The organism is Rhizobium laguerreae, from assembly GCF_002008165.1.
In the GTDB taxonomy this organism is placed as follows: Bacteria; Pseudomonadota; Alphaproteobacteria; order Rhizobiales; family Rhizobiaceae; genus Rhizobium; species Rhizobium laguerreae.
Genome location: NZ_MRDM01000015.1, coordinates 1 through 55,378 on the forward strand (window position 1 = coordinate 1; position 55,378 = coordinate 55,378).

Genomic DNA, 55,378 nt, shown 5'->3' on the forward strand with positions numbered 1-55,378 from the left:
ATTGTGGTCTCCGTTCGTCCTAAGCAAACAAACAGAATCACAACTGGCTGATTTCACTCAACTCTTTTTCGGTCAGGCTCTTACTGCGTGCAACGTCCATGTCCTGATCTCTTCAAAATCCGCGTGTGCCGGATGTGACTGCGCATGCTAGGCATACCCCAGACGATTACGCCGCGATTGCGGGTTCGGCTATCCCGATTTTTTCCGGCGCGGCTTGATGATTACCAATCTCGCCGGGACCGCGAGTTGATCCAGATCAAAGTTTCGGTGCCATGGCTGTTTTTGGAAGCGCCTGCCTTGGCACGAGGCCGTTCCGCAGAATCCTTTAAACTTGAACGACTGAGCAAAGATCTTCCAATCCTGGGCGACGAAGTCGACGACGTCTTTGCGCACGAGCATTTCCCAAATTGCATGACGGTTACTCGCGACGGGGAAAGGATCAGGTCGAAAGGCATTACGGGTTCCTTCAACTGGGTCGCCATGCCGCCAAGCGCTTCTTCCGCAAGATGCTGAAGGACGAGCCTTTGTTGTCACCGGCAAAGCTAGGCACGGACGGCGCCAACACCTTTCCGCCGGCGATCAAGACATCAGTCGACGATGGGCACCAGCATCCGGATCCGTTTCATTATGTCACCAAAGATGTCCAACAAGGCATTGGCAGCGCGAGCGCATATTTGATGCCAATAGCTGGTTCCATAAATCTGCTATGCGATATGTTATAACAAAATAATATATATTCATGCCTCTCCCACGATCCGACTGTCGGGACGACACTTCAGCGCCCTCCACCATCATCTTTTATTAATCGGCAGGAGCGCCGAACCTGCATCGTTGATGCCCTACGGAACTGAGCGCGGTCGGTTCCGTAGGGAAATCAACATGGCGACGCATCGCCACCCGTCACCCGCTACCATCCTTGCGCGCACATCTCTCCTCGGCCATCTGCATCGCAGCAACCGTCACCTTGTGAGATCAAGAGCCCTCAGTCTAGCGGAACGACAGAAACCGTTTCAGGCTCAAACCGGCCAGCAAAATGTAAGGCGGCATGCCGAGCGAATAGTGACCACAGTTTAATTCCAAAATGTTTGGCCTAGCTCCGGCGGCCTTCAGCCTCTGCATGAACCCCCGTGATATCTCTGGCAGAACAACCTTGTCCCTCTTAGCCAACACAACATGAAGTTCGAGATCGGTCCGTGCCAAATTGTGCGCGTAGTTCTCTAGGTTAAGCGGACCCCACGCCCTTCTGAGCTCGGTCAGCTCAATAACGGGTTCAAGGCTTTCACGTATCGATCGTGTGGCGCGCCCTGTCCAAACCATATCCGCGAGACTTCCTGCTGTAAGAAACAACGAGGCTTTTGACACAGCCGAGTCGTGCGCAGCGATCAAACCCGCGACCCAGGAACCTAAGCTCATACCGAGAACGGAAATCTCTCGATAGCCTTCGCTTTTCAACCAACGAATGAGTGTTCGCCCGTCCCATACCGCCTGCCGTACAGACTGGATGGTTCGACCGAGATTAGGGCTAAGCATAAAATCGGCGTACACGGACCCGGAACGGCTGCGCTCGAAATGATAGGGCATAGCGATCTCGACAACCGTGATTCCGCGCCGTGAGAAAAAGTTGGCAATCTGACGATTGCGTGCACTTGCATTCCAGTGATGAAAAATCACCAACGCCTGATCGAGGGATCCGCTTTCTGTGATTTTTGCCCAGACTACATCGTTCTCTTCGACGTCAGTGGACATGTCCGACGGAAATTTGATCCACCCGTCTTGCCGTTGAAAATGCTGATCGTGCCCGCTCAGCTCATCGAAAAAGGCTGGATCAGCCACGGCCTGGTCCGCAAGGATACAAAACTCGCCGATACTTCCTATGTTCTTGGCGCCTGGGAAGGCGAGGTTGGCATCAAGGACGAAATCGTCGATTTCCTTGGATTCCTCACCGCGTCGTGCCCGCCGCTCATCCCAACGATCAAGCCAACTATGATACATTCTGATTGCTTCCCCAGTCGCTCGCTCTCCATCGCCCAAGCTCTGGATCAATGAGGCCGTACATCGCGAGCAGCACTGCAAGGCACAGAAGGATCGAAAAGCCTGTAAATGCGTCGATCAGCAGGTAGCTGGTAAAAAGTAACCCTACGGCCGCTGACATCTTCCACATGGGCAAATGAAATCGGCTTCCGGCACCTAAACGGATGGAGCCGTAAAGAAAAACGATGATCGTCGAAATAGCGATAAGAAGGCTGCTGTAGTGGGTCGGCATCCTGTAGCTGAATCCGTTGCCCATGTCTTTGCCCTCGTGCAAAACAGACGACATATCTGCGAGCAGCCAAGCCACAATGTCTTTTCCATTCGACGCCAAATAGGAGCTTTGGGCCTTCATGCATATGGCGATCAGAAGACCTAAAACAGTGCACCGAAAAATTCCGCGCATCACCCGTAAGCCGATTTCATGGACATGGTATTGATAATCAATTCGCGGCCGGTTCCTCGATGCTTCTCCGCTTTTCCAAAGGTCATGAATGATCGTATGAAGCAAAATGAGACCTACGAAGAAGAGGTAGAAGCACAAGCACATGTAGAGATAAGCGAGCGCCGTGAACACAATCTCCATCGGCACCGAGATGACTTCGGGCCGGACGAGCGCTAATTTGCCCCAATCTATCGCGTAGTTGCCACCGCCTTTTACCAAAGGGATCAAGCACACGCCGATCCATTGAAACAGACCGGCGAACAACACGCAGACCATAAAGACCGCCCAATATGTATACGAAGAAGCATCTACGTTGCTGGCCCAGGCGTCGTCGCTTTCCACACGATTGCCCGCCGCTACAATCCGTAAGCGCCCTTCATTTTTCCAAAACAACAGCAACTCTATGACGAACACAAAAAACAGTGGCAAGAAAACCATAAAGAGAAACGTCCAATTGGGCGCCCAGAGGAAACCTACCTGTTTGACGAGACCATCCGCCCGATTGTAAGTCGTGCTGTGGATCCCCACAATATACGAGAGAAACCCAAGGGCCGTGGCACCCGCAAATACCGACGCAGGTAGATCCAAGGGAGATCCGCGGCTAAATAGCGCCTCCGACCTCCTCGCCAAATTAAAACGTCGGCTCGGCTGATTAGCCTCGCTATCCCGTTCCAGCTTTACCGGCGACTCCATCTCCTCATCTACGACATTCAGTGCCAGATTTGGAACCTCTGCCGCAGGTCTGCTTCCCGATTTCTTCAAACCTCGCCTCTTCGCCGTCAAGCGAGATTGCGCCGCACTTAGCTCCATCTGCCATTCGCTTGTTGCTACGGGATCATCACACCCGAAGACCCTTGCCAGCCAACGAATATTGGTCGTGCTGATACCCTTCTCATTTTCTTGAAACCAAAGCTGGACCGTTCGCAGATCGACCCCAGTCCGGTTGGAATCGATCTGTGAAATCGCCTCAGCGAGAAGTTCGGGCGTCCACGGGCCTGCGGGAAAGCCATCACTTCCCAACGGCCGGCCCGCTCCTGCCGCGGCCAATTGTTTGAAGAGTTCTTTGAAATCACTTCCGTCTTTCGGCGGAGGGAGAAATAACTTTCCATTCTTTGGCAATGGCTTACCGGCTCTGCTTTCGTTTCGTTTCGGTAGATTTCGTGCGCTTGTGCCCGATCAACGGGTATCGCAACTACACGCAACTGCATAGCGATTCTACTATCAGGAGCAAAATTTTGAAGTTTGGGATGTTGATTTCAGAACAGATGAGCAGCGAGTGAGAGGAGGAAGCCATTTTGCCGCTCGCTTGTACGAACGCCGGAGACCTCACCGAACCGCGCTGATTTCCCATCCCATAACCGGTAACGACGACAATCGCGACCGACTGGTCCCAAGAGGAAGCTGCGCATCATTTCGAAGTCGTGTGATGGCGAAGCTGGCTTCAAGGTTTGGAATTTAGCCAATGAACAATCATGCAAAATATGCAGACAGGATCTTTAGGAGGATCGGTTCGACGGGCCTCGTCATTTTCGAGAGAGATGGCACCCTCCTCAGAAAGACTAGTCCCTCCGGGGATTACATGCTCGGAGATATCGACGAAGAATTCGTTGAAATGTTAAGGCATCTGCGACACCTCAATGCTCGTTTCGGCTTTATTTCGGACGAGCGTGGGATGGACGCGGGTGCCTATGGAAGATCAGAATTCGCAACCCTGACCGAATTGCTTGACGCATTACTGAGCATCAGATGTGCCATGCCGGATTTCTGGGTGACATGGAGTGACGTCCCACGTGCAAGCGGAACCGGCCTTCAGCGCCAGGCGGATCGGCAACAGGAGGCTGGCGCCGGAGCGATCTTCCAAGTTATGGAGCGGTATGGGATCGGCAGGAAGGAAACCGTTTTCATCGGCAGCTCGACCGCTGGTAGCCTCGCTGCCGACGATGCGGGTGTCTCGGTAATCGACTACTTCAACAACCGAAGCGAGGGAACCGCTCAGAGTGCGGCCCGAAAGCATGCCCCCAATTTGTCTTCGCCTGAAGCCACGGAGGTTAAGCGACTCCGCGCCAAGATCCAGGCGACGTTGGGCTGGTCCATCGCTGGAGAGCTTAACTGTGGCCAACAGTGCGGTTCGCAGGGTTAGCGGGTGCGGTCCTTGTCCTTCTCCTGAGGCGGGCGAAGCTTGATCGATTTTGGTATGTCGCGATCCCGCTGCTGGGGTTTCGGACGCTCCCGATTCGAACGATCGGCTTCCGGCGCGTCATACTCGGCATTAGACCGGGCAATGCGCGATGCGTCGAGAGAACGGTTGTTCGAACTCCTATTAACCACACTCTGCTCCGCAATGTGATCGCGACCGGCAGCCGACTTTGTTTCGAGGCTGTCCGAACTCCGCTTATCGCTGCCAGACTCCGTTCGGTCTCGATTCTTGCCAACGCGTGAGTCGAGCTGCAGCCCGACGACCTTGCCGATGATCTTCGTCGCCTGTTCAAAGATCAGCCGATCAGATGGGTTGGCAATCTTCGCGGCAACCGTCAGCGCGGTGTTCGCCAGCGTTTCCTTCGCTGCTTTTGCTTGCGCGGCACTGATGGGTGTGGATCGCAGCATGTGGTCTTCGCCTTTCTCTCGTGTGGGATCACGGCCTTCGCGGACCGCTGTTTCAAGTCGCCCGTATTCGCGCCGAAGCCCGATGGACAGATCATGGCTGAGCTCGCGCGCGGTGCTCGGTGCACTGCGGTCCTTCGCAATACCTTCCAGCATCAGAATGACACGCCCGACGGAACGCCGGCTCTGTTCGAGCCGCTTCTTGGCCTCTTCACGCTTCGGCGCGGTCGGCGTGTCGCGCAACTTAGCCCTGACCTTGTCGACTACGTTTGCTGGCGCCGTTGCGCCCATCCGGCGAAACATTTCCCACTCCCATCGTTTGACCGGCGGTGGGCCAGCACGTTCGATACGCTTCTGGCGATCGATCGGAATGCCGCGCTCACGTGCATTGTCAGCGAAACGGACCCGCCATTCGGTGAAGTCGCGGATATTCGGATTGAGCATCTTTCCGCTCGCATTGCGCAGGGCGACGATGACATGCAGGTGCGGATGCTTTTCAAGATCATTGCGGTTATGGACGGCGTAGGCATAGCGGTGGCCCGCAAACTGTTCCTTAAGGAAATCGCGACCCGCCAGGATGAAGCGGTCGCGATCGACATTGGCTGGCCCCGACAGCAACAGGTGCATGAAATCCCGCGGCTGGCGGGTCTGCATCAGAGCACCGATGACCTTACCCTCGGCCGTCAGTTCCTTATGGTCTTTGGTCGTGACGTCGCGCCGTTCCCCGCCGCGCTCGTAACGGCCGCTCTTGCCGGGTCGGTCTCTAAGGTGTGTTTTCGTCGACAGGGTTACCTCCGCCCCTGCCCTTTGCATCGCATGTAAGGTGGCTGTCAGGCCTTTGGGCCCGGAGGAGAATTCGGCCGGATAGCGCGAAACCGGAGTGATACCGGCCCCCCGTAAAGCCCTGTCCAATCGCTCGTCGATCGCACGGACATCATCGATTTCTGCAGGGATGCGGTTGGCGCTGCTTCGATCCGATCTGTCGTTCTTCTCGTGGGCAATCACCAGCGCAAAATGGAGACGGGTCCCACCCTTCAAACCCTCGCTGACGCTGAAGGCATAGGTTCGATCGGTATCGCTAGCCTGACGGAACCCGTCTTCCGCCAGCGAACCGAGAGCGCGCTTTATGTCTTCGCCGTCGGCTTTTTCAAGCTCGTAGGTCAGACGGAGAATGTCCTGGCTGCCTTTCCGGTTGCTAAACTCCCGCTCCCAGGACCGCATGGCTGCATTGAGATCGGTGACCTCACGGCCATCCTGGTCAAGGGCCTTCTCCTCCTTGCTTTGATAGGCGAGAACGTTGCGGGCCGAACTAGCCCCAGCGCCGTAGGACAGGACCTTGACGACGACCGCGTTGTTGCCGGCCGCGCGGCTGAATGCCGTGCCGGCGCCGGGACGCTTGGCAGATGGCACTGCACGTTTCGTTGGCAAAGGCTTTTTGGGGGCACCACCTCCACCGCCACTGCGCCGACGCAACTCGTCTTCAATGAGGTCGAAATAGCTCGGCAGCCGACGACCTTCCGGCCTAGATGCGGAGCGACTTCTGGACAGATCGTTCATCGTGGTTCCTGATCAGGTCGGCGATAAAGGTGGACGGACGGATAAAGGCAGCGTCTCGGATGGCATCAAGAGCGCTCATGGCATCTTCGAGGTGATGCGCGATCGCTTTAGTACTTTCGGCATGCAAACTCTCCTGCGAGAGAAATTCCTCGTTCCGAAGTGCAAGTTCGCGCAGAAACTGGTGCATGTTCGCCAGTTGCCGATCGTGCTCCTCAAGCATCGCCGGAATACGCATGATTTCTCTCGTCACGATGAGCTTGGCGATGATGTTCACAGAGACGTCGAGCCGCCGCGCAAGGGCGTCCACGTTGCTCAAAACTTGAGCAGGCAGGCGGAACATGATGGCCGGTTCGCGCATCCGACTACAGCCCCCTCGCCTTCAGAGCCTCGACAATCAACCGGTGCGTCGCCGAGGACAGCTGCTCGTGGCGCTCCAACGAAACCCGGAAGATCTTCGTCAGTACATCATCATCGAGATACAGCGAGATGCGCTTCCGTTTCGTGGCTTCGCCTGCCGGTGTGGCACCTTGGGACGCTAATCGCTCACGGCGTTTTTTCTCCGGAGTGCGTATTTCCGGTGAACTGACGCTCGGCGTGACGCGCTCACCCTGCCCTTCAAAAGCCTCATCGGGCATCAGCGTTTCAAGGTCGATATTGGTCGGCATATAGGAGGTGGCAGTGTCCTCCACCTCCTTCGCCTGATCCTCTCTCGATCGGGCAAGGGCTAGAATGTTGCCGGCCGGTGTTCTTTCCCCCGCCATCTCTCTAAGCCGCCTCCGCCTGCAGGAGGCCGATGAATTCGTTGTTGATCTTCTTGACGAGATCGATCGCATCGAGCACGCTCTCGCTAGCCCGGCGCTTGGCCGATGGGGTCAACGATGGGTTGTTCTCAATGCTGGCCAGCTTGGAATAGAGCGAGCCGAAGCCTGCTCCAACATCGCTGAAATGATTGCTCTTGCGGATGACCGTCTCCACCATCGGAATCCTGCCGCTGGTCAGGATCGCGTGAACTTCCGGAAGCGACCGATTGTGCTTGAGAGCGATCATGTCGACGTAATTCCAGATCGCCGCATAAGGGATGGGGCCCTTGGCGCGCTTCTTGGATATCTCATTCAAAATGGTCGCGACCTTGATCGCTGACGTCGCGGCGGTCGGTTCCGGAATAATCGGGATGAGGACGGCATCGCACTCGTGGTAGACCTCGATTGCGCGTTGATGGACGTAGCCGCCAACGTCATAGATGCGAATATCCGCCTCGGGCGCATCGGCCAACCGGTCCCGAAATCGATCTCCGGGAGCCACTCGCAGATGCAGCAACGTACCATCGGTCGGAAGCAAGCCGCGCTTCATCGAGACATTGTACCAGCGTGTCGACGACTCCTGCTCATCGCAGTCGATGAGCAGCGTTCTGTGTCCTTGCTGTGCGAACTCCGCTGCAAGGTTGACATTCAGGGTCGATTTTCCCGCACCACCTTTGAACGTTGAGATCGCAAGCGAAAGTGGTTTGACTGCCATGAAATTCCTCATCCTTTGCATCACAAATCGCCGGCGCTGCGGACTGTGTTCAATCGCAGTGGCGGCCGACAAGGACGTTGTGGGCTACAGCACCTCGCAAACATTCGAGCGCAGCCTCCCCTTTCACGCCCGAAGTTTGGCTCGCAACTGTTCCTGCCGCCGCGCGGCAATCAGATCATCATTCAGCCTGGTGATCTCGCGCTCACGCGCCGCATCCCCCACCGGATCCCTCGCCGGCCAAAATCGCAGGATGGGCAAGAAAAGTAGCGTGAAGAAAGCGAGTGCGGCAGCTTTGAACCAGGAAGACTGGGCATACAGATCCGCTGCCCATCGCCATAGTGCCTGCGTCCATTCTGCGGGCAGAAAGGCATACGAAAACGCCAGGGCGATGCCATATGCAACGAAGGCCGCGACGAGAAGGCAGACGGCCAGAAAGTTCGCGATCAATATCAGGAACCATGCCGCCCGGAATGGAAAAACAACGACCCTAAGCGCCTTTCTTGCCGCCGACATTCCCCTTCTCCATCTGCACGTTTCCAGTGTCCGACAACACATACTGCAATCCTCGGACATTTTCCAGACTTGCACTGCAGTATAATTTCGTGCATGTTGAAGATAGTCAACTGATGACGGATGCGAGCATGAACAATGGCGCACGGCGGTTCGACCGCCTCCTCTTTTGCACCCTTCTAAATGCCCTGATCGCCCTGCCCTTTGCCGCGCGGGCCGGCACGACCTCTGAGTTTGTCAGCTATTATCAGAATGCCTATGCAGAGGGCCGCGACCTGATCCCCGGACCGCAAATACCGCTCGACACCTTGTCGATCACCACCCGGCTTGATCTGCAAACCGTGAGCCCAATAGCCGCGCTCAGCGGCGGCGCCTTTCTCGGCGCCGATGGTTCCGTGATCAAACTGGCCGGCGTCCAGGGCTGCCTCTCGACCGAGCCAATGGAATTCGCCGGAATGCCGACGACCTGTGCCATGATTTCGCTTGCGGGAATGTCAGCGGCGCTCGATGAGGCGAAGACAGGTGCCGGGGATGCATTTCCATGCCATGTTTTGGCGCAAAACCCAGGCCGACCTACCGTGCGTTATGCTGAATGTTTTTTCGTCGAGAATGGCGCGGTTCGATCGCTCTCCGAGGCGCTCATCCGCAAGGGCTTGGCGCTCGCTGCCCGTGACCGCGCCGGGCGGCCTGTGTTTCCGGAATATCTGCAAGCCGAGGAAGCCGCACGCAGTGAACGAGCCGGCATCTGGGCGAGCGATCAGTTCGCGCACCCCAATGGCGAACGCTACCCGGTCAATTCGTCGACCAATTGATGCGGATTGGGTTCCCTATGTTCATTTCCACGATCACAGCTTCCGGTGTCTATGCTGCCACGACAATCATGCCGATGCTCGCCAACGCCAATGTCATGCGCGAATCGTATTTCTGGCCACCGGTCGTCCCTGTTCAGGCATCGCAAACCGACATTCCCTCGGCCGTTGACGCTGGTGGCGCCCAACCCGAATTCGTTCCGTTCCCCACGCAGGCGCAGTTCGAGACGGGCGACACCTGGATCTCCGGCGGGCGACGCTATCGCCTCTATGGTCTGCAGGCCTGTCTTCGTGGAACCAATGTCACCGTCTCTGCCGGCGTTGTCCGGGATTGCGGAGAGCTCGATCTGATCATGGCGCAGGCGTTGATCCGAGACACGAGGCCCGTCTGCGCGACCATCAAAAATCTCGACCAGAACAACGCGGTCGTCGCATGCCAAACGACGACAGGCCGGCATCGCTACGACCTGGCAACCTATATGATTGCCCAAGGTTGGGGATTTGCAGCCGTCGACAGCGCGGGGCAACTGATCGTTCCAGGTTACAGGGTTGCAGAGGAAAGTGCACGTTCGGCGCGCGCAGGACTTTGGGCCTATTCGGACCTGCCGCATCCGGTCTCAATTCTCCAACAACAGGCGGGAGCACAACAATGAAAGTTGCGGCTGGCTCAATGTTATGGCTCGCAATAGCCCCGACGGCATTGTTTGCGCAAAGTCATCCATCCGATGTGCCGCGTCAGATCTACGGCAAGGTGCAGGTCGTTGATGCGACCACGTTCGAATTCGTCAAGAGCCGACAGATCGTCCGCCTGGCTGGGTATGAAGCCCCTCGCCTTGAGCAGACCGCAAAGAGCGATGGCGTGGAGTGGCCCGCCGGTCAGGTTTCGCGTGCCTGGATGATCCTCCGGACACTTGGGCAGAACGTCAACTGCGCGCCAATTGGCCGCGACACCAACAAGATCCTGATCGCCCATTGCTTTGTCGGCGAAACAAATCTGGCAGCAACGGCAATTGCGGAGGGTATCGGCTACGCATTCAACTACCGCAACGAGCCACAAGTCCCTGCCTATTTCGATATTGAGCGGAAAGCCAGGGGGCTGGGCTTTGGAGTCTGGTCGTCACCGGACCTGCTTCCCCCTTGGCTTTACACCGCATCGACTGTGGCCGCAGAGGAGTCGGACGGCCAATCACCAGAAGCCGAGACGAGCCTGCCCCTGCCTTTGCCTGTTACCCAAGCGGCTCGGTAAACTCAAAGACGTGTAAGGAGATTGAATGAATCGCATCTTTTGCTCCCTCGGTGTCACGGCAATTCTGCTCGTCCTCGCTCCGGTCGCGAGCGGCGCGCAAGATGGCGCCACTCCTAATCCGAGCGAGCAGCGCGATCCGGACTTTTGCGGCGCGGGCGGCGCCGGCTGCGATCCGGCGGACGTGCAGCGATGGAAAGCGATCGGCAACAGGCTTGCCGACCTGTCATCGGCAGACCTTAGCCAATACGCTTACGCCTGCGCCAAGCATGCGGACTGGAAGAAGGAGTGCGAGACCGATCCGGTTGCTGTCCTCAAGCGACTGGGCATCGAGGGGTATTGAGGTTCCCGATGGCCAAGCGTCCCGATACCGCGGTGATTGCTGGCGCCATCGCCCTCCTTGGTGGAATAGCGGGAGGATACGCGATCAATGAGCTGGTGCGAAGCGGCCATATCGCAAACCTGGAACAAGAGATCGCCGGGCTGAAGGACGCGGCGCAACAACCAATGCCGGTCGACGCTCCCAACAACGAAGAGGCAAGCGCTGCGATCGCGAAGTCGGGCCGGTCGATCAGGATTTCGGAGTGCAAGCCTCGCGCGGCAATCCCCGGCGTCACCTGCACCGGCATCATCGCAACAACGTCGGGCTCGTTTGCCGGCTCGGCGCAACCAGGCGTGCTTTCCTTTGCGAGAATCGACGGCACCTGGGCGCAAATTCAATAGTCGATAACGGAGGCGAATTATGAAACCATTCCTGATTATGGTCGCCGCATTGACAGCTATAGCCCTTGGTGTCCCTTCGACCGGCGCAAAAGCCGACGACGCCTCCTGGGGATGTCAGGTTCTGTTGTGTGCGGCATCGCAAAATCCGTCCTGGCACGGCGTGCCCTACTGTGTTCCACCTATGACAAAGCTCATTGCCGCGATGAAGGAACCGGGATTTTCCTGGCCGATTTGCCATGAGGTCAAGGCCGGCAAGCCGGGGCGAGAAAACTACGAGGATTGCCCGGCCGGAACGACGGTCGGCTATAGCTCGCAAGGCGACGGTGGCTGGCGCGGCGAGCCCGACCAGTGCATCAAAACAGTCGATGTCTGCCGATCACCGATCGAGCGCAATGCCCACACGAGACAGTCAGGTATGACGATAGAGCGCAGTTTCGGCAACGGCCATGATGGCTGCATCCAGCAAGTTGCCACGCCGCGACCGCGGCGAGCCGATCCCTATTTCTTCGATATCCCGAACGACCAAGGCGTGAAGGAAAGGTTCTGGTTTAACCTCGATCACTAAATTCGCGCAGGCCGATCGTGCGCTATGACAGGAAAATCATGACGTGGTCTCGGGAGCTTTTTTCTTCCCTCGGCGCGCTTTCAACGCTTCTATCCGAGAGAGATCGTCTTCGGTGACCCTGAGCAAATCCTCGATAATGACGTTCCACTCGCGCTGCATCTTGTCGAGGGTCGACAGCTTGACGTCACGCATGGCGCGGGTCACTTGCGACATATAGGCCTCCGACACACCGAGCTGCTCGGCCAGATCCTTGTTCGACAAGCCCCGCTCGGCCTTCAATCGGCGCAGGCCGATCGCGAGCCTTTCTTGAAACGACAGCGCCTTCAATGTCGAAACGTCCACTGCGTTGCCGGACGGATCGTCTTTCACACGAGACATGGAACGCCTTCCTTGGCGGAAGATGTGCGCGATCCAGCACGACGGGACGTTTCCTTCCGGCGGCAGAGGGTACTGCCGCATCTGCTGGTCCGGGATTTGTTCGGAATTCTACTGCTCATCCAATGCCTGACGCCGGCTAGAGACCACGATGACCAAAGCGTAAACCCTTTGTTGATTAACTCTCGCTTCCAACCGTTCACAACTTCGTTACACGTCTTACACTGCGACGATCACGCCCTGCAAGAGGATGGAAGAGCCTCCAGGGCCCCCTGGCGCGCGGCGCGCAAAACGGGGCTGTCGGCGGTCAGCACGAATTCATCTAACTCGGCCCCCATGGATTCGTCCGGTCTGCGATCTGCGATTGATCAATAATTATACTGCAGTTAAACTCTTGGCGGTTGATAGAAGGAGGCTCTCGATGACGTCGCTTAAAAAGGGTGGCTATCGGTTTGACTTGCGGCGGCTATGTGTGGCCACGCTGGTTCTCGGATCATCTTTTTTACCGCGCGCATCGCAATCCGAGACAGCCTCACGCTGGGCTACGCGATGATGATCCCGGTCTATGCCTTCCTTTCGGCTGTGCTCGAAGGTTCGCGCCTCGACAAAGGCGGCCGTTGGAACATACACGCTTGGGGAGAGACGATCGTCGCTATCAGCGCGGCGATGGCAGTGGGATACCTCGGATATCGGCTCTGGCTCCTCGGCTATTGAAGGGTCTGACATGCGGATCGTCGTTCGCAAAAGTCCGGCCCATACACTTGCCGACCTATCCGACCGAGAGGCAACCGCGTTGCGTGCCTGGTATGGCAACGCTGCATCCAAGGAAGATGAGGCTATTGCGCTTTCGGTCATCAAACGCGCCAAAGTGATGGACGGCTGGATTGAATGCGATTGCCTCGCCGCTGGCTTGCAGCCATTGCTCGCACCGATCCAACAGGAGCGTACATTTACGCTGCGACGACTGACCCCGAAGGAGGCGGACCCGCACCGGCATCAAGAGCGTCCAAACCATGCGCAAACGTGCCCGTTCCATGTAGACAAGGACGCTGCTCCCGCGCTGTTCGATCGTCGCTATCAGATCCGCCCGCTGCCAAAACCCGAGCGCAGCTACATCGACGCCCTTCCGGCCATTCCCAACCGTCTTGCTGATCTCTCGGACGATGATCCCACCCGATCGAGGGAACGAAACGACCGTCCTTCCAGACTTGGCGGCATCCTGTGGCGGATGCTGGACAGGGCGGGTACAAACGTCATACCCCCGCTGCAGGACGAGCCCGATCTTACGCTGGGAGGTCAGCTATCGAGGATACGTTCCGCCGCGAGGGAGCTCAGGGTGCTGCGGACCTGGACACTGAACGCACTGATGTCGACATGGGGTGCGGATTACTGGGACCCGGCCAGCCGTTGGCAGCGGTTGCTCTGGACCTCTCGTCCGGACTGGCCGGAGAACCTTCGACGAACCGGCTTTATGTTGGTGTTTTCGAAAAGCGTTTCGGAGCAGACGATCATGCCGGCATCGTCCTCACGCAAGATCGATGTGCTCGGTAAAGTCCGCCAGCCATTGCGTGGCGATCCCGCGCTTAGGGGTCCGTTCCTGACTTTGCTGAACGTTGATTTTCAGGACGATGACGAGGGACCCGTGCGGGCGATCCAGGCCTATGCGCAACCGGTCTATAACGGCGACACGCTCTTTCCGGTGGAATCGGGATTCGAAAGAGACGTTTCGCATCTGCTGTTCTGGCTGCAGCAATCTCTGTTCGACGCGGTACCGGACCTTCGCATCAAGATTACCAAGCCGCTATTCGCATTGGAAACTCCGATTGGACTGTGCAGACCGGACTTCATATTGGAGGCGTCGTATCGACGATCCCGGCCGGTGAACCTCATCGTCGAAGCCTTTGGGATGGAGACCGACGAATATCGGGAAGCCAAGGAAAGGACGCTGCCTCGCATGAAGCATCTCGGGCCGATCTTTGGCATTTTCCCCAAGGACCTCATAGAAGCGCAGGCCGCAGACACCGCCAGGCGGCTACAAGACTGGGTGATCGATCAAGTTCGTCAGGCCAGAAACAATATCTCGCCAACATCCGATGACGACATCCTGACCTGAACATCAATTGTGGTCGTCGCCATTTTCCGCAGCGTCTGATTGGCCTTCACCGGACAGCGCTCAGCTCGACTCTCGCGGCATCGAGGAGCGCCTGTTGGATGATCACCAGCACCTCGGGTGGGCAAGTTCCGAACATGCGCGAGACGAGGTCGTCAGCCAGTTCTGTGATCGTGGGCGTCAGCCTCGCCGGCGCCGACTTGTCGATCGCATCCTCACCATCGCCCTCCAGGTCAACCTCGGCTCCGATCGTTTGCCTTTCCATCTCGCGCTCCTTCACCATCAGCCAAAAGCCGGCGTCAGCCTTGGCGGCAGCGACAATTCGTTCGAGATGACCATTTTTTGAAATATCGCCGTGTAAGAAATGTCGGATCTCACCCATGTATTGTTCTCCCTGGCAGATGGGGACGCAGTGTTGCGTTTGCGGGCTACGTCGCATCTACTCAGCAAGCGCCTCGGTCTCAGATTGCTCCCGATCCTCGCCCAGCGGATCCCGCACCAAGCTAGCGAACTGGCGCAGGTAGGCTCTCGAGCTGTCCTCCGTGAGCCGATCCGACAGGCTCTCTATCAAGAGCTCGACATCCGCGTTGAGCTCGACCGGCTCAAGTGCATTCTCTTCGGCCTGCTGGAAGATCACCTCGTTCAACGCGGTAAGATCTGCCCCGAATACTTCTCTGACCTCCTGCCGCTGAAGAACAGACGCAGCAGGCCGAGGGCCGCTTTGATCCAACGGACCATTGGCCTGTTTGGCTTGAAGGCTCCGATGTGCCGGTGAGCCCGAATAGACATTGCGGCTGAGCTTCTCCTGGTCGATATCGAGACCGATGTCACTCTCGCGAGCGGCTCCAGGCGTTTTGGGCATGCCGCGCTTTCGTTGCCCCCTCGCCGAATCCCCCTTTTGCTTGTCTTCCGACTGCTTCTTCTTTTCCGCCTGTACCTCCTCCTCCGCCACACCGGCCTCGCGCGTCTCGTCGAGATCCAGGCGATGACGCAGCTCGTCGAGCGAGGAAATGTAGACGTGGCGGACACCATCCTTGACGACGAAGCGCACGGCGTCGATGTCAGTGCCTGTCGAGGCCGGGGCCGCCGCAGCGGACTTGCTGTCGTCGATCGTCCATTCAACCGGCTCAATGCAAGGCCTTTTCGCCGGCTTGAACTTCCGCACCTTCGAAAACATCCGCTCGCCGCCGGAATCGAGTTTCATGATGCGCATCAGCGGCATGCCGGTGACCTGCAGGATCGCCTCTTCCGGCTTCATCATCATCAGCGTGTTGACGGGAAGGAGATCGACCGAAACCGGCACCTTCGAGATCGATCGCTGTCTTCGGCCATGGCGATGGGAATAGGACGATTGCTCCACCCACTCCGTCGTTTTGCCAGCAGCCATCGAGACAGCGGTCGCATCTTCCTGGTTCTGGAAATTCATGAACAGCTTGATCGTCGAAGCCCCCATCAGGATCTTTTGGCCGGAGCGCTGGTACAGCCGCTCCAATTGGGCGCCGTCCTGGAGGATGAAGACGAAGCGCACGCCATTCTTGCGGATTAGCGGGGCAAGCGTCAGGACCGTGTCGATACGACCGCCATTGCCGAACTCGTCGAGCATCATCAGCACTTCGTGCTCACCGTTGCGCAAGGGACCCATTTGCACGAGCTTGTCGGCCATCTGCTGGATGAACATCGAGATCAGTCGCTCATAGATCTGCATGGCGTTCCAGTCAGCCTGGATGTAGATGACGAGCTTACGCTTTCTGACGGTGTCGATCGGGATCGTGGTGATCGAGGTCAGCGCTTCCACCAGCGGGTTCTGCAGAAAGTTGAGCTTGGCGACGATCTCAGCCGCAATCCCCTCCCCGAGCTTTTCATGCCGCCCGGCGAATTTGGTCAGCTGCATACGGGTCTGGTCGGAGAGAACCGGCTCGTATTTTTCCAATAACTGGATGATCGCCTTGCGCTCGTCCGACATCGAGTTGAGGATGCGATAGAGCTCGCTGACCGACTTGCGGGTGTCAGGGCATTCGAGCACGAAGCCGAGCATCGCCGTCAACAGGATCCTGGCGCTTTCCTCCCAGAAGTCGGAGGAATCCGATCGCAGACGTTCCGGCAGAAGCATTTGCGTCAGCTTCTGGAGGTCAGTGATCCGCTGGTTCGGCTCGTCACTGATCAGGTCGAGGGGATTGTAGCCGTCGGTGAACTTCGAGCCGGGCGCCAGCAGGAAAATCTCGTAGCCTTTGTCTTTCAGGTAGCCGGAGGTTTCCTCGAATAGCTCGCCGCTCATGTCGAGGACGACCTGCGATCCCTGGAAGCTCATCATCGTCGGGATGACGAAGCCGCGCGACTTGCCCTGCCCCGGCGAACCGATCACCATCACATGCTGGTCGCCGTCATTGCGCAAAAGCAAACCCTGTTTCAGTCCGAGAACGATGCCGTGCTTGTCGCGCAGCCGAAAATCGGCTGCGTCCTTCAAGGTGGCGAGGCGTGCCTTTCCCATGATCATCCGCTGGCGTTTCTGAATTGCCGCGCCGATCGGAAATCCGACGATGGCACCGGCGGCAGCGAGACCGGCGAGCGCGGCGAGCACCGTCTGCCGGGAGGGTTTTTGATAGGCGCCGGCTGCATCGATTGCGCCGAAAGGAGCCTGATACATCGCGGCCAGATGATTGCCATAGTAGCTGGCAATCTCGGCATGCTCACCGGCCTTTGTGGCAACGAGATAAAAGGCCACGCCGTAGACGATGACGCCGGCATAGGCGGCGGCGAAGATGAGAGCCGTATGGGCGATCAGACTGAACATCGACCGGACATGCAGCAGGTAGAGGATCTTGCGCGACAACGCCCTGCCGCCTTTCAGCATCCAGAGGCAAGCCAAGAAAAACAGGAACGGCAAGGCAACCACGAAGGCCAGCAGCGAAAGTCCGACCGTGTTGCGGACATGGATGATAGACCAGGTATAGCGCACGGCATCGATCCAGCGCGCTTGTGCGACATAGTCGAAGTAGGACGAAGATCCGAACGAGGTGATGTAGGCGTCGTAGATCAGCGTGAAGAAGGCGAGCCACAGGAGAACGATTCCGAGCAGTGCGATCGGCAAGGTGAACAACGATGCCCGCTGCAGGCCCGTCCATTTCGGGCGGTCAGTCTCGGTGTGCGTGGATACGCTTGCCATTTTCGTCCACCTCGTCGGCAAAGTAGATCTCGCTGACGCCGCGGCCGCCAGCGGCATCACTCTTCTTCAACTGGACCACGATCGGGATGATCGAGCGGATGTACCGAACGATATCGTCGCGCTCCATGCGCACATTGCTGTTCAGCACCAAGGTCGACAGCCGGTTGAAGGCGTGGTGCGGTGAGTTTGCATGGATCGTCGACATTGAACCGGGATGCCCGGTATTGATCGCATTGAGGAAGTCGAAGGCCTCGTCGCCGCGCAGCTCGCCCATGAAGATCCGATCCGGTCTGAGGCGGAGCGCCGTGGCCAGCAGATCGCCCATCGTCACCCTTGCCTCGCCCTGGCCACCCTTCGAGACCAGCAGCGACACGACGTTTTCCTGTAGCGGCTCCAGCTCAGCCGTGTCCTGCATGAGGATGAACCGCTCATGGTTCGGAATGGCGGTGAGCATCGTATTCAGAAACGTCGTCTTGCCGCTGGAGGTGCCGCCCGAAATCAGCATGCTGCGGTGATTGATTGCCGCGAGCTCCAGGAAGGCGCGGACCTTGCCGGCCCGCAGCAGCCGCGACAGCTCGATATCGATATCATCGATGTAGTCGTCACCGGTCACTTTGGTGAAACGGAACGCGCCGGCCTTCTCATAGTCGTTCAGATCGAAGCGGCGGATGAACTGCTTGCGGATGGAGAAGGCGTGCCCGGTTGCCGAGGTGGGGCTGACCACGAACTGCACGCGCTCACCATTGACGAGCGTCGCCGATAGGAGCGGATGTTCGGCGTTGACCGTCTGCTTGGTGAACGAGGCGGCGCGCGAGGCCATATGGCTGATCACCTCCTGATCGAGCCCGTCCACCTCCTGCCTCACCATACTGAGTTGGCCGATGCGCTCGAGCCAAATCTCATTGCTGCGCTGGCAGGAGATCTCGATAACACCGGGATCGTCGAGAAACGGCCGGATCGGCTCGATCGCCTCGGACAGAAAATGTTGTTCGGCAGAAATCGACGGGCGCGCGTTCATTTGCCAAGCTTCCTTCTGCGCAGTCTCTCAAACTCTTCGCGTACCGGGTCCGGATAAAGCTCGGTGAAGTCGAGGTCGCGTGTGACGAAGACGTTGATGTCGGAGCCCTGAGGGATATGGATCGTGGGCCGGATGTTGCGGCTGTCCTGGAAGGCTTCTGACGCCAACTGCTGGATACCGGAGGCAATGGTCTCGGCGGCGATTTCGCGGGCACGATCCTGCGACGTTTCGCCATTGTCCTGCGGGATACGGGTGACGCTGCCGCTGTCGTTGACGATGGTGATGTCGCGATCCGGTTTCTGGCCGAGTTGGGCGATGTATTGGGTGGCGCCGCCGATCAGCGTCATCATTGCCGGCGGCCCGAACCGTTCCCAGTACTTGCGGTCGACGACACCCGTCATGCCCGAGCGCCCGAGCCGGTCGGTGCCATAAGAGCCGAGCTGCACCGAAACGCCGTCTCCGCGGATCATCCGTGTCCAGACGATCAAGATCCGCTCCTGCCCCCGCTCGACGCCGGATTTATAATCGCCGATCAGTGACGACCCAGCCGGTATGAGGATGCGACGGCCGTCGAACGAATAGACATCGTCGCGCACGATCCCCTTCACCATGCCGGCGAGGTCTGAATTGATCGCCGTCTCCAGCGTGCCGCGGATCATCGTGCCCTGCGGGATCCAGGCGTCCGTGCGGCGGTTCTCGGTTGCCACTGAAACGTCCACACCCTGCCCGCCCATCGCCTTCAGGAAAGCACGATCATTGTCGACCGCGCCGCCGCCGTTTGACGCTGCTGCCGTTTGCGCCCCGGACGGATCACTGGCGCCGAACAGTCCCGCACCCGCGGCGTCGGTCGAGGCCCGTGCCGCGCCGTTCCTCTGATCCGATTGATCGAAGACCATGGCGGAAGAGCGAACACGCTCCAGCAGCTTGGCTTGCCGTGCGAGCTCGATGCAGCGGGGATTGTCCGGGTTCTTGCCTCTGGTGCAGTCGACCTCGGCCGGTGGCAAAACGGGAGCAGCCGACGGAACGACGGGCGCTGGCGGCGGCGGAGGGGGTGGCGGCGGCGCTTCCGGAACGACGACCGTCGGCAAAGGAGGCGGGGCCGGCGTTCTGAACCCCTCGTTCCTGGGTGTCTGGACCGGACGGAACTCCTCGCGCGGCGTCGTGTCGATCGCCGGCTGCTGCTCGCCGCCTGCAAGCAGAAAATAAAGGACGACGCCGACGCCGGCAATGGCCGCGATAACCGCGATCGGCCGCATGAGACCAACGCCGCTCCTCCGGACCGGACCGCCAATGGCGCTGTCGGTGTCGAGCGAATGATAATCTGGGTCCGACATGGCGCGCTTTCCTAGTGTTGAGCGTGTTGCGGGGGACCGCCGGCACCGATCCGCTTCGGCGCAACCGCACCTTCGATCGGCGCCGGAATATCGGCGGGAACAGTTCGCAGATTGAACAGGCAGGTCTCGTCCTCGGTGCCATAGCGCAGCGACCACTGCCGCGAGACGGTATCGATGACGATGTAATCGGCCTCGCGGCGGTAGTTCACGAGGCTCTCGCGGCGTTTCCGGTCGACGATGAAGATCGCCGGAATGTCGCCGGTGAATTTCATGAAGGTCTTCAATCCGTCGTCAAACACCCAGAGCGGCTTTGCCGCATCGCTTCCCTTGAAGCCATAGTCGTAGTTGACCTTGTCGCGACGGATGTTCTTGAGGTTCGGATTGCGCGCAGCATCCTGCGCCTGTTTCCAAAGCTCGGCCGTCCCCTTCAGCCCGGCATCTTCGGGATAGGTGAACTGCAGCTTGAAGGTCTGGTTCTGGATCGCCTTGCTATCATTGACCCGCAGATCGAAGGAGTAGGTCCGCCTGGTGGTCACGACGGAGAGATTGGTCGAAGCGTCCTTTTCCATTGGCTTCAAGGTCAGGGAACGCCGGTCGGCCGAGGTCAGAATCTGCCAGGAGACGGTGTCGCCGGCAACGACCTGGGTGATCTCTTCGTCCGTGCCGAAGAGGATCGTCGTCACCATACCGTAGGTGCCCGTCACCAGGAAAACCTGTTCAGCCGAATAGGGTAGCGAGCGCACCCGAGGATCGAGCCTTCCCGGACGTGCAACCAGTTCGGCATGACCGACCGTGGTTCCCAGCAGCAGTAAGAATGAGAGCGCCGCCATCCGTTTCATCATTGGGCGGCCCCCGACGGCATGGTTTCCGGAACCCTCGCGTATTCGGTGACGACAAAGCCCAGCGGATTGTGCAGACGAACCCGGTTGCTGGCGGGAAGATTGACCTGCCGGTAGCGCACCGTGGCAGACCAACGATTGACGACGTCGCCACCGCGCTGGCGCTCCCGCGTCTCAAATCGGACCGCCATGGTCGAGGCATTGAGAGGATTGACCGAGAGGATTTCCGGCTGGATGTCGCCGGTGGCACCAAGTGTCTTCACAGGCCCTCGTGGATTGCTTGGGTTCATCCACGCCTCATACTCCTTGAAGGCCTCGGAGTTCGGTTCCGACCAGAGCGCGATCATGTCGAAATTGTCCGAGAGATAGCGGGGATCGTAGGTCTCGCGGCGGATGACGTAATTGCCGACGAATGAGGCGCGAACCGCCTGGATTTCCGAGACGCTCGACCGATCCTTGTCGAGCGTCGTCACGGTTTCCATGTAGCCGGTGTTCTTGTCCACGATCAGGGGCACCACCTCGGTGCGAACGAGCGGGAAGAGCTGCGCCACCGAAAACGACAGTATTCCGGCGATGGCCCAGCCCGCCACGGCGAACACGAGCAGGATGAAACCGATCAAGGTCCGAAGCGAGCGGTTCTTTTCGCCCCAGGACAAGTGCCGGTCATAGATTTCCTGCGGTCCGGGGACATGATCGGTCGGCGCAGGTCTTATCTGTCTTCTGAACAATGCCAAGTGTTGCCCTCGAATAACAGTGTCTCGTTCACTCGCTGTTGCGGCGGCGATTGGTCAGCATCCGGCCGAGCGCGCCGACGCCCGCCACACTGCCGCGGCCGGCAAGTGCTGCCGCCGTCACGGCGCCTCTCGGTCCGGCCAGCATGCCAAGAGCAACGGCGGCGGCCTGCCCCGTCCTCGAATTGCTGGATGCAAGTGTTCTCCGCGTGGCGCTGTAACCGGTATCGACACCGCCCCCGCCCGGCACGCCCGAGATCGCCGTGCCGTAGGAAAAGGTTCTGGCGAAATCCGGAACCTGGAAAATGAAATAGGAGATCAGCGCCAGGTAGAGCACCATGGCGAGCACGATCGCGAGCGCGTTTTCCTTGGTCGCCATGTCGCCGTTGATCGTGTCCATCATGCCGATCAGAAAACCGAAGGACAGCCCGGCCATGATGTAGGTGAAGAGCAGCATGAACATGCCATAGGCGACACCCCTCACCCATGCATCGAAGACAAATCGCGTGATGCCGAAAAAGTAGCAGAGGATCGCAATCGGCCCGATCGCCAGCATCACGGCGGTGATCATCTTGGCAAACAGGGTCACGCCGGTGAGGATGAGCAGCATCGGCAGCAGACCGAACACCAGCACGATGAACACGACCACAGCGCCGGTGACATTCGGCAGCCACCCCGACTCGTAGGAATTGAAGAGCTGCATGGCGAAGTCGTAGACCTTACGCGCCATTGAGGCGACTTGGCTGGCCAGATCAGAACCGGCCGACTGGCCGCCCATCGCCGAGGAAATGGCCGAACCGAGATCCTGGGGCGACGAGAGCACGAACTGGCCGATATTATCGTAGAAAGTGGCCCAGGACATGACCAAGGCGTAAGCCAGCGCGATCTTGAAAGCCTTCACCGCCATGTCCTGCAGGGAGACAGCAGACAGTCCGAGTGCACCCCAGAGGAAGTAGAGGATCAGGAAGATCGCCAGAATGGCTGAGACAAGATTGCTATTTTCGGCAAACAGGCCCCACGCGCGTTCGAGGGAGGCTTCGTTGATCTTGTCGAAATATCGGAGCGCGTCGCCATAGAAATTGATCGCGTAGCTGACTGGATCCATGTCGCATCCTAATTGACAGGCCGCATCGGGCCGCAATCGTCTTTGACCACTCTCGCCAGCGCCTGTTCCGGCGGCGCTGGTTGCGGCTCTCTGTTGTAGCCGAGCGCCGGCACGGGATTTTCGTCGGGCGAGCATTTCGCCAACTGTTCGTATTTACCGCCGCAGCCACTGAGGGCCGCGCAACAAAATGCCAGGATGAGCATCGGCCTCACTGCTCCTGCTCCTCGAATGCCTTCAACTGATTGCGAACCGAGGCCCCCTGCTGCTCTAAGCCCCCATCCCGCATGACACTGTCGGGAAGCGGCGCGAAGGTCTTGAGGTTCTGCGATGAAGTGGCGAGCGCGGCCTTATATTGCTGGTTTAAAAGCATGACCTGGTTGTTGAGGGAACCAACGGCCTCGTTTGCGGTCTGGTTGCCCTGCAGCACCATCTGGGTGTTTTGTTCGAGCGCACCCTTCAGATCCTGAGCCGTTCCGATCTTCTCGGTTGCCTGCATGAACGAGTTCTGCCGATCCTTGGTGGCGCTGTTCATCGCATCCGTCAGCGCCGTCATCGTCGTCAGCGCATTGACACCTTGCGAATAGGCCTGGTTGGCGCCGGAGAGCTCACCGCCCTTGACGGTGTCGACCACCATCTTCACCAGGTTGAGGCCGTTGATAAGTTTGGCGGCCGTATTCTGAAACTGACCGCTGATGCCGCCGAACACGGCCTGATTTCCCGACAGGATCATCCCGAAATCCGGCGCCTGTCCCATGCTGAAGCCATTGCCGGTCGCAAGTTTGGCGAACTGGCTGGCATCCTGATTGCGATCGCCGGTGATCGCCTGCAAGGTCTTCGTCGTGTTGTCCTTGACAACCGAGGTGTCCTGCTGGATCTCAGACGACAGTTTCTTGATGTCCTCGCTGAGCGAAATGTTCTCCGAATCCTTGACGGGGACCTGCGCGTCAGCATGCGAGACGGCGACGATGCCAAGGGCTGCCGCGATGACCAATGTGTTCATGTGCCTAACCTCTCCTGTCCGTTCAGTTTGCTGTCGCTCTGGCGTCGACGACCGTCACCAGGCCCAATACGGGATCCTGCATCGCCGAAAAGGTCGCGATGGTGCCATTGGCGCGTGCCTGTTCCTGCAGGTCGTAAAGCCAGCGCTGGATATGCTCGGTCGTGGCGGTCGACGGCACGGCAAAGCAGCGGGTGCTGCCGGTGTCGACGATCGTCGACGGGCATTGGATCTGCGCCATCACGAGCGAACCGTCGAAATCTTTTGAATTGCCGCCACCGGAGCCGCGTAAGTTCGCCGACGACGATTGCAACCCGGCCTGAAGGCGCTGCAGATATTGCTGGTTTGCTTCAATCGATTTCCCAAGCAGCTCATTCCAGACCGATCCGCGCTCGACCTGCGCTTGCGTGTTGCGGTCGACAGCTTTTTTCAGCTGCTCGCCACAACCGTTCCCGTAGCTCGCGCTTTCGGGCTCGGTGTTGTCGTCAACTGGTGGGCTCCGGTCGCCATTCTGCGCCTTGTTGCGGCTGTAGTAAGCGGAGACCTTTTTGACGTAATCCTGGGTCTCGGGGATGTTCGGGATTTGGCCGTTCTGAAGCGACTGACGATAAGGACCGGCATTGTAGCCGGCGGCGATCAGGCCGTAGCGATTGCCGAACATTCCCTGAAGCTGTTTGATGTATTTGACGCCGCCGCGGATATTGTCGCGCGTATCATAAGGGTTGACGCCGAGCTGGTCTGCGGTTCCTGGCATCAGTTGCATGACACCAGTGGCGCCGACCGCCGAGCGCGCGGACTGCCGGAAGCGCGATTCCTGTTCGGCAATGGCGAGCGCAAAATTCGGATCGACGCCCTGGCGAATGGCCTCGTCCTCGACCATGCGGGCGACTTCCTGTTGGCTCGGTGTGCGCTTCGATGGCGCCGCCGGCGCGGTGTCGCCGTCCATGCCGTCTGCCGAGCAATCGGCGGGTGCGCCAGAGCCTTGGCCGGGCGCCACGCTGTCCGTCGTTCCGCCCGAGGCGCCTTTCAGTTTCCGGGTGTCGGCCTGATAGGCCTGGTACCAGTTCAAGGTCGCCTGCTGGATCTTCTGGCGGGCATTGTCAAAGACCGGAACCTGGGCGCGGGTGGGCGCGGGGGCCATCACTGTCGCCAGCGCCAGCACGGCGGCCATCGCCAGTTCAGGAAGCTTTGCGTTGTTCATCGGACGCTTCCCTCTCCCAGTCGCAGAATTTCGACAGCCAGTTCTTCGGATCGTCTCCGTATTCGTTGAGCAGCATCTCGACCTCGCGAACGGTCTCCTCGCGGCCGGACAAGACCTTGATGAACTCCGGCATGTGGGACATGTCGACGCGCGCGATCACGCTGCTCCTCGCCTGCTTGATCAGCATGAAGCGCGAGCTCGGGTCGCCGTTTCTGACCCATTCGAATTCAGCCCTGGAGAGCCCGAAATGCTCCATGTAGGAGTGCTCGTCGGCCTTCGGATTGGCGAAGAAGATGTTGGTCGACGTCTGCTCGATGATCGTGCGGCTGACGCTGGACTGCACGACGTCGTCGGCCGACTGCGTACCGAAGATCACTAGACCATTCCTTTTCCGGATAGTCTTGAAGTAGTCTTTCATGGTGCGCTTGAACTCGTCGTCGTCGAGCAGCTTCCAGGCTTCGTCCATCAGGTTGATGATCGGCGCTTTGCCGTCGTAGATCTCGTCCAGCCGGTGGAACATGTAGAGGAGGGCCGCAGTGCGCACCGTCGGATCGTCGAGGATCGAGGTCATGTCGAAACCGATCATCGGCCTGGAGATGTCCAGATTGTCGTCGGCATTGTCGAAGAGCCAGGCATAGGGGCCGCGATCGATCCACTTGTCGAGCCTTGCGATCAGGCTGCCTTCGGTCCTCTCGCTACCCGCAAGCAGCGCCCTTAGCGAGGATAGACGACGATACGATCTGTCCTTCGTCTTGAGGACGGATTTGATCGCATTGCGGATGATTGATTCCTCTTGCGGCGTCAGGCTTTCGCCTTCCTTTGACGGCTTCAGCATGAAGCTCAAAAGCCCGTACAGGAAAACGCGGTTCTCCTCGGTGTCGTCGAGAAGCAAGGGATTCCAGCCCGACGGTTCGCCGGGTTCGAGCGTCATGTATCGGCCGCCTGCCGCCCGCACCATGATGTCGAGACCACGATCCTTGTCGAAAACGATCGTCTTCAGTCGCGGACTGACGCGGTAGGCCTGGAGGATCAGGAAAGCCATGATGACGGTCTTGCCCGAACCCGTCGGTCCGAACACCGTCGTGTGCCCGACGTCGCCCTGGTGGAAGTTGAAGAAGAAGGGCGTGCCGGAGGTCGTCTCGAAAATGGTGATTGCTGGTCCCCAATGGTTTCCATCCGGCTTGCCATAGGGATAGGCGTGGAAGCTGCTGAGCCCGGCGCAGTTGAGCGTCGAAATCAAAGCCCGGCGCGCGATATAAGCCTGGTTGCCTGGTAGCTGAGCCCAATAGGCCGGTTCGGCATTCAGATCCTCGCGGACATAGGAGGCTCCAAGCGCCCCGAGCTCATTTCCGATCAGGGCAACTGCGTCGTCAAGCTGGGCCGTGGTCCTGGCGATCGGCATGACGGTGAGGTGGTGTTCGGTGAAGGCGACGCGTTTCCGCGCAAGCTCGTCGCGGGCGATATCGAGATTGGCCTGCACGCTGGAGCCGCCCTCGTCGGCCTTCGACATCTGCCGATCGAGCCTTTCGATGCGGCTGCGGGCAGCCATGTCGTCGATGAACGATATCGACTGGGTCAGCACCATCTCGAAGGGCAGCTTTAGGATATAGTCGAGCATGCCGGCGCCGGTCTCGGGCGGATATTCCTTCAGCGAGACCATTGCCGCATAGCGGTCGTCGTCGGGCGTGTCGCCCTGCAGATGGATGATCCGGTTGCCGATCGATGTCCGCCGCGCCGGCAGCATCTCGTCGATCGGTATATTGCCGAGACGGATCGGCCGGACCCGGCCGCCGTTCAGCAGTGTGTAGAAGAACTCGCACTGCTCAGAAAACCAGATTTTACTCGTGCCTTCCTCGAATGTCATATCGTCGGAGATGGCGCGGTAGATCGCCTTTCCGTTGCCAGGGTCGACTTCGGCGCGCTGCACGTCGCGCAAGACTTTTGGACCGTAGGCGGCGAGCGATTTTTCCAGAGCCCTTGTTGCTTCGACAAGCCTGTCGCGCATCGCACGAAACTGCTCCCTGCGCACGACATTGCCGCCGATGCCCATGACACGGGAGAGCGCCGAGCCTTGTCTGAACAGCGGCCGAACAACCACGGACACGTAGGTGTCGTTGACGAACATCTCGTTCCTGGAAATGCTCGACTGATAGACGTCGTCGAGACGCCGCATGAAGGGATCGGCAAAAGCCGACGGCAGCGACGGCGCGACCTTGCGCCGGATGACGTGGGTGTACAGCGCAAAATTGCCGATCGATGAGATCGCGCGGAACGCGGCGTTGCGCTGCCGCTGCAGCATGTTGATCGTCTCGATATCGGCGGTCTCGAACGAAAAACCGGTCAATTGCACAGTGGAGACCAGGCAGTCGTTCTTCAGTCGGATAATGCCGTTTTCGATCGGCACATAAAACGGGACGTGTGTCGATATGCTGCGGTCGGCGAATATCTCCCAACCTTTCGACAAGCTCCCTTTCAACGATCTCGCCATCGTGCCCATCGATCACGCCCCATAGGTCCTGATGCCACCGCCGAGCCTTCGACCCAGAGGATTGACGCCGCACATGCTGAGCCGGCCGACGATCTCGAAAAACCACAGGTCGAGCTTCACCGTCAGAACATAGAGAATACTGTGAAGGATCACGAAGGAGACCGGGAACCAGAGGATCGAGCCTAGGATCATGAACACCATCAGCGAGAGGAAGCATTCCGCCAGAAAATACGTATAAGGGATCCCCATGACCGTCGGCGGCCGTGTCAGAGCGAGGATGACCGGATGGCATTCGATGTACTCATCGCCACCGTCGGCGGTGTTGACTGATCCAGCCATGGTTCAAGATCCGCTGCCAGCAAGGAAGTCGACGAGCTCGGCGGCAGCAAACATACCGGCAAGGCTTCCCCCGACCCGAAGTAGGGCGCCCCACGACCAGTATCCGAAGGCTGCAGCCAGAAACATGCCGATGAAGGCGATCGCTCCGACGGAGCGGCCGAACGGACCGGTAAAGAACTGCACCAGCCGGTCAGCGGCGTTTTGCAAGGCATCGAGGTTTTGCGCCGCAGCCGGTTCGAACTGGCTGACAAGCAGGATCAGGCTAGCTGCAAAAACCATTGCGGCATTGCCGACCCATTTGCGTTTAGCCCTCGAACGCCAGGCGACGCTGCCATAAAGGACTGCCACTGCGATCAGATTCATCAATGCACCTCTTCCTTGACGATTTTAAGCGGACCGGCAACGTGGGTCGGTCCGTCTTCCTGGGGGGAGCGGTTCGTCGCTGTCAGCGGACCTGCAACTGAAAAAACAAGCATCGGCGACTTTGCGCGATCGGCGGCTCCTGCCCGGCGCTTCGAGCCGGACTCCGACTGAAGCGACAGGCCGCCATGCATACCCGTAGAGGTCGCCGCCGCGCCAATGTAAAAGCCGACGACGCGCGTGACGTAGTCCGCGGTCTCCCGGATCAGCGGCAGGGAGTGGCGAAGATCGACACGAGGCTCACCGGCATTATAGGCAGCGGCGACAAGCACCGGATTGCGATACTTGTCGATGAGAACACGGAGGAATCGAGTGCCGGCGCGGATATTCTGTTCGGGATCGGTGAGATCACTGGCGCCGAAGGCCTCGCCGATCCGCGGCATAACCTGCATCAAGCCGATAGCGCCGGCGGAGCTGACGAGGCGCGGATTGAAATCGGCATTTTCGGCCCGCATGATCGAGAACACCCAGTTCGGGTCAACCTCTTCCGCGTCGGCAATCGCCGATACGAGTTTTGCATATTCTTCAGGAATGCCGGAAAGTAGATCGGGTCGGGGCTGTGTCGACGACAGCTCGCCGCCGACTTTCAACGCGATCGGCGGATCGACGATGTGAGGGGACGGCATCTGCTCAAAAGAAAAGACGTCGATCGGCGAATGCACCGTGCGTTCGCGGCGAGCATTCGCGCTATTAGCCGTTTTTCCCGACAATTCCGCGCGACTGTTTTCAAACTCCTCAACCGTGTCCAAGGAAAGAACGCCGGATTCAATCGAATGTCCGTCTTTCGCCGTGTCAAAGCGCTGACTGAAGTTGACCCAATCGATTGTCGGCTGTGGCGGCTGCTTGGCTGCAACGGCCAGACTTGACGCGGCGACTGGGTTCAACCGGGCTGCCACTCTCCCTGCCTTCTCGGTCGTGATGCCGCCACGCCCATCGGCCTGAGGCATGCCAGAATAGGAGGGCGGATCGTTGTCGTCCGGGTCGGATGCGAAACCGGTGAGCAGGAAGGCCGACATTCCAGCAACCCACAGCGCGCTTCGCGACCATGCCTTTTGCGGTGTTTTCACAGGCGGAAGTGGGATTCGTTCCATGGCCGAACCAGTTCATAATTATACTGCGGTATAAGATTTTGAACTGCATTCCGTTACGGAAATCAACCTTAAAATTTCACTCCGGTATAATTATCGGCAGCGATAGCGATGGCGGGGCGCTCTTTTCCTGAGCAAATTCAGTCATCTAGCCGCGACCATTTATCTGGCATCCAGCGATATTGGATCTGTTCGCGATCGCCCAGAACACGCGCTAAGCGCACCGCAGTGCCTCCTTTGATCAACACCGGACTGACATCCGTTCCTGATCGAGGCTCATAGATTCGGCAGACGAAATTGGGCAATTCCCTCTGGATCCTCGAGACCGGATAGCAGGACGCGACCTGATAGCGGCTGTCACCGCCACTGATATTAAGACCCGTCTGCTGGACAGGACCGAGGCGTTGGCGTCCAAACCGTGTACCATACTCAAGCTGGCACTCGACGATATTGCTGGTATAGGCTCTGCAAGCGGTGAGGCTGAGGTAAGCAAATGGGACTGGGGGCAGCGGTCGCGTTGGGTGTGTCAGGTCGCCACATCCGGACAACAGGATCAATATCGCCAAAGATCCCGATCGCGTTTTGGAAATCCGCATCGTGTTGCTTTCTAATTTTCCTGCCGATATCCGGCATGGGCAAGGGTTTCGAGGAAGAGATCACGGGCAAGCCGGCAGTAGGGTGATGATGGCTGTGCCAGGTGGAGCTGCGTCAGGACCAGTCCGAGATTGGAAACAGTGGCCACTACGACGGCGAGGTCATCATGGAGGGTGTCACGGCAAATCTCCCGACCTTCGTGACCTTTCACAGTGATGGCGTAGTCATTACGCGCGATGCTGTGCCACACTTCGACGGTACCGGTTTCGCCGCCTGTGCTTTCCGCATCGCAGATCAGCATGAGCGCGTAATCTGGATGCGGCAGGCCGCTTTCCTCGATTGACGTGCCGCCATGGAATTCCGTCAACACAACGTGCGATGCGAAGAGCAGCATCCGTTCGTTGACCAGCAGACGTCTCTGCCCAAGGCGGACAAAGCCGTTCATGGCGACAGAGCGGGTAGCGGCAGGTGAAAGACTCTCCCCGCAGTGCTGGCAGATCGCCAGCAAGTGATCGTTCCTGAATTCGAACGCGTTGTGAAAGCGGTTGACGATGAACTGCTCGACATTCTTCGTTCGACCACCGAGCGACTCGACGAATGCGAAGGCATCAAGCGGTGTCCATGGCCGCTTCAGAACATCGTTCTCAGAGCTGTCGGCAGCGTTGACGAGGCTCGATGGTCCGACGACAATGCCGGCGGACCGGGTCTGTGCGCCGCAGCCCGGGCAATCGACGGATATCGGAACTTTGTACCATTCCTTCGTCAGTAGGGATCGATTGTGTGTCAGATGCAGACCCGGTTGTTAACAGCGTAGAGGGCGCGTAGGTGGTGTTCTGATCTCCGACCTTACCTCCTCGCGCCGCGAGCCGTACTTATACTCCAGTATAATATTTTATCAACCAGATGAGGCCGCCTGAGGGCTTCAAATGCTGCGGAGACGACCTGCCGCAACATCCGACGCATGAGGGTTATAGTGAGCAAGGGGCGCCGCCCACGTCAATGGAAGCACCAAAACCCGATGAAACGGTCCCTCCCGCTGACGCGGCAGAGTCTTCGCTGCCACAGCCAGCCAGGAACTGCCTCCAAGATGATTGCTGAATAGCATTCACTATCGTCAAACAACGACGAAGCAGCCATCGTTGCATGAACCCTTCCCTCAATCAGTTCAGGAGAATTCTATGCAGCGACGTCAACAAATCGAGCAGGAGACACGCAAGAAGATTTCCGATCCGTATGACGCCGACTACTTCGCCAAGAAGCACGGGATAAGCCTCAAAGATGCCGCTCGGATCATCAACCTCCATCGCTCGGACAGGGACTCCTCTGATCGGGCGGCATACCATCTGAAAGACTCGTGTTGAAGACCGAGGCTTGCCGTAAGGTCGTTTGCCTCACCCGCAGCCACGCACAAACGACGTCTTGAACCTGCACCTGCTGATGATCTGCGATCGCATTATCGGCGCTATATCCGTCGCGACATCTGCTCAGCGCTCGCGTGGCAGCGTTCCTGAATTTCTCAAGCAGTCGGTACCCAACGGAATGCCCGATGAACTGGCGGCTTGCGTTGGCAAATGGCAGGTAAGAGGCTCCCCGCTAAAAGGAGCGGAGACATCATTCGCAAGATCGCTCATCAGCGCAATCGCCGAATTGCGGGTTCGCAAAATCACCTATCGGCCCATACTCCCAATCCCCAAAACGCCGATTTGCTCAACCACCTATTAGCCGAAATCGTCGATGAGTAATAATCGCGATCGCCGGTTTGCCGATGCGCGCAGTTGGCGAAGCACCCCCTCGCCTATTCTCCGAGCCGCACAATCGCTGATGAACCTATTCGCTGATCCACCGACCAGCCCAACCGCCGAAACGCGAGAACGCCGGATCTCTCATTGACCGATTGGCGAAACGGGTGAATTGCACGCCCGCCGATTCACAGACAGAGATTCAGTGCCGTGAGGAGATGTCACTCTCTGCCGCCAAACGACCTCTACCAAGAACAAATTCATGTCCAGGCACCTGCCAATAAGCGGTGACAGATTCCGGCCCTGATCACGCTCTCGACAATCGCCCCTCGGGCGAAACGGTTAACGGTATACCGTTAGCCTATCCTGCCATCTCTCAAGAAATCGGTATGGCCATCGTGCCCGAGGCGCCGATGCAGTTGCAAGTCGTCAGACAAAGCAACAGCGATCACGGGCTCATTGCCTGTGATCCGCGCCGGAGGAACAGCACGGTGTCCAGGCCGATTTGATGGGAGATGCTGAAGCGAGCTGTCGTCGTAAGGAGTCGAGAGGACCGCGACCGGAGGGAACGGGCATCGACGACATGCGAACGATGAGACGGCGAGCGCACCGCAGGAGAGGATGAACACCTGGAGCGGATGACCGAAGAATGCGGGCGTAGCGCAAGGAGTTCATCCTCTCCGTCTTGTTTGGGAAAGTCGCGGCAGCGTCCGCCAACCGGCCCGAAAGGCCGGGCGGGTGTCATCCCGCACCACAGGGAGAGGGGTGTTTGAGGGGAGAGGCGGCAAGTCTCTCCCCTCAGGAACGCGCGCTGGCTCGATGCCTGCAAGCGGTCAAGCCAATGGGAAAGACGAGAGGCGGAACGGCCTCTCGTCCCATCAGCTCAAGCGTAAACGACGCGCGCGACGCTGATGGCAATACCTGTTTCCCGCGCAATATCGTGGATGATCGTAGCGAGGGGACCGATCTCCGTGTCGCTCACCGAGACGGTCGTCGGATAGCTGATCTCGATGCCGTCGCAGTCTGCCGACAAGGCGTTGTGCCATTCACCGCCGTTGACCCGATACTCATAGGTGAAGTAATCGATCTCTAGCTCATCGAGGAGCACAAACGTGCGGCGGGCGAGGACTTCCTCCTCGCCTTGGAGTTGGCACGATATCGTCCCCTCCAAATCGTCCCCGATGACCAACTCGCGTTGCAGGGCCACGATACGGCGCGTCGAGCGGATCGCCCCATCAAGGCCGGCCATCAGCCGGTCGTGGAGCATCTTTGAGAATTCATCCTCGCAGCCGATACGGTTCGCGCTCACGAGAAGCTTGAAGCCGGCGAGCTTGGCATGAAGCATGAGAAAGTTGAAATCAGACATAAGAAGCCTCCTTTTTCGTTCTGACGAAAAGGTGCCCGCATTGGCGACCCAAGGGGTCAAGGATCGCGAAAGCGACCGCCAGCGGCGGCGAGCGGAGGAACCGATTTTTTCGTTGTGTCGCGTCAGCGGCGCGGCGGAAAAATTGGAGGGGCCGCGATGTCCTTGAGGCCGCCGGGGCGAATGCGACAATAGGAAGTCAGAGAGAGATAGACCACGTCGCCGACAGGCGACGTGACCGTTTGCCGAGCGCAGCCGGCCCTGCCGCCTTTTAACCTGGTTGCCCGGCAGATAATCGCACTGAGGGGGTGCGGCAGCCGCGAGAGGGCGTCACCCGAATGGGCGGAGACCGCCTTCGGGCTCCGTGAGCGCCAGCGAATAGCACCGTCCGCCGCAGGCGGCTCGCCCGGATCATGCTGCCCGTCGGGGCAACTCATCACCATCATGAATCAATCGACACGGACCGATTCAAATGTCTCGTTGGACGTCGAGTCGGCTCTCAGCGATCCTGCCGCCATGATCGCGCAACCCTACCAGCTCTATGTCGAACGCACGGACGCCACGAAAAATATGGCCCGCTACTATGCCATGTCGATCGAGCCCACCCTGTTCGGCGAGGCCTGTCTCATCCGCCGATGGGGCCGTATCGGCGCCACCGGCCAAAGGCGGGAGCATCATTTCGCGCTGGAGGAAGAGGCGGTCAGGCTCTTCCTTCAGCTTTTGCGAAAGAGGCGGTCGCGCGGATACAGGCCGAAACCGCATATACGGCAAGATGCATCGGGTGATCGATAGCGAAGGGAGTGCCGTGGAGGCGGATACCATCCTCATGTCGATGGCATGGGATCGAAACAGGAGTTGGGGTATTCCACCGCTTCCGCCCTTCCCGCAAGAACCTCCGCAGGTTCCGACACCGGCCGGTGGCGAGCGAAGCTGGCCTGAAGCGCCGGTCGATCCGGCGCGTCAGGCCAGGCGATATGGCAAAAGCCACCCTCAGAAGGGTGGCTCGGCGTCGATTGCGCCCTCCTGCTCTGCGGTGATCACCGCCAGTTCGGCACGAGCCAGCTCCAGTTCGATTTCGATCTCGCGGCGCTCTACCGGGTCGATCGCTTCGCGCAGTTCGAGGCGAAGCTCTTCAATGTGTTGTTCCAGAAGCATCGTCGTCTCCTTGACGTTTGTGAAAGACGACGCGCGCGGTCATGGGGGCGTGGCGGGGTCAGGGATCGCGTCAGCGACCGCCAGCGGCGGCGAGTGGGGGTGCCGATTTTGTCGGAGTGCAGGGAACCGCAGCGGAGGCAAAATTGGGGGCACCGCTCGTCCTTGAGGCCGTCATGCGCCCATGACACCCTCGGACGGACTGAGCAGACATTTCCTCTCCGTATCGCACCCAAACCCGAGGACGGGCTCGATACCCGTCTTCGGGTTACTGACACGTGACCACGTGAATAACTGTGGAGATCCGGGGCTTTCCGCGTCATTTGCCGCAGCGTGTCGATGACAGGTCCGGTCGGCAATGGCAGGGATTCTGCGTCTGAAACGATGCGGAGAAGAAAATGACCACCACCAATGAGATCGCCGACAAGATTGCAAGCGAGCATGGCCTCACCAAGGCTCAGGGCAAAGCCATCGTCGAGGCAGTGATCGCATCCATCACCGAAGCCGCAGTAGCCGGCAACGAGACCTCCCTCCCCGGCTTCGGCAAGTTCAAGGTGAAGGCGACACCGGAGCGCGAGGCTCGCAATCCATCGACTGGCGCGACGATCAAGGTTGCCGCGGCCAAAAAGCTGGCCTTTACGCCGGCCAAGGCATTGAAGGATGCGCTGAACAAGTAACTTTGTCAGCCAAGCAAAAATAGCCCGGCGCCGTGCCGGGCTATTTTCGTTTTGGGTTTGCGTCAGCGAGCGGATGTCCCGTTGAGAATATCCTGGATGATCGTGTCGCCAACCGCGTGCTGCGCTTTGCGGGCATGGTCTTCCAGCAGCCTGTGAAGAATGCCGGATGCCAAGGGTATGAAGTCGAAACCGAGTGCGATTGCTGCGGACCGCAGTTGCGACAGTGTTTCGAACTCCCGGAAGTCCGTGCCAAGCCAGAGTTCAAGATTCTCGCCACCGGTATCCGGAAATGCCTGGAGGAAGAACGTCTGAAGCGGACGGTCGTAGCCGATAATGGCATCCGGGTCGGCGTGGCGGGATGCGGTCCTGGTGACGGCAATTGTGTAGCGGCTCATGGCGGCCTCCTTTGGAATGGGGAGGCCGGCCCCGATTTCGGGGCCGGCGGTCCGGTTCAGGCCGGGCTGTTCCAGAGGATGACCTTCTTGCCGGGCTCGCCGCCGGGCGCCGGGGCGACGTTGCCGAAGATCACACCGATCTCGGGCGCTTCGAGCTTCGTGGAGATGTATTCCTCGCCGGTCTGGCGCGAGACGCGGTTCCAGCCTGCGCCGATCTCAAAGCCGGTCTTGCGGTGGATGATGCGGTAGTCCGGGGCTTCTTCGCTCGCCTTGTTGGCGTTCGGGATTAGGGCGATCGGGGCGTTGACCCGGATGGTGGCGAAGACGCCTTCGAGCGTGCCGTCGGTCTTTTCGGTGAGAGTTGCGATCGTAGTAGCCATGGGATTGTCTCCTTCGTTGCATCGGGACCATTCCCGATGGCGCCCGAAGAAGGGGCCGCGCCGCAGGCGTCACCGCAGCGTAGCGAAGGGAAACCCCTTGCGGGTTGACGCTGATCGCGGCCGGTCCCTTAGAAAGGCGACATAAAGAACGGGAATGGTCTTTGATTGCGACGTCGTCAGGAGACCTCGCCGTGGCGGCCGTTTGCTGCCGCGCGGAGTGCCGCGCTCGTGACATGCGTCGGTGTGTTCGATAAACGGACCCTGGTCGTCAACCAGTCGGGCACATCGCGAGAGATTGGCACAGTCTTGCTCCCATCCTCATCATCAAAGACGGCTTCGGTCGGCGTAACGCTCGAACTGTAGGCCTCTCCTGACGCGACTGCAGTTCTGCGGAGCGCAACCGCGTGACAGACGTGATTTCAAGGGATGTCGCTTCGGAGGGCGGTGGGGATGCGGGAAGTCTCAGTCGAGGCGGTTGACCCGGCCGGTTCGGCCGCGCGCCTCGGCAAACAGTCTGGCGATCTTCACCATGAAGGGTTTGCTGAAGCGGCCGAGGATGTCCTGATCGGGCTCAATGTACCAGGAGCGTTCGACAATATCGTAATTGTATTCGTCGACCATGATCCAGCACTGCTTCAGATCGCTTAAGCCCGCGCGCTTGCGCTCGATGTCCGGGATCTCCAATGAGGCGCGACCCGTTTGCGGCGGTTGGGTGGTGATGGCGAGAAGCGCCAGATGGGTATTTCCATCGGCGGCATTGCGGATGGCGATGACGACGCAGACGGGACGCTGCTTGCGGCCTTCGGCCTCACCGCGCTGCTGCTGCCAGGCCCAGAGGTAGGGATAGGAGATGACCTCGCCGGGTCGGAATTCACGGCTCATTGTCGTAGCCTTCGCCATGCGTCAGCCGATCGAGCGCCTCGTCGAACAGTTCCGCATGCTCGGCGGGCATCTCCGATACAGTATATGCCCGGCGCGGATCGCCACCGGTGCGCATGCGCTCATAATGTTCAAAGCTCATCAGCACAAAACGCGGCTTCTTGTGCCGCGTGAGTATGACAGGCTCACGGCTCGCCGCATCCGTGATATCGCCGATTTGTTTATTCAAGTCGCCTGTCGTGAACTGCTTCATCGCCATGGTCTCCATTCCAGTTTTCCATATACCCCATCTTCTCCATATTTTCCATCGTTCGGGGAAAGGGCGCTCACGCGCCATCTCCTGATGCCTGCCAGACCGGAATGCCGAGCCGGCGTGCCTTGTCGGAGAGATTGCCTGTGATGCCATTTCCGGGAAAGACGATCAATCCGGCCGGCATGACCGAGAGCATCTCGTCGTTGCGCCGGAACGGGGCAGCCTTGGCGTGTTTCGTCCAGTTCGGCTTGAAGGTAATCTGCGTCACCTTGCGGGCTTCAGCCCAGCAGGCGGCGATGCGTTCGGCGCCTTTCGGCGAGCCGCCGTGCAGCAGGACCATGTCGGGATACTTGGCGTGCGCCTGATCGAGCTTGGCCCAGATCCGCTCATGATCGTTGTAGTCCATACCGCCGGAGAACGCGATCTTGGTGCCGGCCGGGATCAGCACCTCGGTCTCGGCGCGGCGTCTGGCTGAGAGGAAGTCACGGCTGTCGATCATCGCCGCCGTCATGTTCGCATGATTGACCTTGGAGCCGGTGCGCGGTCGCCAGGAGGATCCGGTCTGCGCCTCGAACAGGCCGGCGGCATAGTCGCGCATGAACTCGAAGGCGTTGCGGCGTTCCAACAGCGTGATGCCCTCGGCGATGAGGCGCTCGAGCTCGACACTCTTGACCTCCGAGCCGTCCTGCTCGCGCTGGCCGGTACGCTGCGCTTCCTCATTGCGGTCGAGTTCGCGCTGGATGCGCTCGCCAGCGCGATGGAAGAGATTAGGGATCGACCAGAACAGGTCTTCGAGATCGGACTCCAGGCGGGTGTTGCCGAGCATTTCGGCGAGGGCGTCGAAGATCGTGGTGATCGATGACTGGACCTGCGGTTCCTCCGGCAATGGCCGCGGGTCGGGCTCGTCTTGGAAGGGACGATAGCCGAAGACCTGCATCTCGTAGATGAAGCGGTCGGTCGGGGAGGAAGCGTGGTCGGGCTCGAAGCCGTCGTCGGGGTGGAGGATCAGGTCCATGGTGGTCTCCGTTCGGTGGGCCGCGCCTCTCGCGGCCTGACGGCGAACCCGGTCACGCGGGCCGAGGCCGGAACCGCGAGCGAAGCGCAGCGGCCCAGCGAAGCGCCGGGCGGAGGAGGGAGAGTTTCTTGATCCGCGAGGAATGACGGGCCGCGCCTGCGGACCGACAGGGGAAGAAACCCGACTGACCCGCTGAAGGCCGGAGACCCGCGTGGTAAGGGTCGCCTCTCGGCAGGCACGCGGGCGCGCGCCTCCGGAATGAGGCGAATGGACCGCCCTTCGCTAGTGCTGCCGCTAGCCCCTCCCCCAGCCTTTGCGCCCAGCTTCAGACGGGCAGGAAAGCCGCCGCATCTTCCGGAGTGAGTTGACCCTTGAGGCTTGCCGTCAGCCGGTCGGGACCCAGCCAGCGAAGATCCTCGTTGAAGTCGCCGAGCTCCGGCGACAGCACCAGCGGCAGGATCCCGCGTTCCTGCGCCCTGCGGCTCAGTCCCTCGATCCCATGACGGCCGGCCGCATCCGCGTCGGCGGCGATGTAGAGGCGCCGGCATCCGGGCGGGAAGTTGAAGGCCGCGAGGTGATTGGCCGTCAGGGCCGCGACCATCGGCATGCCGGGCAGCACGTGCGAGAGCGACAGCATGGTTTCGAGGCCTTCTCCCGCCGCCAGGACCGGCACAGGCGCATCCACCGGAAAGCGGAAGCGAACGCCATTGCCGAGCAGTCCGCCGAGAGCACGGCGCGGATCGTCCACCTTGGCCTTGCCGACGCCGTCGGGATCGAGCCAGCTGCGATGCACGCCAGTGATGGCTCCGGCGTCGTCGGTGACAGCCGCAATAAGCGCCGGATAGCTGCTCGTCCGGCCGGTGACGAGATCGCGATAGTAGCACGACGGGTGGAAACGGAGCGCCCCATGGGCGGATGCCCGCAGAATACCGCGTTCGCGCAGATAGATGTCGGCGAGCGTACCCGCCAACGGCTGCGTCATTCGAAACAGCCGCCGCGCCCGCTCTGTCGCCGGCCGCTCGACCGGAGAGGCGTCACTCGCGTCGCCCTTGAGGTCCGACACCGGTTCGGGTTGGGGCAGACTGAGAAAATGGCGCGCCTCCTCGGCAACGTCACGGAAGTCCACGAGACCGCAGGCCTCGCGGACGAGATCGAATAGGTCACCGAACTGGCCTGTTGCCGCATCAGTCCACCTGCCGGCGCGCGGGCCGGCCAGATGCACGTAGAGCGATCGGCCCTTGCTGTTGGCGACGTCGCCGACGAGCCAGTAGTTGCCGGCGCGGCGGCCGGCGGAAAGATAGTGGCGGCAGACCGCCTCTGCGTCTTGCGCGAGACGGCTCGCCAGATCAGCGGCGGACAGCATGGCGGGCCCCCGTCACGACCGGCGCGCGACATCGACGAGGCGATGACGCTGCATCAGCTTCGACAGGATCTCCGCGCCCTCATCGGTCACCGGCACGAAGAAGCGCAGCTTCCAATTGATCATCTCGGAGAAGAGGCCGATCGACCGCAGCCAGTCGCGCATACTTTCGGCAAAGCCGGTCAATTCGGGTATAGCCATTGCAGTGCTCCACGAACGAAAATGCCCGGCACGGCGGCCGGGCTGATGGTGATGTTGAGGTTCTATTGATCTCCTCGAAGCCGGATCAGGAGGCGCTCTCCAGCAGCTTCTTTGCCTTGCCTTCGAGTTCCAGACGCGTGTCCTGATTGGTCTTCGAGCGCGCCAGCGCGGTGATGCCCTGCACGAAGTCGAAGACTGACTCCGGTGGCCGTCCCTCCTCCGACAGCACCATCTCGATCACCTTGCCGGTTTCGCCTTTCGAGAATCCGCGCCGGCGCAGGAAGGTCTCGCGGTCGTCGTCCTTGCGCGCGACGATCTGCTCACGCGCCGCCTTGATGCCGGCGATGAACGGCGCCGGTGACGAATTGGCGAAACTCGTCAACGCAGGCGCCGCCTCATGCGCAAAGCGCTGGGCGGCGAACTTCGAATGGCGGATGGTGATCTCCTCAAAATTCTCCGTGCCCCAGAGATTGCGGTTGGCGCAGACCGCGCGCAGATAGAAGGAGGCGATACCCAGTCTTTTGGACCCTACCTCGGAGTTCCAGGCATAGAAGCCGCGGAAATAGAGGTCGGGCTCGCCGTTCGGCAGTCGCCCGGCTTCGATCGGATGGGTGTCGTCGACCAGGAACAGGAAGACGTCGCGGTCGCTGGCATAGAGGGTGGTCGTATCCTTGGTGATGTCGACGAAGGGATTGTGGGTCATCGTCGCCCAGTCGAGAACACCTGGTACTTTCCAGATCGTGTCGCCGGTCCCGTTGCCGGCGATCTTCATGACCGACGAGACCAGTTCGTGATCCCAGATGCGACCGTATTCCGGTCCAGTCACGGCCCTTAGTTCCAGCCGACCGTTATCCATCTCAAGCGTCTTGACGAGTTCGGCACGATGGTTGAGCAGGCCATGCTGCAGGTTGATCGCCGCAAGCGGCGCCGGCAGTTGCCGCATATAGGTGGCGGGAGCGCCAACCAGGCTGCAAAGCTGCCCGTAGCTCCAGTGGGTCGGTGCGATCGCTTGGCGCTGACCTGGAACAACAAGCTCAAGCCGCTCCGCATTGTCGCGCGTTGCCTCGACGCGGATCGCAGCGCTTTCGATCGTTCGGGCATGGGCGCGCTCGGCGCGGGACCGGACGGTGTCGTAGAGATCGCTCAGCGACAGGAAGCGTTCATCGTCCGGGCGGGAAAACCATTCCGACGAAACGCGGCCGATCCGCTCGCCGCGGGAGATATCGACCTTGAAGGCGGAACGGGCGGACGGGTTGTTGGAGGTGAGAGTGGTCATAAGGTGTCTCCTTGAAAGCAGAAACCCGGCGCGATGGCCGGGCGAGGTTGAGGGATGTTTGAGGAAGAGGAAGGATCAATCGGAGGCCAGTCGGCGGTGCGCCGACCGGATTGCCAAGAGCGCCGCCTGGAATTCGGCGTTTCCGACCACGTCGGAAAAGTCCATCGTGGTGGCAATAGACAGGCACGCGACGTGGACCTCGTCGTCGGTCACGGCCTCGGGTGTTAAACCCTTAAAGTTCGGGTCTATGTCGAGCACCGCGGTGATTGCGGCGCGCACACGATCCTCCTGAAGTCTGACCAGGACGTGGGAAGGCTTTGGTGGGCCGACCGGCTCTTCAGGATCCGGGTCTCCGGCGAGAATGGCTTCTCCTCGGGCGATCGCCCAGACAGATCGGGCGAGCCAATCGAGCGACGGTGGCCGGGCAGCACTGATGTCATCGAACAGGATCTTCAGCAGTCCGAGCAGGATCTCGAAATGACGCGCCCGGCGTTGGACAGGTTCGTTGAATTGCTGGGGGATCTGGATCGGCGGACCCGCATAGGCCGCATGTGCACCGTCCCAGATGCCGGTGATATGAATTGCGCCCGAGGAATCGAAGTCCTTCTCGGCGATATCCCAACTGTCATCCTCGATGGCAGCACGGCACGCCGCGTCCAGTGTGTCAGCCGCGTAAGTGCGATGCCGGAAGACCGGCAGGTGATAGGTGGTCTCGATGGTGAAGTCAGGCATAGGTGCCTCCTGAAACGGAAAAGCCCGGCGCGATGGCCGGGCTGTTGGGAAAAGGACCCGACCGCAAATGCGATCGGGTCAATCTGGGTCGGGTCACTATTCGGCGGCGGCGAGATGCTCGCCGTCGATCGCACTTTCCGTATCGCCCGTGTCATCGCTCGATGTTTCCGGCTCTTCGACCAGGAAGGCCGGCAGGTCCTGAGCTTCGAAGATTGTCTCGCCCTCGTCGGACCCGATGGTGTCTCCGACAGCGTTGTGTTCGATGGTGCCTTCCTCGACCATCATGCGAAGGGGTTCAGGCAACCAGCCGCAGCCCGTCATCAGCCGCTCGGCCTCGCAGGCCATGTCGGCCTTCTTGAGATGGCCGATGAATTCCGCCGCCTGGTCCCCCTTTGCCTCACGAACCGCCTGCAGGATGTGCGCCTTCGTGACACGGCCGAGATAATTATCGGCGGTCGTCGTCCAACCGGCTTCCACCATATCGAAGCCGATCGAACTGGCGAGCTGATTGGCATGGGCGATGGCGCGTGTCCGCTTGTTCCAGGGTTCGATCACCGCGTTGACCGACAACGAGGCGCAATGGGCAAACAAGGCCTGGCGGCTGACCTCGTCGAGCTTGATCAGGAAATCCCAGAGATCGTTCGGATCCTTGGGCAAATCCTGGCCCCAGCCTTCCTGCCTTTGATCGATCTCCTTCGCCCAGACCGTATCGCCGAGGCCGGCCGTCTGGCTGAAGCGAGCGCTCTGCAGCGTCACCTCCAGGCATGAATCCGATCCGTAGACGTAGAAGATCTTTAGAACAAAGGCATGCAGGACGGCGACAAAGGCGATGACCGGGTTGTTCGCCAGTGCGTTGCGCAAAGCGATCGTCCGCGCTGCCGTGAGATCGAGAACGAGGCGGTCGGGAAGCGGCTTGATCGTTTCGTCCTCGTCGTCCGGTTCGGTGCCCTCGCCGCCGGCCGCGCGGGTTGCCAGGAGATCACTGCCATGATCGGCACCATCGTCGCAGGCATCAGCCGAGGGATCGGTCTCATCCTTCGGTTCATCCTCGGGTCGAACGAAACCGCGCTCGATCTTGAGCTCCCCGCCAGCGCCGAGCGACACGAAGACACCGCCGCGGGCGACCTCCTGCGGATCGAAAACATACGGACGGTCGTTGAGCCGGTCGAGCTCGCTGCCGAGTTCCTCCAGCTTCTGTTCGGTCGCTTCCGAGTACTCATCTGCCTCCGCATATTCTGCGTCGAGCTTGTCGTATTTGGCGCGGGTGGCGTCATAGCGGGCCAGTTCATCTTCAGTCATTTCGGCCTGCTCGCCGTAGAAGCGGCGCAGGCCCGACGTGTGGCCGTAGGGGAAATCGAAGGCCGCTTCGACCCATTTCCAGCCTTCGCTGACCTGGATCGCCTCGGCGTCAGCCTTGAGCTTTTCCATCACAAGCTGCTCCAGCAGCGCCGGATCCTGCAGCCAACCGCCCTGATCCTGGTCGAACAGATCGCGCATGGTCACACCGCCTGCGGCCTCGTAGGCTTCGATGCCGACATAAACGGCACGGCGGTCGCTGGCGCGGATCGCGGTTTCCGTCAGCAGCCGGCGGATATAAAAGGGCTCGCGGCTATGAGAGCGCGAGATCGTGTCCCAGACCTGCTCCTGGCGGACGTGGTCGTTGGTGATCGAGAAGGCGATGATCTGCTCCAGCGTCATCTCGTCCTCGGCATAAAGATCGAGAAGCCGCGGCGAGACGGAGGCCAGACGAAGTCGCTGCCTGACCGTCGCAATCGAAACGAAGAAGCGCGCGGCGATGTCCTCTTCGCCGAGCCCCTGCTCGCGCAATGTCTGGAAGGCGCGGAACTGATCGAGCGGATGCAGGCTGACGCGCTGGAGGTTTTCGGCGAGCGAGTCCTCGACTTCGAGAGTTTCGCTTTTGCTGACGATGCAGGGAACACCGGCAGTCTTGGCCAGTCGCTTCTGCGCGACCAGGCGCTCGAGGGCGCGATACCGGCGCCCGCCGGCCGGAATGCGATAGATGCCGGTCTCGTTGCCATCGCCATCGAGTTCCGGGCGGACGTTGAGGCTGGTGAGCAGGCCGCGATGGGCGATGTCTTCGGCGAGATCCTCGATCGACACGCCTGCTTTGATCTTTCGGACGTTCTCTTGGCTCAACGTAAGCTTGTTGAAGGGTATGTCGCGGGCTGTACTAAGGGTGATTTTCTGGATGGCCTGGGCCATGTCGGTTTCTCCATGACGGACCGGGCGGAGCCTCTCTCCAACCCTCTCAATCCGTCACAGCTTTCCCGTCCCTCCTCTTCCTCTGCGCCGCCTCCTGCCTATGCCTTACCTTTCGGTACAACCTCCCTCCCCCGTTGATCGACTTCAGGCTCCCCTATTCCGATACCTGCAACACACCCACTTGTAGCTCCGATGAGGGACCAGTGATAAAAACCAGGCCATTGTCACAGCGATGCCGGGCGGATCGTCGACACAGTTCCTGATGAGCTAGCGGAAATCTTGGGAGCATACGGGCGCGTCGACGTCGGCGCTTGGAGCTATTTTCCATGCGCAACCGACGCTCACGGTCCGGACGCAATCCGAGAAACGGGACCTTGGTCTTTATCGAGGAGAAATGGGCGACATTCTTCCGTAGGGGCAACGAAATGCAGCAACATTTGGATCGACTCGAAAGGGGCATCGGGCGGAAACGCCCTTGCGGGATGGTCCTATCTTCTGCACGCTTCGGATGAAGAAGTCCTGTCCGGAAGCTAACGTTCTTGGTTTGTTCCGTCATTAAAGATATCTCGCGATTGACAGCAATATCTGTGTTGGGTCGTAGCGACAGGCACTCGATAAGTCTCAAAGGCCACCACGATTGAAATTTGCACGGCAGCACCACGGACGGGCGCCGCCTGGTCGCTTCGGTAGCAGATGCGCGCTTTTCCCACTTGTCCAAGGTACGAAGACGCAGCCGCGACGATCGCGAAACTTTCGAAGGGCTGAGCCGGCAAGCCCTTGGGGGCCGGGTCAAAAACGAAGTATTGGCTATCGCTTTTTTTGGAAAAGCACCCAGACAGCAAATGCCTTCCGGTCCGATCGTGGCGCGAAGGCGAGGTCCTTGATGGCCTGCTCGCAGTTGTCGATTAGTACGAGGACTTCGGCGCGGACATAACGCGCGAGCGGGTCATAGTCGGCGCGGTGGCGCTCTTCCTGCAGGATCACGAACGTATCTGCAAACGAGACTATACTACCGGGAAATCCCCGGCCCGCTGCAGCCTTGCAGGAATTCTTCGCGACCCCATTTCGAGAGTCCGATAGACCTGCGCCCAGGCCGTCTCGCTCCGCGTATCGCCAGTTCCCACGAGCAGCTCGGCACAGTCACGCGCGAGGGCGTGGAACAGGGCATAGTAAGCCGTGCTCACACCGCGCTTCAGGTCAGATTGGCGCGGACGCTGCGGGCTTGCTTTTGCGAGCCGCCGAGCCGTAGCGATCAGATCGTGCGACACGGCTTAACTTGCGATCTTCTGCTGTTCGTCGAAATGGTGTCGGATATGCGGGAACCGCGTCTCGCCAAGCTCGCTCAATGCTTTGCGGACCTCGGTCGAAAGCCCGTAAGTGAGCTTCGAACTAATCGGCTTGTCCGAGCAGACATACTTCACATCGACGAGCAGAATCGGGTCGCCATCGCTATCATGTTCCGCGCGGATGTCAGCTCCCGAAAAGCCTGCCGGACCAAGACGGCCGCGAAGCACCTTTTCGACGGCACTTTTGGTCGTGTTCGATATGGTCTGTTCGTCGCTCATGCCAGCAATATAATGGATTCTATCCAAGACTGCCACTCCTGTGCTGGCGAAGCCTCTGCATAAAGCGCCGCTCGCCCGTTACAGAAGGTAAATGGAAATGAAGCGCAATCCATTCCTTGAGATCGGTTGTTCCAATACACATTTCTGCGGCAGGATGTGCGCAGCGATCAAGGATCTAGATTATCGCAGAACCATCACGCAGGAAACGATAGAGGGGCTGAGACGATATGACGAAACCTTGGATGGTCAGCCGCGGCCCAATCGTGGCAGCAGATACCGATATCCGGAAAGCTGAGGCGATCAGTGCCCTGCTTGTCCGTCCGATCGGTATCCTCCCTAGCAAACTTGGCGATCATATCCGACCTTTCGCAATTGGCCTTTTTGAGGAAATACGTGCGCTCCTGAAGCCGGGTGTTGGTGTGACGACGCTGCGGCGTGCTGTAGCCGCCTTCGTGCATTCAAAGCGTTACTACTTTGCGAGCGCCCAGCCGGACTCCTTCCGCCACGACATTGATGGCAGAGAGTTAGAGCCAATGAGCGACGACGACCGTATGACAGCACAGAACCGCTTTCTGGCGCTGAAGCAAAAGACGGCCGCCGACGCCGATGGCAAGTCCGATTCGTCTTCTTCCTCCCCTCCCCCCGCTGCGTCGGCGATGACGAAAAGCGAGCAGATACGCGCGGCCCTTCTTGGCAGAGGCACGTCGCAGCGCTCCTCGTCAACCGCTTTCTGATCGGCGAACAATGACCGTTACATCTTGGTTGCTAGAGACTGGCGAATTATCCAATCAGGTTCGGCGTGCTTTATCTTGACGAGCATGGTCGAGCACACCTGGCGCGCCGGTTCGAGCGTTCTGTTTCGTGAGTACGAAAGCGAAGGATCACAGGATTGAAGGCTTGCATTTTTTTGCGTGTGGGCATGAAGAACTATCGCGCCTTTCTGCAGCTTTGGGCAAAATGGCTTCAAGATGAACGATGACGGCAGGTTTCGCCGCCACATGATTGGCCGTGAAAGTCCGTTAGAAACGGACATTTTTCCCTCTTTATAAAGTCTTCTTGCCGGCCACTTTAAAAGGTGCCATTTTTGTCCGTCATGAGCGATCAAAAACGCGACAAATTAAAGTCAATGCTGGATGAGGTTCCGGCAGGTTTCATCGTGGATTCCGCATGGATGCGGAAAATGGAAATCCGCCGCAGCTCGACACATGATTATTTGCGCCGCGGCTGGCTGGAGCCCGTCATACATGGCGTCTATCGGCGTCCCTCGCGGGATGGTTCGGCAGAAGAACGCATCGACTGGCGCATTGCCGTCATGTCTGCACAGACGATCATGAATTACCAGTTCCACGTCGGCGGCCGCACGGCGCTCGGGCTTCGCGGGCATGTGCACTACCTGGCGCTGGGGGACGCCGAAAAAGTCTTCTTCTATGGCGATGCGCCCCGCTGGCTCGTGAACCTTCCCACCAATGGCCTCCCCGTCCTGCGCAGCACGCGACTCTTCAAGACGGCGGATCTTGGGATCGAACCACTGGCGGCTGAACCGGACGGCAACGCCATCCTGTTTCTACAGAACTGGACGATACGCGCTTCAGCGCCGGAGCGGGCCATCCTCGAAGCGCTGGACGAACTGCCGGGCAACGAAAGCTTTCACAACATCGATACGATCTTCGAGGGTCTGACCAACCTGCGCCCGCGTCGTATCACCGGGCTTCTGGCCGACTGCACCAAGGTCCAGGTGAAAAGGCTTTTTTTCGTATTTGCCGACCGCCACGAGCATGCCTGGCTCAAGCATGTCGACCGATCGATCGTCGATCTTGGAAGCGGCGACCGTTCATTCATCAAGGGCGGTAAACTGCATCCCACATACCGTATCACCATTCCGGAAGAGTATCTTCCCGGGAAGCCGGAGGGCAACGATGGCCCGTGAACAGTATATTTTCCAGCTCGAGCTCCTCGTTCAGGCTTTGCCGATGATTGCCGACGAACCAGTTTTCGCCTTGAAGGGTGGAACCGCCATCAATCTCTTCTACAGAGATCTCCCGCGTCTCTCGGTCGATATCGACCTGACCTACCTTCCGCTCAAACCGAGGGTCGCGAGCCTGGCCGAAATCGACGAGGCCCTCGACCGGGTCGCTGGGAAGGTCGAAAGCATCAAGGGCGTCCGGACAAAGCGAATAGCCGGCGGTGGCGGCGGCGATACACGCGTCGAGGTGAGGCGGGGCCAGACCGCAATCAAGATCGAAACCTCTCCGGTCGCCCGCGGCACGGTGCACCCCGTCGAACGACGCAGGGTCAGCGAGCGGGTCGAAGATCAATTTGGTTTTGCAGAAATGCAGGTTGTCGCCTTCGAAGACCTCTTCGGCGGCAAGATGCATGCAGCGGTCGATCGCCAGCATCCGCGCGATCTCTTCGACATCAAGTTGCTTTATGAAAACGAGGGACTGACCGAGCCGCTGTTTCGCACCTTCCTCGTCTACGTGGCGAGCTCCGGACGCCCGCCCCACGAGTTGCTGCAGCCCAATAGGGCAGACGTCGCACATGTCTTCAATCAAGAATTCGATGGGATGACAATCGAGAAGGTCTCGCTGGACGAATTGCTGGATGTCCGGGAGCGGTTCCTGAAGGACATCCAGGAGCGCCTTGATGACAAGGCCCGCACGTTTCTGCTGTCCCTTCACGATGGTGACCCCGACTTCGAGGTTATCGGCTTGCCGCACGCCCTCGCCTTGCCGGCGGTCCGCTGGAAGATCCTCAACCTGCAAAAACTAAGGAACGACAATCCGCCCAAACACGCCGAACAGCGCGGGGAGATCGAGCGCCTCTTCATACGATGATGCGCCTTTGGCCTATCTGCAGGATCGATGATCCGACGACTGGCTCGCTTCTCCTGCCGCCCGACGCCGCGCCTATCGGAGATTACCCCCTCGGTCTCCCTCGAAGGCCGTACTCCCAGCTGGTGATTTCGCTCCAAAATATCGAAATTCAAAAATCAAACGACTACAAGGGTTTAGCAGAGTTGGTCGCGACCAACTTTTCTACGGAGCCTTTGGAGGGGGCAAACTTCCCCGCGGTTCTCTTCGATATGGCCCGGCCGCCCCTACCCCGCTCTCGTTTGCGCCAGGCCATTCGCCTTCAACAAGGCCATAATCATCGGCCCCAGCGAAAATTCGCCTCGCTCCGACCGTCGCGTGAGATCCCGCAAGTATCCGCCCGGAGAATTGATCATGTTTGCTCGCTCCAGGATGCCGGCAACCGCGATCGCCGCATTTTCCGGCCCCATGATCTCACACGCCTCCTGATAGGCCGACGGGCTGATCCCCAGCATCGACCGGACGACGACGGCTGCGGACATCAACTCGCGCCAGCTCCCTATCGCGCCGCCGGCCCCATAATCGATAACTTGCGGGCAGGCCTTCAACACCAGGCCGAGCGGGAATGCCTTCAACGGCTCTCGCTGGATTCCATTCGCCCCGCTCGATTTTGCCCCCTGCTCTTTTCGGGAGCTAGGTTCAAGTTCACTAAAGGATTCGGGTTTTGAATTCTGTATGTGACGCTCGGTATGGGCAGCATTGCCGCTTGGATTTTCTGCTTTTTCCTGATTTTCCAGCCGGTTGAGCACTTCCTCTTTCAGCATCTGCATTTCTTCGAGGATTGCGTTCACGTCAGCGGTCGATGGCGTGCGTGGCAGTCGGGCAATCAACCCTACATAAATGCCTTCGATCGCCTGCCAATCGCCATCTGCCCCTTCCTCCATGGCCGCCGAAATCAGCTTGCGCACGTCGCGCCGGCAGATCGTCAGATTCTCCTTCATCCTTTTGAAGGCGGCGCGCTCCGCTACGATCTGCTGCGCGAACATGGCGAGCTCCTCCGCGCGAGACAGCAATGGCGAAAGATCGAAACCGAAGGCGTTCTCGATATCACCCGTGTGGTCTCTGCGTACGTAGCGCTTACCGTTGGCGCTATCTTTTCGAATGATCAGGCCGGCCTCAACAAGCGCCGCAAGATGCCGTCGGAGGGTGGAACCCGCCATGCCATGGGCACGCAATGACAGCTGCGCGTTCGACGGAAAAACGATGAGCGATGCGTCCTGGCGCAAATCGTTTTCCGGATAGAAGCTCAGCAAGGCGTCAAGCACCGCCAAGCTGTTGGACTGAATGCCAAGCAGCGCCATTGCCGCGGAAACGTCGCGAAAGACTTTCCACTTCTCTGCCGACTTCCCCGCCTTGATCTCGGCAACAGCTTGCTGCCGTCTGACCAGGGCAAGCGAAACCGGCCGCCGCCCAAAAGGCGTCGTCACATTTCCCGTTTGCATCGTCTCTTACCTTTCAGCAGGCAAAAGAAATTTGCTCACCAAATCGGTGCCAAAGACTCTTGACGAGGATTCGAGGAAATGCGATTCTGTTCGTGCTAAAGAGACAGAAGGGCTTCCGCGACGGCAACGTTGAGGGGGCTCTTTTCTTTTGCGCGTTACGCTTCCTTCTTCTGTTTCTGTTTCGCACGGTGCGCTTCATAAAGCGCCGGCAATTGCTCGAGCACGAAGGCAGCAAAGTCCGGCGTCGCCTTCCGATCGATCATGATTTCCACCTTCGCCTTGCTCTGCTTCACCTGCGCCAGGCGCTCGCCAGCGGGGCTCGCCATGACTTCAGGGAGACCGCGTTCCAACCGGCGCGGCTTCAGATGTGCAATCAGCGCCTTGAACCGGTCGGCGGACTGAAGTGACTGCAACTCGCTGGAACGCACCTGCTCTAGGACGTTGTCGGCCGAGGAGGTCTTATCGATCAGTTCTGCCAGTTCCTGCCAGCTTCTGAGGCCGATACCGGGGGCAGGGCCGATGGCATCGATCAAGTCCGAGGGAAGGGCCTCGATGATGGAGAGCATCTTGGAGAGATCGCCTTTGTCGACTGACATCGATGAGATGATCACGTCGCGGGTAAAACGTTCTTTCAGGCGGGCGGCAAAGCGCGCCTTCTCGATAAAGGATAGATCCTGGCGCTCGTTATTTTCCTGACCTTGGGCAACCACCAGCTGCTCGTCCGTCAAATCCCGGACGACCGCCTTGACCGCTAGACCGAGTTCCGTCACCGCGCGCAAGCGGCGATGGCCGAAGGCAACTTCATAGCGGCCGGACGTCTGCGGGTGAGGGCGCACGAGAATTGGCACCTGCTGACCCTGTTCCTTGATAGACACGAGCAGCCCATCAATGTCACCCGGCATCCGATCCTGCATGAACGAAGGGTCAATAACCTTCGGATCGAGATCGATCACTGCCTGTCCCTCGGCAAGACGCCGTTCAATTTCCTCGGCTCGTTCCACGCGATCGTTCTGCTCGCGCAAAGCGTTGCCGATATTGGCGGTCAGCTTGGTCGCGGGGTCACGGTCTTTGCGGGCCACGCCGAGAAGCGGCATGGTTCGGCTTTTTGGCGCTTGCGGATCGTTCGGCGAAGGCGCGGTCGGTATAGTTGCGGAAACGCCCAAAATGTCCTTTCGGCTCATGTGGATCTACCCCACGCTTTTTTGATCAAAGATTCGATCTCGTCATTGACGGCGTTCATCGCCTCCAAGGCGCGATCGTAGGTGGAACGCGTGAATTGGCCCCGCTCGACTTCGAAAAGAGTCTGGTTTGTCAGCCCGGCATCGGAGACAGCCGTCGTTTTCAGCATCGGAAAATTGAGCACGTTCTCGCCGAAGATCGACCGGAGGTAACCGACCATCTGGTTTTGTGGGCCGTCGCTCGGCTCGAAGCGGGTGATAAGATACCGCATCCAGTTGAAGTTGAACCTGGCGCCGGCATTTTCAATTTCCCGCAGCAGGTTTGACGTCATTGCCAAAAACTGGTTCATCGACATGACATCGAGCATCTGCGGATGCACGGTCACCAGGATCGACGTTGCGGCGGTCAGCGCCGAAAGCGTGAGATAGCCGAGCTGGGGAGGGCAGTCGATGACGACGACGTCGTAATTGTCCGCGATGTCCTCGATGACCTGGCTGATCCGCCCGTAGAAAAGCGTATCGCCTTCCTTGCGGCTCATTAGGGCGCGCGGTGTGTCGTGCTCGAACTCCATAAGCTCAAGATTGCCGGGAATGAGATGGAGATCGGGTATGTAGGTTCCCCGGACTACCTCTTCGATCGGGCGCTGCTCTTCATCGTAGCGAATGGCGCCGTAGAGCGTTTCGTTTGGACCTACATGAATTTCCGGCTGGTTGCCGAACAAGGCGGACAGGCTGGCCTGAGGATCGAGATCGATCGCGAGCACGCGATATCCCCGCATCGCAAGATACTGGGCCAGATGTGCCGACGTCGTGGTCTTGCCCGACCCACCCTTGAAATTCATCACGGAAATGACTTGCAGTTGCTCGCCATCGCGCCGGTGGGGCAGGTAGCGTCGATTGCCGCGACCCACCTGATCCATATGCTTCCGGATCTGATGGATATCCTCGATCGAAAATATACGACGGCCGCCCGCACCCGTACTGACGTTCAGTTCCGGCATGTCGGACGCGATTTGGCGGAGATAGGATTCTTTGACGCCGAGAAGCTTTGCGGCCTCCGACGGCCCAAACCCTCGGATGCCTTTCTCTGCAGACGGCGGAAAGACCTTGACATGATGCGCTTGCAATTGTCCCGACAGGGCCTCAGCATGCCGCTCCATCAAAGCGGTCAATCCTTCGATTTCCGACGCTGTCTTTACGGCGTTTTTCGCCATCCCATAACCCGTTTCTTGCCAGTGGCGGTTTGAAGCGAACAATCGAAAGAATTCCGCCGATGGCAATAGGCCCCGATTCTGTCAGCCGGGCAAGAGTTTTTTGGTTAACAAACAGTTAATACACTGACTGGTCCTTCCCGTGAAATCGATGGTTTCGAGCCCTCGCATCCATGAAAAACAAGGAGTTATCTAGCTATCCGAGAGAAACTGCGATTCCTCTCCCGCGTTGGAAAAGCGCAAGCCAAAGTGCTCGCTTAATCCAGCCGTAGTAACTCTTGCCGCGGAACACATTGAGATCTCGGCCGAATCGACCTGTTTGCCAACGAACTTTATTCACTACGGAGCAGAGCGGCGAGGGGAGCTCTCACTCAAAGCACGCGCCGACCCGGGATTGAACCCGTCGACCTACTGATCGCATTCCTTCGCGAGGGAGGGGCTATGGTTACCTACTCTGTTAGCAAGTTTTGGCGCGAGGTGCTCACGCAAATAGGCACACTTTAGCTCGAGCGGGAGACCTTTCGATTCGCCATCTTCGGATACAGAGCAAAAGCCAGCGTCACAGCATACGGGCGGCGCGTCCGCTTGGACGTGTAGCGTTGTTGTAGTAGTTCGACGCCTGTTGCACTGACCGATGACGCGACTGATCCATGGCTTCGAGGAGCGGGATGTTGCGGATGGCCGCCTCAGTGAGAAATCCCGACCGCAACCCGTGCGCGGAAAACTCCCCACTATCCAACCCGGCCATTTCCACCCGCTGCTTGATGATCGCATTGACCGATTGCGGATCGATCGCCCGCTTTGAGACCGTTCCCCATCGCCCGATCCCCCGAAACACGCTGCCGCTTTCCACCTTGGCGGCCACCATCCAGGCGTTCAGCGCCTCGACCGGCCGGCCGGTGAGGTAGACGATATCGTCCTGCTCGCCGGTCGTGGTCTTGGTGCGGCCGAGATGGATAGCGAGAGAGGGGAGGGGAGCGCCGTCCGGCACTTCGATCGGCGGCTCGACGGTCAACTGTTCACACCGCAGTCCGGCGATCTCGCTGCGCCGGCGGCCACCGGAGGCAAAGGCGACCATCAGGATCGCCCGGTCGCGCAGATCGCGCAGGCTGTCCGTGGCGCACGTCGCCAGCAGTCTTGCCAGCACGTCGCCGGTGACCGCCTTGGCGCTCTTGCGAAGACGTTGTCTTGGCGCGGCTCGGATCGCCAGCCGAATGGCTGATTTGAGGGCAGGGGAGGCGAAGGCGCCGTCAAGGCCGCGCCATTTGGTCAGCGTCGACCAGTTCGCCAGCCGCCGCCGCACCGTGGCTGGCGCGTGTGGACCGACGGATTTGAGAAACCCTTGGCTGCGCAGGTTTTCGTCGACGGCAGCCGGCATTCCGTGATCCGGATCGGTTACGCGGCGTTCTGGGTCCCAGAGATGATGCGCGACGAATTTTAAGAGCAGGGCTTCTGGCGCCGGCCAGGGCAGCGATTTTCCGGTGGCGGCCAGTCCCCAAGCTTCGAGATAGGTCAGATCCGAGGTCAGTGCCCGTAGCGTATTGTCGCCCATGCCCTGGTTGACGAGATGGCGCAGCGTCTCGACATCCTGGTCGGTGAGCAGCTCGGCAAGCTCGTCGCGGCGTTCGAGCGGCAGCACGGCGGCAATGGTGTCGAGTTCTTCGGCACGGCGCTCGACGGCGGTCAGTGATGTCTTGGCTTTGGCCACGGACGCTCCAAAATCGCGGTTTCGGCGGCCTCCAGGGCCGTGATTTGCCGCGATTGTTTCTTGTCGATCGGCGTGGTTCACGCGGAATCGATTTCGTTGTAATGATAGCTGTTCTAGTCTTCCAAGATCAGCGGAATCTTCTGACTTGGCCGGAATGCGCCAATTGCGGTCATGATCGATCGCGTGAAATCCTCAGCTACTTGATCGATTCTACTATGGATCGGTCTTGCAACACGACAGCGAGCGGCATAGCCAGGCTGCGCCAGAATTCCATCGGATCCATGCCCGTCACCCGCGACAGGTAAATGGTCATGGCAGTCCCGTGCGTCACAAACCCTACGGAGCCTTGGTTTGACGCCTCGGCATCGGCGACCGCGCCAGCGATACGAGAGAATACCATGTCAGCGCTTTCGTCGCCGAATACGATCTCGCCTGGATGAGAGAAGATTTGGCAAATTCCGTTTTCGAAATTCGGTTTTGATAAGAAGCCCACCGCCGACCGGCTGTGTTCACGCAGCCGATCATCAACGCGCACAGGTAGCCCCAGATGCCCGCCGATTGTATTGGCGGTCGAAAGGGCCTTCGGCTCCGGGCTCGCGACGAGTTCGCCGAGACCAAACCGCATAAGCCGCAACCCCAGTGCGGACGCTGCAAGCTTTCCTTCCTCGGACGGGCCCCAATGTCGCGACGACAGCTCCGGCCGAATTTCGGGCGCAGCATGGCGTATCAGCACGAATTTGCGCAACGAGCCAACCCTCCCGACCCCGTAGTCTGTTGACTGAGAATGCCGCGTCGTACGACCGCATGTAAACCCGAACCCCGCAATGTCCAGTCATAGGCGAGTTGTTATCGCGTTTAGCCATCCGGCGTGACACCCCGATAACCGCTTTGGGCCGATTCCGGCCCTTCAGGCCGCACTTTCAAATCGCAGCGTCTTCCAACTGTCATGGTTCGCGAGCATGGTGAGATTTGCAGCGATTGATCGTGGCCAGGCCAATGTCCTGGCTAGGAGGTCTCAATGGCGCAGACACCTGAAAGCATTCTCATCAGCGAGACAGCTTGGCAAAAGGCCCTGGCCCGCGAAGCGGTCATTAGGCCCATCGCTTTCGTCGGGGCGCTGAACGCGGCGGAGAGATTTTCTGCGTGCAGACAGCTGGGCCTCAGGCCAACAAGGTTCTATCAGCTACTCCGTCAATTTCGGCGAAAGCCGGTCACGAGTTCGCTGTTGGATGAGACGCCCGGCCCCGAGAAGGGGAGGCGGCTTCTATCTGCGGAACAAGAAGCGGCTGTCACATGGGCCATCCAGGAGACCTATTGCCGCCGCGAGCGGCCGACAATCACCGCCGTCCACGACCATGTTCGACTGATTTGCCGTCAGAGAGACCTGCCGGCCCCCTCATGGAAGGCAGTAAAGGTCCGTATCGATCAGGTCGATCGGCAAAAACTGACCAAAGCTCGGGAGGGCGCCCGCGCCGCACGTCAGCGATACTCTCCCGTTGTTGACGAATATTCAGCACAGCACGCGATGGAGATCGTGCAGATCGATCATACCCTGGTCGACCTCTTTGTCGTCGATGCGGTGAACCGCCAACCATTGCAGCGTCCCTGGCTGACGCTAGCGATTGACGTCGCGAGCCGCATGGTGGCCGGCTTTTATCTGAGCCTCGAACATCCATCGTCAACGTCTGCCGCCTTGGCCATACGGCACATGGTATTGCCGAAGGCGTCGTGGCTTGCGGAGCAAAATGTGGTCGGGAATTGGCCAGTCCACGGCCTACCCACCGCCATTCATCTGGATAACGCTCGGGAATTCCGGGGAAGGGCCCTCGCGTGGGGCGTGGCTGAGCATGGCATCAATCTCATCCACCGACCGGTTGCCCGACCACATTACGGCGGTCACATCGAGCGGCTTATCGGCACCATGATGGGCGCCGTCCACTTTCTGCCCGGCTCAACCTCGA

Annotated in this window: 60 protein-coding genes and 2 pseudogenes (1 of these 62 cut by a window edge); 20 read left to right on the forward strand and 42 right to left on the reverse strand. The window is 59.4% G+C overall.

Annotated elements, in window-relative coordinates:
• Nucleotides 1-246: 246 nt before the first annotated feature.
• Together BS630_RS37440 and BS630_RS23135 are read left to right on the forward strand one after the other, a co-directional pair.
• On the forward strand, nt 247-513 hold the full coding sequence (locus BS630_RS37440; RefSeq protein ID WP_167383833.1) for a hypothetical protein: 267 nt from the start codon (nt 247-249) through the stop codon (nt 511-513).
• Nucleotides 483-662, forward strand: a pseudogene (locus tag BS630_RS23135) (DDE-type integrase/transposase/recombinase); the annotation flags it as partial. The gene BS630_RS37440 and the pseudogene BS630_RS23135, both read left to right, overlap by 31 nt.
• Nucleotides 663-987: 325 nt before the next feature.
• Here BS630_RS23135 and BS630_RS23140 read toward each other — a convergent pair.
• Nucleotides 988-1,992, reverse strand: a complete 1,005-nt coding sequence (locus BS630_RS23140) for an RcgR family putative quorum lactone hydrolase (RefSeq protein ID WP_077979280.1) — start codon at nt 1,990-1,992, stop codon at nt 988-990.
• Nucleotides 1,982-3,592 carry an RcgA family putative transporter gene (locus BS630_RS23145; RefSeq protein ID WP_077979281.1) on the reverse strand — a complete coding sequence of 537 codons (1,611 nt, stop codon included), beginning with the start codon at nt 3,590-3,592 and terminating at the stop codon, nt 1,982-1,984. Before BS630_RS23145 ends, BS630_RS23140 begins: the two co-directional genes overlap by 11 nt.
• Nucleotides 3,593-3,935: 343 nt before the next feature.
• On the opposite strand from BS630_RS23145, the gene BS630_RS23150 reads away from it, so the two are divergent.
• Nucleotides 3,936-4,613, forward strand: coding sequence for a hypothetical protein (locus BS630_RS23150; RefSeq protein WP_077979282.1), 678 nt, complete (start codon nt 3,936-3,938; stop codon nt 4,611-4,613).
• On the opposite strand, the gene BS630_RS23155 is transcribed toward BS630_RS23150, so the two are convergent.
• The 5 genes from BS630_RS23155 to BS630_RS23175 all read right to left on the reverse strand — a co-directional run bounded on the left by BS630_RS23155 (nt 4,610) and on the right by BS630_RS23175 (nt 8,659).
• Entirely contained in the window at nt 4,610-6,631 is a 2,022-nt protein-coding gene (locus BS630_RS23155) for a relaxase/mobilization nuclease domain-containing protein (RefSeq protein WP_167383834.1), read from the reverse strand. The genes BS630_RS23150 and BS630_RS23155 overlap by 4 nt on opposite strands.
• The gene (locus tag BS630_RS23160) at nt 6,597-6,989 is read right to left on the reverse strand and encodes a hypothetical protein (protein ID WP_077979284.1); all 393 of its coding nucleotides are present in this window, start codon (nt 6,987-6,989) and stop codon (nt 6,597-6,599) included. Before BS630_RS23160 ends, BS630_RS23155 begins: the two co-directional genes overlap by 35 nt.
• A gap of 4 nt (nt 6,990-6,993) precedes the next feature.
• A complete protein-coding gene (locus BS630_RS23165; RefSeq protein WP_077979285.1) occupies nt 6,994-7,392 on the reverse strand; it encodes a hypothetical protein in 399 nt (132 codons plus the stop codon).
• Between the two features lie 4 nt (nt 7,393-7,396).
• The gene (locus tag BS630_RS23170; protein ID WP_183594610.1) at nt 7,397-8,146 is read right to left on the reverse strand and encodes a ParA family protein; all 750 of its coding nucleotides are present in this window, start codon (nt 8,144-8,146) and stop codon (nt 7,397-7,399) included.
• 123 nt (nt 8,147-8,269) lie between these two features.
• Nucleotides 8,270-8,659 (reverse strand): hypothetical protein, encoded by a 390-nt coding sequence (locus tag BS630_RS23175; RefSeq protein WP_077979286.1) that lies wholly within the window; start codon nt 8,657-8,659, stop codon nt 8,270-8,272.
• 113 nt (nt 8,660-8,772) lie between these two features.
• On the opposite strand from BS630_RS23175, the gene BS630_RS23180 reads away from it, so the two are divergent.
• The 6 genes from BS630_RS23180 to BS630_RS23205 all read left to right on the forward strand — a co-directional run bounded on the left by BS630_RS23180 (nt 8,773) and on the right by BS630_RS23205 (nt 11,996).
• Entirely contained in the window at nt 8,773-9,468 is a 696-nt protein-coding gene (locus tag BS630_RS23180) for a thermonuclease family protein (RefSeq protein WP_245310455.1), read from the forward strand.
• 68 nt (nt 9,469-9,536) lie between these two features.
• A complete protein-coding gene (locus tag BS630_RS23185) occupies nt 9,537-10,118 on the forward strand; it encodes a thermonuclease family protein (RefSeq protein WP_245310456.1) in 582 nt (193 codons plus the stop codon).
• Nucleotides 10,115-10,711: a thermonuclease family protein gene (locus BS630_RS23190; protein ID WP_077979288.1), complete on the forward strand. Its 597-nt coding sequence runs from the start codon at nt 10,115-10,117 to the stop codon at nt 10,709-10,711. Before BS630_RS23185 ends, BS630_RS23190 begins: the two co-directional genes overlap by 4 nt.
• Nucleotides 10,712-10,736: 25 nt before the next feature.
• Nucleotides 10,737-11,051 carry a hypothetical protein gene (locus BS630_RS23195; RefSeq protein WP_077979289.1) on the forward strand — a complete coding sequence of 105 codons (315 nt, stop codon included), beginning with the start codon at nt 10,737-10,739 and terminating at the stop codon, nt 11,049-11,051.
• An 8-nt stretch (nt 11,052-11,059) separates the two neighbouring features.
• Nucleotides 11,060-11,431, forward strand: coding sequence for a hypothetical protein (locus tag BS630_RS23200; protein WP_077979290.1), 372 nt, complete (start codon nt 11,060-11,062; stop codon nt 11,429-11,431).
• Between the two features lie 19 nt (nt 11,432-11,450).
• Complete coding sequence (locus tag BS630_RS23205; protein WP_077979291.1) at nt 11,451-11,996, forward strand: hypothetical protein; 546 nt, start codon at nt 11,451-11,453, stop codon at nt 11,994-11,996.
• A gap of 36 nt (nt 11,997-12,032) precedes the next feature.
• Here BS630_RS23205 and BS630_RS23210 read toward each other — a convergent pair whose 3' ends face one another.
• Complete coding sequence (locus tag BS630_RS23210) at nt 12,033-12,455, reverse strand: helix-turn-helix domain-containing protein (protein WP_245310459.1); 423 nt, start codon at nt 12,453-12,455, stop codon at nt 12,033-12,035.
• Nucleotides 12,456-12,920: 465 nt separating this feature from the next.
• Here BS630_RS23210 and BS630_RS38080 point away from each other — a divergent pair, with 465 nt between their 5' ends.
• Together BS630_RS38080 and BS630_RS23220 are read left to right on the forward strand one after the other, a co-directional pair.
• Nucleotides 12,921-13,085, forward strand: a complete 165-nt coding sequence (locus tag BS630_RS38080) for a hypothetical protein (RefSeq protein ID WP_245310460.1) — start codon at nt 12,921-12,923, stop codon at nt 13,083-13,085.
• 10 nt (nt 13,086-13,095) lie between these two features.
• Entirely contained in the window at nt 13,096-14,484 is a 1,389-nt protein-coding gene (locus BS630_RS23220) for a hypothetical protein (protein ID WP_077979293.1), read from the forward strand.
• Nucleotides 14,485-14,530: 46 nt separating this feature from the next.
• Here BS630_RS23220 and BS630_RS23225 read toward each other — a convergent pair whose 3' ends face one another.
• The 15 genes from BS630_RS23225 to BS630_RS38085 form a co-directional block, all read right to left on the reverse strand.
• Nucleotides 14,531-14,863, reverse strand: coding sequence for a hypothetical protein (locus BS630_RS23225; protein WP_077979294.1), 333 nt, complete (start codon nt 14,861-14,863; stop codon nt 14,531-14,533).
• Nucleotides 14,864-14,920: 57 nt separating this feature from the next.
• Nucleotides 14,921-17,644, reverse strand: coding sequence for a type IV secretory system conjugative DNA transfer family protein (locus tag BS630_RS23230; RefSeq protein WP_077979295.1), 2,724 nt, complete (start codon nt 17,642-17,644; stop codon nt 14,921-14,923).
• Entirely contained in the window at nt 17,613-18,662 is a 1,050-nt protein-coding gene (virB11, locus tag BS630_RS23235) for a P-type DNA transfer ATPase VirB11 (RefSeq protein WP_077979296.1), read from the reverse strand. The genes BS630_RS23230 and virB11 overlap by 32 nt, the downstream gene beginning before the upstream one ends.
• Nucleotides 18,659-19,996 (reverse strand): type IV secretion system protein VirB10, encoded by a 1,338-nt coding sequence (virB10, locus tag BS630_RS23240; protein ID WP_077979297.1) that lies wholly within the window; start codon nt 19,994-19,996, stop codon nt 18,659-18,661. Before virB10 ends, virB11 begins: the two co-directional genes overlap by 4 nt.
• Before the next feature lie 11 nt (nt 19,997-20,007).
• Complete coding sequence (locus BS630_RS23245) at nt 20,008-20,838, reverse strand: TrbG/VirB9 family P-type conjugative transfer protein (protein ID WP_245310461.1); 831 nt, start codon at nt 20,836-20,838, stop codon at nt 20,008-20,010.
• A complete protein-coding gene (locus tag BS630_RS23250; protein ID WP_077979298.1) occupies nt 20,835-21,569 on the reverse strand; it encodes a VirB8 family type IV secretion system protein in 735 nt (244 codons plus the stop codon). The genes BS630_RS23245 and BS630_RS23250 overlap by 4 nt, the downstream gene beginning before the upstream one ends.
• Before the next feature lie 28 nt (nt 21,570-21,597).
• Entirely contained in the window at nt 21,598-22,671 is a 1,074-nt protein-coding gene (locus tag BS630_RS23255) for a TrbL/VirB6 family protein (RefSeq protein ID WP_077979299.1), read from the reverse strand.
• A gap of 8 nt (nt 22,672-22,679) precedes the next feature.
• Nucleotides 22,680-22,874: a hypothetical protein gene (locus BS630_RS37685; protein ID WP_205933476.1), complete on the reverse strand. Its 195-nt coding sequence runs from the start codon at nt 22,872-22,874 to the stop codon at nt 22,680-22,682.
• A gap of 5 nt (nt 22,875-22,879) precedes the next feature.
• Nucleotides 22,880-23,671 (reverse strand): conjugal transfer protein, encoded by a 792-nt coding sequence (locus BS630_RS23265; RefSeq protein WP_077979301.1) that lies wholly within the window; start codon nt 23,669-23,671, stop codon nt 22,880-22,882.
• 22 nt (nt 23,672-23,693) lie between these two features.
• The gene (locus BS630_RS23270) at nt 23,694-24,869 is read right to left on the reverse strand and encodes a lytic transglycosylase domain-containing protein (protein WP_077979302.1); all 1,176 of its coding nucleotides are present in this window, start codon (nt 24,867-24,869) and stop codon (nt 23,694-23,696) included.
• Nucleotides 24,847-27,366 carry a VirB4 family type IV secretion/conjugal transfer ATPase gene (locus BS630_RS23275; RefSeq protein WP_077979303.1) on the reverse strand — a complete coding sequence of 840 codons (2,520 nt, stop codon included), beginning with the start codon at nt 27,364-27,366 and terminating at the stop codon, nt 24,847-24,849. Before BS630_RS23275 ends, BS630_RS23270 begins: the two co-directional genes overlap by 23 nt.
• A 3-nt stretch (nt 27,367-27,369) precedes the next feature.
• Nucleotides 27,370-27,696, reverse strand: a complete 327-nt coding sequence (locus BS630_RS23280) for a VirB3 family type IV secretion system protein (RefSeq protein ID WP_028743946.1) — start codon at nt 27,694-27,696, stop codon at nt 27,370-27,372.
• A gap of 3 nt (nt 27,697-27,699) precedes the next feature.
• A complete protein-coding gene (locus BS630_RS23285; protein ID WP_028743947.1) occupies nt 27,700-28,059 on the reverse strand; it encodes a TrbC/VirB2 family protein in 360 nt (119 codons plus the stop codon).
• On the reverse strand, nt 28,059-29,132 hold the full coding sequence (locus BS630_RS23290) for a lytic transglycosylase domain-containing protein (RefSeq protein WP_077979304.1): 1,074 nt from the start codon (nt 29,130-29,132) through the stop codon (nt 28,059-28,061). The genes BS630_RS23285 and BS630_RS23290 overlap by 1 nt, the downstream gene beginning before the upstream one ends.
• 679 nt (nt 29,133-29,811) lie before the next feature.
• Nucleotides 29,812-30,306: a hypothetical protein gene (locus BS630_RS38085; protein WP_245310462.1), complete on the reverse strand. Its 495-nt coding sequence runs from the start codon at nt 30,304-30,306 to the stop codon at nt 29,812-29,814.
• A gap of 670 nt (nt 30,307-30,976) precedes the next feature.
• On the opposite strand from BS630_RS38085, the gene BS630_RS23300 reads away from it, so the two are divergent.
• Nucleotides 30,977-31,159, forward strand: coding sequence for a hypothetical protein (locus tag BS630_RS23300; protein WP_032993516.1), 183 nt, complete (start codon nt 30,977-30,979; stop codon nt 31,157-31,159).
• Between the two features lie 80 nt (nt 31,160-31,239).
• Nucleotides 31,240-31,370, forward strand: a pseudogene (locus tag BS630_RS38090) (LysR family transcriptional regulator); the annotation flags it as partial.
• A 1,050-nt stretch (nt 31,371-32,420) separates the two neighbouring features.
• Here BS630_RS38090 and BS630_RS23305 read toward each other — a convergent pair.
• Nucleotides 32,421-32,903: a hypothetical protein gene (locus tag BS630_RS23305; RefSeq protein ID WP_077979306.1), complete on the reverse strand. Its 483-nt coding sequence runs from the start codon at nt 32,901-32,903 to the stop codon at nt 32,421-32,423.
• A gap of 441 nt (nt 32,904-33,344) precedes the next feature.
• Between BS630_RS23305 and BS630_RS23310 the strand changes: the two genes are divergently transcribed.
• Complete coding sequence (locus tag BS630_RS23310) at nt 33,345-33,692, forward strand: WGR domain-containing protein (protein WP_245310463.1); 348 nt, start codon at nt 33,345-33,347, stop codon at nt 33,690-33,692.
• 198 nt (nt 33,693-33,890) lie between these two features.
• Here the strand turns inward: BS630_RS23310 and BS630_RS37445 are convergent, their stop codons facing one another.
• Nucleotides 33,891-34,055 (reverse strand): hypothetical protein, encoded by a 165-nt coding sequence (locus BS630_RS37445; RefSeq protein WP_167383835.1) that lies wholly within the window; start codon nt 34,053-34,055, stop codon nt 33,891-33,893.
• Nucleotides 34,056-34,450: 395 nt separating this feature from the next.
• Between BS630_RS37445 and BS630_RS23320 the strand changes: the two genes are divergently transcribed.
• Nucleotides 34,451-34,729, forward strand: coding sequence for an HU family DNA-binding protein (locus BS630_RS23320; RefSeq protein ID WP_077979307.1), 279 nt, complete (start codon nt 34,451-34,453; stop codon nt 34,727-34,729).
• 62 nt (nt 34,730-34,791) lie between these two features.
• Here the strand turns inward: BS630_RS23320 and BS630_RS23325 are convergent, their stop codons facing one another.
• The 10 genes from BS630_RS23325 to BS630_RS23370 all read right to left on the reverse strand — a co-directional run bounded on the left by BS630_RS23325 (nt 34,792) and on the right by BS630_RS23370 (nt 43,443).
• A complete protein-coding gene (locus BS630_RS23325) occupies nt 34,792-35,124 on the reverse strand; it encodes a hypothetical protein (protein ID WP_077979308.1) in 333 nt (110 codons plus the stop codon).
• 56 nt (nt 35,125-35,180) lie between these two features.
• Nucleotides 35,181-35,504: a DUF736 domain-containing protein gene (locus BS630_RS23330; RefSeq protein ID WP_063473607.1), complete on the reverse strand. Its 324-nt coding sequence runs from the start codon at nt 35,502-35,504 to the stop codon at nt 35,181-35,183.
• Between the two features lie 462 nt (nt 35,505-35,966).
• A complete protein-coding gene (locus tag BS630_RS23335; protein WP_077979309.1) occupies nt 35,967-36,386 on the reverse strand; it encodes a hypothetical protein in 420 nt (139 codons plus the stop codon).
• Nucleotides 36,376-36,636 carry a type II toxin-antitoxin system Phd/YefM family antitoxin gene (locus tag BS630_RS23340; RefSeq protein WP_077979383.1) on the reverse strand — a complete coding sequence of 87 codons (261 nt, stop codon included), beginning with the start codon at nt 36,634-36,636 and terminating at the stop codon, nt 36,376-36,378. The genes BS630_RS23335 and BS630_RS23340 overlap by 11 nt, the downstream gene beginning before the upstream one ends.
• A 73-nt stretch (nt 36,637-36,709) precedes the next feature.
• Nucleotides 36,710-37,651, reverse strand: coding sequence for a DUF2493 domain-containing protein (locus BS630_RS23345; RefSeq protein ID WP_077979310.1), 942 nt, complete (start codon nt 37,649-37,651; stop codon nt 36,710-36,712).
• A gap of 325 nt (nt 37,652-37,976) precedes the next feature.
• Nucleotides 37,977-39,014, reverse strand: coding sequence for a DUF7146 domain-containing protein (locus BS630_RS23350; RefSeq protein WP_077979311.1), 1,038 nt, complete (start codon nt 39,012-39,014; stop codon nt 37,977-37,979).
• A 12-nt stretch (nt 39,015-39,026) separates the two neighbouring features.
• On the reverse strand, nt 39,027-39,212 hold the full coding sequence (locus BS630_RS23355; RefSeq protein ID WP_077979312.1) for a hypothetical protein: 186 nt from the start codon (nt 39,210-39,212) through the stop codon (nt 39,027-39,029).
• A gap of 85 nt (nt 39,213-39,297) precedes the next feature.
• Complete coding sequence (locus BS630_RS23360; RefSeq protein WP_077979313.1) at nt 39,298-40,488, reverse strand: DUF932 domain-containing protein; 1,191 nt, start codon at nt 40,486-40,488, stop codon at nt 39,298-39,300.
• A gap of 75 nt (nt 40,489-40,563) precedes the next feature.
• Nucleotides 40,564-41,220: a hypothetical protein gene (locus BS630_RS23365; RefSeq protein WP_077979314.1), complete on the reverse strand. Its 657-nt coding sequence runs from the start codon at nt 41,218-41,220 to the stop codon at nt 40,564-40,566.
• A 96-nt stretch (nt 41,221-41,316) separates the two neighbouring features.
• On the reverse strand, nt 41,317-43,443 hold the full coding sequence (locus BS630_RS23370; protein ID WP_077979315.1) for a ParB/RepB/Spo0J family partition protein: 2,127 nt from the start codon (nt 43,441-43,443) through the stop codon (nt 41,317-41,319).
• Nucleotides 43,444-43,769: 326 nt separating this feature from the next.
• Here BS630_RS23370 and BS630_RS38700 point away from each other — a divergent pair, with 326 nt between their 5' ends.
• The gene (locus BS630_RS38700; RefSeq protein ID WP_143529480.1) at nt 43,770-43,955 is read left to right on the forward strand and encodes a hypothetical protein; all 186 of its coding nucleotides are present in this window, start codon (nt 43,770-43,772) and stop codon (nt 43,953-43,955) included.
• A 295-nt stretch (nt 43,956-44,250) separates the two neighbouring features.
• Here the strand turns inward: BS630_RS38700 and BS630_RS38095 are convergent, their stop codons facing one another.
• Nucleotides 44,251-44,427 (reverse strand): hypothetical protein, encoded by a 177-nt coding sequence (locus tag BS630_RS38095; protein WP_245310465.1) that lies wholly within the window; start codon nt 44,425-44,427, stop codon nt 44,251-44,253.
• A 287-nt stretch (nt 44,428-44,714) separates the two neighbouring features.
• Entirely contained in the window at nt 44,715-45,044 is a 330-nt protein-coding gene (locus BS630_RS23380) for a hypothetical protein (RefSeq protein WP_245310466.1), read from the reverse strand.
• Nucleotides 45,045-45,235: 191 nt separating this feature from the next.
• Between BS630_RS23380 and BS630_RS23385 the strand changes: the two genes are divergently transcribed.
• The 3 genes from BS630_RS23385 (at nt 45,236) to BS630_RS23395 (ending at nt 47,842) form a co-directional block, all read left to right on the forward strand.
• Complete coding sequence (locus BS630_RS23385; protein WP_077979317.1) at nt 45,236-45,742, forward strand: ProQ/FINO family protein; 507 nt, start codon at nt 45,236-45,238, stop codon at nt 45,740-45,742.
• Between the two features lie 359 nt (nt 45,743-46,101).
• Nucleotides 46,102-46,935 (forward strand): type IV toxin-antitoxin system AbiEi family antitoxin domain-containing protein, encoded by an 834-nt coding sequence (locus BS630_RS23390; protein WP_077979318.1) that lies wholly within the window; start codon nt 46,102-46,104, stop codon nt 46,933-46,935.
• A complete protein-coding gene (locus BS630_RS23395) occupies nt 46,925-47,842 on the forward strand; it encodes a nucleotidyl transferase AbiEii/AbiGii toxin family protein (RefSeq protein ID WP_077979319.1) in 918 nt (305 codons plus the stop codon). Before BS630_RS23390 ends, BS630_RS23395 begins: the two co-directional genes overlap by 11 nt.
• A 263-nt stretch (nt 47,843-48,105) precedes the next feature.
• Here BS630_RS23395 and repC read toward each other — a convergent pair whose 3' ends face one another.
• The 5 genes from repC to BS630_RS23425 all read right to left on the reverse strand — a co-directional run bounded on the left by repC (nt 48,106) and on the right by BS630_RS23425 (nt 54,162).
• Nucleotides 48,106-49,320 (reverse strand): plasmid replication protein RepC, encoded by a 1,215-nt coding sequence (gene repC, locus BS630_RS23400; protein ID WP_017969076.1) that lies wholly within the window; start codon nt 49,318-49,320, stop codon nt 48,106-48,108.
• Between the two features lie 155 nt (nt 49,321-49,475).
• Complete coding sequence (gene repB / locus BS630_RS23405) at nt 49,476-50,501, reverse strand: plasmid partitioning protein RepB (RefSeq protein WP_077979320.1); 1,026 nt, start codon at nt 50,499-50,501, stop codon at nt 49,476-49,478.
• On the reverse strand, nt 50,498-51,712 hold the full coding sequence (gene repA / locus BS630_RS23410) for a plasmid partitioning protein RepA (protein ID WP_025398094.1): 1,215 nt from the start codon (nt 51,710-51,712) through the stop codon (nt 50,498-50,500). The genes repB and repA overlap by 4 nt, the downstream gene beginning before the upstream one ends.
• Before the next feature lie 556 nt (nt 51,713-52,268).
• Nucleotides 52,269-53,417 (reverse strand): site-specific integrase, encoded by a 1,149-nt coding sequence (locus BS630_RS23420; protein WP_077979322.1) that lies wholly within the window; start codon nt 53,415-53,417, stop codon nt 52,269-52,271.
• 196 nt (nt 53,418-53,613) lie between these two features.
• A complete protein-coding gene (locus tag BS630_RS23425) occupies nt 53,614-54,162 on the reverse strand; it encodes a histidine phosphatase family protein (RefSeq protein WP_158081423.1) in 549 nt (182 codons plus the stop codon).
• A 273-nt stretch (nt 54,163-54,435) separates the two neighbouring features.
• On the opposite strand from BS630_RS23425, the gene BS630_RS23430 reads away from it, so the two are divergent.
• Nucleotides 54,436-55,378, forward strand: partial view of a Mu transposase C-terminal domain-containing protein gene (locus tag BS630_RS23430; RefSeq protein ID WP_077979324.1) — the 5' portion only. The gene runs 695 nt beyond the window's last position; 943 of the gene's 1,638 nt are visible here — the first part of the coding sequence; it begins with the start codon at nt 54,436-54,438; its stop codon lies off the right edge, out of view.

Bases quoted from the DNA above. Each gene is read 5' to 3' on its own strand.
- BS630_RS37445 (WP_167383835.1), bottom strand. From the start codon at position 34,055: ATGCTTCTGGAACAACACATTGAAGAGCTTCGCCTCGAACTGCGCGAA.
- BS630_RS23330 (WP_063473607.1), bottom strand. From the start codon at position 35,504: ATGGCTACTACGATCGCAACTCTCACCGAAAAGACCGACGGCACGCTC.
- BS630_RS23170 (WP_183594610.1), bottom strand. From the start codon at position 8,146: ATGGCAGTCAAACCACTTTCGCTTGCGATCTCAACGTTCAAAGGTGGT.
- BS630_RS23395 (WP_077979319.1), top strand. From the start codon at position 46,925: ATGGCCCGTGAACAGTATATTTTCCAGCTCGAGCTCCTCGTTCAGGCT.
- BS630_RS23300 (WP_032993516.1), top strand. From the start codon at position 30,977: ATGCAGCGACGTCAACAAATCGAGCAGGAGACACGCAAGAAGATTTCC.
- BS630_RS23155 (WP_167383834.1), bottom strand. From the start codon at position 6,631: ATGAACGATCTGTCCAGAAGTCGCTCCGCATCTAGGCCGGAAGGTCGT.
- virB10 (WP_077979297.1), bottom strand. From the start codon at position 19,996: ATGTCGGACCCAGATTATCATTCGCTCGACACCGACAGCGCCATTGGC.
- BS630_RS23275 (WP_077979303.1), bottom strand. From the start codon at position 27,366: ATGGGCACGATGGCGAGATCGTTGAAAGGGAGCTTGTCGAAAGGTTGG.
- BS630_RS23285 (WP_028743947.1), bottom strand. From the start codon at position 28,059: ATGAATCTGATCGCAGTGGCAGTCCTTTATGGCAGCGTCGCCTGGCGT.
- BS630_RS23210 (WP_245310459.1), bottom strand. From the start codon at position 12,455: ATGCGGCAGTACCCTCTGCCGCCGGAAGGAAACGTCCCGTCGTGCTGG.
- BS630_RS23205 (WP_077979291.1), top strand. From the start codon at position 11,451: ATGAAACCATTCCTGATTATGGTCGCCGCATTGACAGCTATAGCCCTT.
- BS630_RS23220 (WP_077979293.1), top strand. From the start codon at position 13,096: ATGCGGATCGTCGTTCGCAAAAGTCCGGCCCATACACTTGCCGACCTA.
- BS630_RS23370 (WP_077979315.1), bottom strand. From the start codon at position 43,443: ATGGCCCAGGCCATCCAGAAAATCACCCTTAGTACAGCCCGCGACATA.
- BS630_RS23340 (WP_077979383.1), bottom strand. From the start codon at position 36,636: ATGAAGCAGTTCACGACAGGCGACTTGAATAAACAAATCGGCGATATC.
- BS630_RS23385 (WP_077979317.1), top strand. From the start codon at position 45,236: ATGACGAAACCTTGGATGGTCAGCCGCGGCCCAATCGTGGCAGCAGAT.
- BS630_RS38080 (WP_245310460.1), top strand. From the start codon at position 12,921: ATGATGATCCCGGTCTATGCCTTCCTTTCGGCTGTGCTCGAAGGTTCG.
- BS630_RS23185 (WP_245310456.1), top strand. From the start codon at position 9,537: ATGCCGATGCTCGCCAACGCCAATGTCATGCGCGAATCGTATTTCTGG.
- BS630_RS23245 (WP_245310461.1), bottom strand. From the start codon at position 20,838: ATGATGAAACGGATGGCGGCGCTCTCATTCTTACTGCTGCTGGGAACC.
- BS630_RS23180 (WP_245310455.1), top strand. From the start codon at position 8,773: ATGACGGATGCGAGCATGAACAATGGCGCACGGCGGTTCGACCGCCTC.
- BS630_RS23225 (WP_077979294.1), bottom strand. From the start codon at position 14,863: ATGGGTGAGATCCGACATTTCTTACACGGCGATATTTCAAAAAATGGT.
- BS630_RS23360 (WP_077979313.1), bottom strand. From the start codon at position 40,488: ATGACCACTCTCACCTCCAACAACCCGTCCGCCCGTTCCGCCTTCAAG.
- BS630_RS23350 (WP_077979311.1), bottom strand. From the start codon at position 39,014: ATGCTGTCCGCCGCTGATCTGGCGAGCCGTCTCGCGCAAGACGCAGAG.
- BS630_RS23310 (WP_245310463.1), top strand. From the start codon at position 33,345: ATGAATCAATCGACACGGACCGATTCAAATGTCTCGTTGGACGTCGAG.
- BS630_RS23290 (WP_077979304.1), bottom strand. From the start codon at position 29,132: ATGTCGGCCTTCCTGCTCACCGGTTTCGCATCCGACCCGGACGACAAC.
- repB (WP_077979320.1), bottom strand. From the start codon at position 50,501: ATGAGCCGAAAGGACATTTTGGGCGTTTCCGCAACTATACCGACCGCG.
- BS630_RS23355 (WP_077979312.1), bottom strand. From the start codon at position 39,212: ATGGCTATACCCGAATTGACCGGCTTTGCCGAAAGTATGCGCGACTGG.
- repC (WP_017969076.1), bottom strand. From the start codon at position 49,320: ATGCAAACGGGAAATGTGACGACGCCTTTTGGGCGGCGGCCGGTTTCG.
- BS630_RS23150 (WP_077979282.1), top strand. From the start codon at position 3,936: ATGAACAATCATGCAAAATATGCAGACAGGATCTTTAGGAGGATCGGT.
- BS630_RS23390 (WP_077979318.1), top strand. From the start codon at position 46,102: ATGAGCGATCAAAAACGCGACAAATTAAAGTCAATGCTGGATGAGGTT.
- BS630_RS23365 (WP_077979314.1), bottom strand. From the start codon at position 41,220: ATGCCTGACTTCACCATCGAGACCACCTATCACCTGCCGGTCTTCCGG.
- BS630_RS38700 (WP_143529480.1), top strand. From the start codon at position 43,770: ATGCGCAACCGACGCTCACGGTCCGGACGCAATCCGAGAAACGGGACC.
- BS630_RS23195 (WP_077979289.1), top strand. From the start codon at position 10,737: ATGAATCGCATCTTTTGCTCCCTCGGTGTCACGGCAATTCTGCTCGTC.
- BS630_RS23280 (WP_028743946.1), bottom strand. From the start codon at position 27,696: ATGGCTGGATCAGTCAACACCGCCGACGGTGGCGATGAGTACATCGAA.
- BS630_RS23325 (WP_077979308.1), bottom strand. From the start codon at position 35,124: ATGAGCCGCTACACAATTGCCGTCACCAGGACCGCATCCCGCCACGCC.
- BS630_RS23200 (WP_077979290.1), top strand. From the start codon at position 11,060: ATGGCCAAGCGTCCCGATACCGCGGTGATTGCTGGCGCCATCGCCCTC.
- BS630_RS23190 (WP_077979288.1), top strand. From the start codon at position 10,115: ATGAAAGTTGCGGCTGGCTCAATGTTATGGCTCGCAATAGCCCCGACG.
- BS630_RS23270 (WP_077979302.1), bottom strand. From the start codon at position 24,869: ATGAACAACGCAAAGCTTCCTGAACTGGCGATGGCCGCCGTGCTGGCG.
- repA (WP_025398094.1), bottom strand. From the start codon at position 51,712: ATGGCGAAAAACGCCGTAAAGACAGCGTCGGAAATCGAAGGATTGACC.
- BS630_RS23140 (WP_077979280.1), bottom strand. From the start codon at position 1,992: ATGTATCATAGTTGGCTTGATCGTTGGGATGAGCGGCGGGCACGACGC.
- BS630_RS23335 (WP_077979309.1), bottom strand. From the start codon at position 36,386: ATGAGCCGTGAATTCCGACCCGGCGAGGTCATCTCCTATCCCTACCTC.
- BS630_RS23320 (WP_077979307.1), top strand. From the start codon at position 34,451: ATGACCACCACCAATGAGATCGCCGACAAGATTGCAAGCGAGCATGGC.
- BS630_RS23255 (WP_077979299.1), bottom strand. From the start codon at position 22,671: ATGGATCCAGTCAGCTACGCGATCAATTTCTATGGCGACGCGCTCCGA.
- BS630_RS23265 (WP_077979301.1), bottom strand. From the start codon at position 23,671: ATGAACACATTGGTCATCGCGGCAGCCCTTGGCATCGTCGCCGTCTCG.
- BS630_RS37685 (WP_205933476.1), bottom strand. From the start codon at position 22,874: ATGCTCATCCTGGCATTTTGTTGCGCGGCCCTCAGTGGCTGCGGCGGT.
- BS630_RS23305 (WP_077979306.1), bottom strand. From the start codon at position 32,903: ATGTCTGATTTCAACTTTCTCATGCTTCATGCCAAGCTCGCCGGCTTC.
- BS630_RS23160 (WP_077979284.1), bottom strand. From the start codon at position 6,989: ATGCGCGAACCGGCCATCATGTTCCGCCTGCCTGCTCAAGTTTTGAGC.
- BS630_RS23345 (WP_077979310.1), bottom strand. From the start codon at position 37,651: ATGGACCTGATCCTCCACCCCGACGACGGCTTCGAGCCCGACCACGCT.
- BS630_RS23175 (WP_077979286.1), bottom strand. From the start codon at position 8,659: ATGTCGGCGGCAAGAAAGGCGCTTAGGGTCGTTGTTTTTCCATTCCGG.
- BS630_RS23165 (WP_077979285.1), bottom strand. From the start codon at position 7,392: ATGGCGGGGGAAAGAACACCGGCCGGCAACATTCTAGCCCTTGCCCGA.
- virB11 (WP_077979296.1), bottom strand. From the start codon at position 18,662: ATGAACGCGCGCCCGTCGATTTCTGCCGAACAACATTTTCTGTCCGAG.
- BS630_RS23230 (WP_077979295.1), bottom strand. From the start codon at position 17,644: ATGGCAAGCGTATCCACGCACACCGAGACTGACCGCCCGAAATGGACG.